This window comes from Geodermatophilus normandii, assembly GCF_003182485.1.
Taxonomy (GTDB): Bacteria; Actinomycetota; Actinomycetes; order Mycobacteriales; family Geodermatophilaceae; genus Geodermatophilus; species Geodermatophilus normandii.
On record NZ_QGTX01000001.1, the window covers coordinates 1,701,034 to 1,757,332 of the forward strand.

Annotated in this window: 54 protein-coding genes and 4 tRNA genes (2 of these 58 running past the window's edge); 29 read left to right on the forward strand and 29 right to left on the reverse strand. The window is 74.9% G+C overall.

Features of this window, described 5'->3' with window-relative positions; all coding sequences use genetic code 11:
• Nucleotides 1-192: the end of a hypothetical protein gene (locus tag JD79_RS08375; protein ID WP_110007550.1), read on the forward strand. 822 nt of this gene lie to the left of the window's left edge; only the last 192 of its 1,014 coding nucleotides appear in the window; its start codon lies off the left edge, out of view; the stop codon is at nt 190-192.
• Here JD79_RS08375 and JD79_RS08380 read toward each other — a convergent pair.
• The 7 genes from JD79_RS08380 to JD79_RS23005 all read right to left on the reverse strand — a co-directional run bounded on the left by JD79_RS08380 (nt 153) and on the right by JD79_RS23005 (nt 4,237).
• On the reverse strand, nt 153-653 hold the full coding sequence (locus JD79_RS08380) for a GNAT family N-acetyltransferase (protein ID WP_110005152.1): 501 nt from the start codon (nt 651-653) through the stop codon (nt 153-155). The two genes, JD79_RS08375 and JD79_RS08380, sit on opposite strands and share 40 nt — an antisense overlap.
• 28 nt (nt 654-681) lie before the next feature.
• Nucleotides 682-755 (reverse strand) — tRNA-Phe (locus JD79_RS08385).
• A 24-nt stretch (nt 756-779) separates the two neighbouring features.
• Nucleotides 780-853: transfer RNA gene (locus tag JD79_RS08390), tRNA-Asp, on the reverse strand.
• Between the two features lie 15 nt (nt 854-868).
• A tRNA-Glu gene (locus tag JD79_RS08395) sits at nt 869-941 on the reverse strand.
• A complete protein-coding gene (locus JD79_RS08405; RefSeq protein ID WP_245899934.1) occupies nt 927-2,840 on the reverse strand; it encodes a metallophosphoesterase in 1,914 nt (637 codons plus the stop codon). Before JD79_RS08405 ends, JD79_RS08395 begins: the two co-directional genes overlap by 15 nt.
• A 195-nt stretch (nt 2,841-3,035) precedes the next feature.
• Nucleotides 3,036-3,641: an NAD(P)H:quinone oxidoreductase gene (wrbA, locus tag JD79_RS08410; protein ID WP_170149151.1), complete on the reverse strand. Its 606-nt coding sequence runs from the start codon at nt 3,639-3,641 to the stop codon at nt 3,036-3,038.
• Nucleotides 3,642-3,754: 113 nt separating this feature from the next.
• On the reverse strand, nt 3,755-4,237 hold the full coding sequence (locus JD79_RS23005; RefSeq protein WP_245899937.1) for a GtrA family protein: 483 nt from the start codon (nt 4,235-4,237) through the stop codon (nt 3,755-3,757).
• Between the two features lie 162 nt (nt 4,238-4,399).
• Between JD79_RS23005 and JD79_RS22540 the strand changes: the two genes are divergently transcribed.
• From JD79_RS22540 to JD79_RS24225, 4 genes are all read left to right on the forward strand, one after another.
• Nucleotides 4,400-4,558 (forward strand): hypothetical protein, encoded by a 159-nt coding sequence (locus tag JD79_RS22540; RefSeq protein ID WP_170149152.1) that lies wholly within the window; start codon nt 4,400-4,402, stop codon nt 4,556-4,558.
• 10 nt (nt 4,559-4,568) lie between these two features.
• Nucleotides 4,569-5,450 (forward strand): Rieske (2Fe-2S) protein, encoded by an 882-nt coding sequence (locus JD79_RS08420; protein WP_110005154.1) that lies wholly within the window; start codon nt 4,569-4,571, stop codon nt 5,448-5,450.
• 15 nt (nt 5,451-5,465) lie between these two features.
• Entirely contained in the window at nt 5,466-6,320 is an 855-nt protein-coding gene (locus JD79_RS08425) for a hypothetical protein (protein WP_146220410.1), read from the forward strand.
• Nucleotides 6,321-6,497: 177 nt separating this feature from the next.
• Nucleotides 6,498-6,629, forward strand: coding sequence for a hypothetical protein (locus JD79_RS24225; RefSeq protein ID WP_281270288.1), 132 nt, complete (start codon nt 6,498-6,500; stop codon nt 6,627-6,629).
• A 315-nt stretch (nt 6,630-6,944) separates the two neighbouring features.
• On the opposite strand, the gene JD79_RS08430 is transcribed toward JD79_RS24225, so the two are convergent.
• The gene (locus tag JD79_RS08430) at nt 6,945-7,331 is read right to left on the reverse strand and encodes an STAS domain-containing protein (protein ID WP_170149153.1); all 387 of its coding nucleotides are present in this window, start codon (nt 7,329-7,331) and stop codon (nt 6,945-6,947) included.
• Nucleotides 7,332-7,708: 377 nt separating this feature from the next.
• Between JD79_RS08430 and JD79_RS08435 the strand changes: the two genes are divergently transcribed.
• Together JD79_RS08435 and JD79_RS08440 are read left to right on the forward strand one after the other, a co-directional pair.
• Nucleotides 7,709-8,437, forward strand: coding sequence for a GAF and ANTAR domain-containing protein (locus JD79_RS08435; protein ID WP_245899938.1), 729 nt, complete (start codon nt 7,709-7,711; stop codon nt 8,435-8,437).
• 473 nt (nt 8,438-8,910) lie between these two features.
• A tRNA-Lys gene (locus JD79_RS08440) sits at nt 8,911-8,983 on the forward strand.
• 84 nt (nt 8,984-9,067) lie between these two features.
• On the opposite strand, the gene JD79_RS22545 is transcribed toward JD79_RS08440, so the two are convergent.
• Together JD79_RS22545 and JD79_RS08450 are read right to left on the reverse strand one after the other, a co-directional pair.
• Complete coding sequence (locus JD79_RS22545) at nt 9,068-9,241, reverse strand: hypothetical protein (RefSeq protein WP_170149154.1); 174 nt, start codon at nt 9,239-9,241, stop codon at nt 9,068-9,070.
• A 98-nt stretch (nt 9,242-9,339) separates the two neighbouring features.
• A complete protein-coding gene (locus JD79_RS08450) occupies nt 9,340-9,555 on the reverse strand; it encodes a hypothetical protein (protein WP_110005158.1) in 216 nt (71 codons plus the stop codon).
• Between the two features lie 596 nt (nt 9,556-10,151).
• Here JD79_RS08450 and JD79_RS08455 point away from each other — a divergent pair.
• The gene (locus tag JD79_RS08455) at nt 10,152-11,969 is read left to right on the forward strand and encodes a DUF8189 domain-containing protein (RefSeq protein WP_170149155.1); all 1,818 of its coding nucleotides are present in this window, start codon (nt 10,152-10,154) and stop codon (nt 11,967-11,969) included.
• An 80-nt stretch (nt 11,970-12,049) separates the two neighbouring features.
• On the opposite strand, the gene glgX is transcribed toward JD79_RS08455, so the two are convergent.
• Nucleotides 12,050-14,233 carry a glycogen debranching protein GlgX gene (gene glgX, locus JD79_RS08460; protein ID WP_245899940.1) on the reverse strand — a complete coding sequence of 728 codons (2,184 nt, stop codon included), beginning with the start codon at nt 14,231-14,233 and terminating at the stop codon, nt 12,050-12,052.
• 246 nt (nt 14,234-14,479) lie between these two features.
• Between glgX and JD79_RS08470 the strand changes: the two genes are divergently transcribed.
• The gene (locus JD79_RS08470; RefSeq protein ID WP_110005160.1) at nt 14,480-15,004 is read left to right on the forward strand and encodes a gamma carbonic anhydrase family protein; all 525 of its coding nucleotides are present in this window, start codon (nt 14,480-14,482) and stop codon (nt 15,002-15,004) included.
• Nucleotides 15,005-15,037: 33 nt separating this feature from the next.
• Here JD79_RS08470 and JD79_RS08475 read toward each other — a convergent pair whose 3' ends face one another.
• Nucleotides 15,038-15,463, reverse strand: coding sequence for an ATP-binding protein (locus tag JD79_RS08475; RefSeq protein ID WP_110005161.1), 426 nt, complete (start codon nt 15,461-15,463; stop codon nt 15,038-15,040).
• 157 nt (nt 15,464-15,620) lie between these two features.
• Between JD79_RS08475 and JD79_RS08480 the strand changes: the two genes are divergently transcribed.
• From JD79_RS08480 to JD79_RS08495, 4 genes are all read left to right on the forward strand, one after another.
• Nucleotides 15,621-16,115 (forward strand): DUF2975 domain-containing protein, encoded by a 495-nt coding sequence (locus JD79_RS08480; protein ID WP_110005162.1) that lies wholly within the window; start codon nt 15,621-15,623, stop codon nt 16,113-16,115.
• A complete protein-coding gene (locus JD79_RS08485) occupies nt 16,115-16,351 on the forward strand; it encodes a helix-turn-helix domain-containing protein (protein WP_110005163.1) in 237 nt (78 codons plus the stop codon). The genes JD79_RS08480 and JD79_RS08485 overlap by 1 nt, the downstream gene beginning before the upstream one ends.
• A complete protein-coding gene (locus tag JD79_RS08490; protein ID WP_110005164.1) occupies nt 16,348-17,469 on the forward strand; it encodes an FAD-dependent oxidoreductase in 1,122 nt (373 codons plus the stop codon). The genes JD79_RS08485 and JD79_RS08490 overlap by 4 nt, the downstream gene beginning before the upstream one ends.
• Nucleotides 17,470-17,578: 109 nt before the next feature.
• Entirely contained in the window at nt 17,579-19,069 is a 1,491-nt protein-coding gene (locus JD79_RS08495) for a serine/threonine-protein kinase (protein WP_245899942.1), read from the forward strand.
• Nucleotides 19,070-19,113: 44 nt separating this feature from the next.
• On the opposite strand, the gene JD79_RS08500 is transcribed toward JD79_RS08495, so the two are convergent.
• Nucleotides 19,114-19,614, reverse strand: a complete 501-nt coding sequence (locus tag JD79_RS08500; RefSeq protein WP_110005165.1) for a VOC family protein — start codon at nt 19,612-19,614, stop codon at nt 19,114-19,116.
• Nucleotides 19,611-19,973 (reverse strand): GNAT family N-acetyltransferase, encoded by a 363-nt coding sequence (locus JD79_RS23645; protein ID WP_170149156.1) that lies wholly within the window; start codon nt 19,971-19,973, stop codon nt 19,611-19,613. Before JD79_RS23645 ends, JD79_RS08500 begins: the two co-directional genes overlap by 4 nt.
• Nucleotides 19,974-20,346: 373 nt before the next feature.
• On the opposite strand from JD79_RS23645, the gene JD79_RS23650 reads away from it, so the two are divergent.
• The 5 genes from JD79_RS23650 (at nt 20,347) to JD79_RS08525 (ending at nt 26,800) form a co-directional block, all read left to right on the forward strand.
• On the forward strand, nt 20,347-20,961 hold the full coding sequence (locus tag JD79_RS23650) for a hypothetical protein (protein WP_146220411.1): 615 nt from the start codon (nt 20,347-20,349) through the stop codon (nt 20,959-20,961).
• A gap of 395 nt (nt 20,962-21,356) precedes the next feature.
• Nucleotides 21,357-21,623 carry a hypothetical protein gene (locus JD79_RS08510; protein ID WP_110005166.1) on the forward strand — a complete coding sequence of 89 codons (267 nt, stop codon included), beginning with the start codon at nt 21,357-21,359 and terminating at the stop codon, nt 21,621-21,623.
• On the forward strand, nt 21,623-22,546 hold the full coding sequence (locus tag JD79_RS08515) for a hypothetical protein (protein WP_110007557.1): 924 nt from the start codon (nt 21,623-21,625) through the stop codon (nt 22,544-22,546). The genes JD79_RS08510 and JD79_RS08515 overlap by 1 nt, the downstream gene beginning before the upstream one ends.
• A 49-nt stretch (nt 22,547-22,595) precedes the next feature.
• A complete protein-coding gene (locus JD79_RS08520; protein WP_110005167.1) occupies nt 22,596-25,295 on the forward strand; it encodes an EAL domain-containing protein in 2,700 nt (899 codons plus the stop codon).
• 122 nt (nt 25,296-25,417) lie between these two features.
• Nucleotides 25,418-26,800: a neutral zinc metallopeptidase gene (locus JD79_RS08525; RefSeq protein WP_110005168.1), complete on the forward strand. Its 1,383-nt coding sequence runs from the start codon at nt 25,418-25,420 to the stop codon at nt 26,798-26,800.
• Nucleotides 26,801-26,813: 13 nt separating this feature from the next.
• Here the strand turns inward: JD79_RS08525 and phaZ are convergent, their stop codons facing one another.
• The 7 genes from phaZ to JD79_RS08560 form a co-directional block, all read right to left on the reverse strand.
• Complete coding sequence (gene phaZ / locus JD79_RS08530; protein WP_110005169.1) at nt 26,814-27,665, reverse strand: poly(3-hydroxyalkanoate) depolymerase; 852 nt, start codon at nt 27,663-27,665, stop codon at nt 26,814-26,816.
• The gene (locus JD79_RS08535) at nt 27,649-29,406 is read right to left on the reverse strand and encodes a PHA/PHB synthase family protein (protein ID WP_110005170.1); all 1,758 of its coding nucleotides are present in this window, start codon (nt 29,404-29,406) and stop codon (nt 27,649-27,651) included. The genes phaZ and JD79_RS08535 overlap by 17 nt, the downstream gene beginning before the upstream one ends.
• A gap of 82 nt (nt 29,407-29,488) precedes the next feature.
• Nucleotides 29,489-30,181, reverse strand: a complete 693-nt coding sequence (locus JD79_RS08540; protein WP_110005171.1) for a phosphatase PAP2 family protein — start codon at nt 30,179-30,181, stop codon at nt 29,489-29,491.
• Complete coding sequence (locus JD79_RS08545; RefSeq protein ID WP_110005172.1) at nt 30,181-30,804, reverse strand: phosphatase PAP2 family protein; 624 nt, start codon at nt 30,802-30,804, stop codon at nt 30,181-30,183. The genes JD79_RS08540 and JD79_RS08545 overlap by 1 nt, the downstream gene beginning before the upstream one ends.
• Nucleotides 30,801-31,904: a lysylphosphatidylglycerol synthase transmembrane domain-containing protein gene (locus JD79_RS08550; protein WP_110005173.1), complete on the reverse strand. Its 1,104-nt coding sequence runs from the start codon at nt 31,902-31,904 to the stop codon at nt 30,801-30,803. The genes JD79_RS08545 and JD79_RS08550 overlap by 4 nt, the downstream gene beginning before the upstream one ends.
• A complete protein-coding gene (locus JD79_RS08555; RefSeq protein ID WP_245899944.1) occupies nt 31,901-32,503 on the reverse strand; it encodes a hypothetical protein in 603 nt (200 codons plus the stop codon). Before JD79_RS08555 ends, JD79_RS08550 begins: the two co-directional genes overlap by 4 nt.
• Complete coding sequence (locus JD79_RS08560) at nt 32,500-34,236, reverse strand: phosphatase PAP2 family protein (RefSeq protein WP_110005174.1); 1,737 nt, start codon at nt 34,234-34,236, stop codon at nt 32,500-32,502. Before JD79_RS08560 ends, JD79_RS08555 begins: the two co-directional genes overlap by 4 nt.
• A gap of 122 nt (nt 34,237-34,358) precedes the next feature.
• On the opposite strand from JD79_RS08560, the gene JD79_RS08565 reads away from it, so the two are divergent.
• Nucleotides 34,359-35,258: an ABC transporter substrate-binding protein gene (locus tag JD79_RS08565; RefSeq protein WP_110005175.1), complete on the forward strand. Its 900-nt coding sequence runs from the start codon at nt 34,359-34,361 to the stop codon at nt 35,256-35,258.
• A gap of 60 nt (nt 35,259-35,318) precedes the next feature.
• Here the strand turns inward: JD79_RS08565 and JD79_RS08570 are convergent, their stop codons facing one another.
• Nucleotides 35,319-36,500, reverse strand: a complete 1,182-nt coding sequence (locus JD79_RS08570) for an acyl-CoA dehydrogenase family protein (protein WP_110005176.1) — start codon at nt 36,498-36,500, stop codon at nt 35,319-35,321.
• Between the two features lie 148 nt (nt 36,501-36,648).
• Here JD79_RS08570 and JD79_RS08575 point away from each other — a divergent pair, with 148 nt between their 5' ends.
• From JD79_RS08575 to JD79_RS08585, 4 genes are all read left to right on the forward strand, one after another.
• Entirely contained in the window at nt 36,649-37,356 is a 708-nt protein-coding gene (locus tag JD79_RS08575) for a hemerythrin domain-containing protein (RefSeq protein ID WP_110005177.1), read from the forward strand.
• Between the two features lie 131 nt (nt 37,357-37,487).
• Entirely contained in the window at nt 37,488-39,371 is a 1,884-nt protein-coding gene (locus JD79_RS22550) for a hypothetical protein (RefSeq protein WP_170149157.1), read from the forward strand.
• The gene (locus JD79_RS08580) at nt 39,368-40,291 is read left to right on the forward strand and encodes a 3'-5' exonuclease (protein WP_170149158.1); all 924 of its coding nucleotides are present in this window, start codon (nt 39,368-39,370) and stop codon (nt 40,289-40,291) included. Before JD79_RS22550 ends, JD79_RS08580 begins: the two co-directional genes overlap by 4 nt.
• 166 nt (nt 40,292-40,457) lie before the next feature.
• Nucleotides 40,458-40,997: a hypothetical protein gene (locus JD79_RS08585; protein ID WP_110005178.1), complete on the forward strand. Its 540-nt coding sequence runs from the start codon at nt 40,458-40,460 to the stop codon at nt 40,995-40,997.
• A gap of 27 nt (nt 40,998-41,024) precedes the next feature.
• On the opposite strand, the gene JD79_RS08590 is transcribed toward JD79_RS08585, so the two are convergent.
• The 3 genes from JD79_RS08590 to JD79_RS08600 form a co-directional block, all read right to left on the reverse strand.
• Complete coding sequence (locus tag JD79_RS08590; protein ID WP_146220412.1) at nt 41,025-41,306, reverse strand: hypothetical protein; 282 nt, start codon at nt 41,304-41,306, stop codon at nt 41,025-41,027.
• A 291-nt stretch (nt 41,307-41,597) separates the two neighbouring features.
• Nucleotides 41,598-42,638, reverse strand: a complete 1,041-nt coding sequence (locus tag JD79_RS08595) for a YihY/virulence factor BrkB family protein (protein WP_110005180.1) — start codon at nt 42,636-42,638, stop codon at nt 41,598-41,600.
• Between the two features lie 91 nt (nt 42,639-42,729).
• Nucleotides 42,730-44,247: an MFS transporter gene (locus JD79_RS08600; RefSeq protein ID WP_110005181.1), complete on the reverse strand. Its 1,518-nt coding sequence runs from the start codon at nt 44,245-44,247 to the stop codon at nt 42,730-42,732.
• Between the two features lie 237 nt (nt 44,248-44,484).
• On the opposite strand from JD79_RS08600, the gene JD79_RS08605 reads away from it, so the two are divergent.
• On the forward strand, nt 44,485-44,637 hold the full coding sequence (locus JD79_RS08605) for a hypothetical protein (protein WP_245899946.1): 153 nt from the start codon (nt 44,485-44,487) through the stop codon (nt 44,635-44,637).
• A gap of 142 nt (nt 44,638-44,779) precedes the next feature.
• Here the strand turns inward: JD79_RS08605 and JD79_RS08610 are convergent, their stop codons facing one another.
• Entirely contained in the window at nt 44,780-46,570 is a 1,791-nt protein-coding gene (locus JD79_RS08610) for an acyl-CoA dehydrogenase (protein ID WP_110005183.1), read from the reverse strand.
• Between the two features lie 92 nt (nt 46,571-46,662).
• Here JD79_RS08610 and JD79_RS08615 point away from each other — a divergent pair, with 92 nt between their 5' ends.
• The gene (locus JD79_RS08615; protein WP_110005184.1) at nt 46,663-47,136 is read left to right on the forward strand and encodes a hypothetical protein; all 474 of its coding nucleotides are present in this window, start codon (nt 46,663-46,665) and stop codon (nt 47,134-47,136) included.
• Entirely contained in the window at nt 47,133-48,308 is a 1,176-nt protein-coding gene (locus tag JD79_RS08620) for a zinc-dependent alcohol dehydrogenase (protein ID WP_110005185.1), read from the forward strand. The genes JD79_RS08615 and JD79_RS08620 overlap by 4 nt, the downstream gene beginning before the upstream one ends.
• A gap of 210 nt (nt 48,309-48,518) precedes the next feature.
• Here the strand turns inward: JD79_RS08620 and JD79_RS08625 are convergent, their stop codons facing one another.
• Together JD79_RS08625 and JD79_RS08630 are read right to left on the reverse strand one after the other, a co-directional pair.
• The gene (locus tag JD79_RS08625; RefSeq protein WP_110005186.1) at nt 48,519-50,303 is read right to left on the reverse strand and encodes an MDR family MFS transporter; all 1,785 of its coding nucleotides are present in this window, start codon (nt 50,301-50,303) and stop codon (nt 48,519-48,521) included.
• On the reverse strand, nt 50,300-50,836 hold the full coding sequence (locus JD79_RS08630) for a MarR family winged helix-turn-helix transcriptional regulator (protein WP_110005187.1): 537 nt from the start codon (nt 50,834-50,836) through the stop codon (nt 50,300-50,302). Before JD79_RS08630 ends, JD79_RS08625 begins: the two co-directional genes overlap by 4 nt.
• A 284-nt stretch (nt 50,837-51,120) precedes the next feature.
• Here JD79_RS08630 and hrpA point away from each other — a divergent pair, with 284 nt between their 5' ends.
• Entirely contained in the window at nt 51,121-55,080 is a 3,960-nt protein-coding gene (gene hrpA, locus JD79_RS08635; protein WP_110005188.1) for an ATP-dependent RNA helicase HrpA, read from the forward strand.
• Here hrpA and JD79_RS08640 read toward each other — a convergent pair.
• Nucleotides 55,077-55,505, reverse strand: coding sequence for a hypothetical protein (locus JD79_RS08640; protein WP_245899948.1), 429 nt, complete (start codon nt 55,503-55,505; stop codon nt 55,077-55,079). The two genes, hrpA and JD79_RS08640, sit on opposite strands and share 4 nt — an antisense overlap.
• A 204-nt stretch (nt 55,506-55,709) precedes the next feature.
• On the opposite strand from JD79_RS08640, the gene JD79_RS08645 reads away from it, so the two are divergent.
• Both JD79_RS08645 and JD79_RS22555 read left to right on the forward strand, forming a co-directional pair.
• Nucleotides 55,710-56,108 (forward strand): ATP-binding protein, encoded by a 399-nt coding sequence (locus tag JD79_RS08645; protein WP_110005189.1) that lies wholly within the window; start codon nt 55,710-55,712, stop codon nt 56,106-56,108.
• Nucleotides 56,109-56,168: 60 nt separating this feature from the next.
• Nucleotides 56,169-56,299, forward strand: partial view of a hypothetical protein gene (locus JD79_RS22555; RefSeq protein ID WP_170149159.1) — the 5' portion only. Its footprint extends 40 nt past the window's final position; 131 of the gene's 171 nt are visible here — the first part of the coding sequence; its start codon is at nt 56,169-56,171; its stop codon lies off the right edge, out of view.

The following is a 56,299-nucleotide window of genomic DNA, read 5'->3' on the forward strand; positions in this document are numbered from 1 at the left end:
GTCGTCTACGGCAACGACGAGGAGCGCGGGTTCGACCCGGTGTCGCTCGGGGTGGCCGTCGGCGCGGCGCTGGCGCGGCCGATGCCGCGGCCGGCCGACCGGGCCTGGCGCGACGGGCAGCGGGCGGCGGTGCAGGCCGTGCACGAGCAGGTCTACGACCAGGTGGTGGCCGACCGCGTCGTCCGCGTCTGAGGGATGCGGGCCAGCTCGACGAGCCACAGGCCGGCCAGGACCTCCCGCTCGGCGACCTCCCGGAACCCGGCCTGCGCGTAGAGCCGGCGGGCCGGGTTGTTGTCGCGGCCGGTGGAGACGGTGACCGGACGGTCCCCGGCCAGCTCGAGGACGGCGGCGACGAGCGCCCGGCCGGTGCCGCGGCGGGCGTGCGCCGGGTCGACGACGAGGCGGTCGACGTCGATGCCGCCGTCGGTGCCGTCCGTGGACCGCCAGCCCAGGGCGCCGAGGACCGTCGAGCCCTCGCGCGCCACCAGCCAGGACAGGCCGGCCGACGTCAGGGCGGCCAGGTCCTCCGTGAGCGCGGGGATGCGGTCGTCGCCGATCAGCCGCGCCTCGACGGCGTAGGCGGCGTGCTGGACCTCGAGCAGCCGGACGGCGAGCGCGGGATCCCGGGCCGGGTCGCGTGCCTCGACGACCACCGGGCTCCGTCCGTGGAGGGAGAGTGTGTGGGCAGGGGCGGGGTCGAACCGCCGACCTCTCGCTTTTCAGGCGAGCGCTCGTACCGACTGAGCTACCTGCCCCTCCCGGTGACTCGCACCGGAGAGCGACCCTGACGGGACTCGAACCCGCGACCTCCGCCGTGACAGGGCGGCGCGCTAACCAACTGCGCTACAGGGCCTTGCTGTGTACTGCGTGCCCCCAACGGGGTTCGAACCCGTGCTACCGCCTTGAAAGGGCGGCGTCCTGGACCGCTAGACGATGGGGGCTCGTTCTCGCCGGGGGCACCGAGAACGATACATGGCCTCCGCGGCGCCCCTGACACCACCCTCCCCCGGGGCGTGGCGGGCGGCGGCACGGACGCGTGCTCCCCGGCGCCGGCCACCCGCGCGCGACCCCCGAGGGGCGGGGTCCGCGCTCAGTTCAGGCTGGCGGTGAGCTCGACGGAGTCGCCGCTCACGCTGCTGCACTCCAGGGACAGCGGGCCGGCCGCCACGGTCTCGCCCTCGCCGCAGGACACGCTGGCCCCCGCGACGGTGATCGACGCCCGGCCGTCCTGCACGCTGCCCAGCGTCACCGTGGTGCCCAGGACGTCGACCTCGCTGCCCTCGCCGTCGAGCGTGATCGAGCAGGACGAGCCGGAGCAGGAGACGCCGTGCGAGGTGAACGAGCAGCCCGCGACGGGGGCGAGGACGAGCGCGCCGGCGAGGAGGCCGGCGGCCAGGCGGGGGGTCGTTGCCATGCCGCGAGCGTAGGGCGGGCGGCTCAGCCCGTCGGGGAGGCGGGGGTCCCGCCGCCGTCCCCGGTGCCGTCCCCGGTGCCGTCCCGCTGCCCTCGGCCTCCTCCGGCACGACGGTGCGCACGATGGTCGCCTCGGTCTCGCCCAGGCCGCCCAGGGTGATGTCGTCGTAGGCCACGAGCGCGCCGGTGCCGGGGTCGAGGTAGAGGACCGTGCAGGTCAGCGGCTCGGGGTACTCGCCCTGCAGGGCCCGCAGGCCCGCGCCGCCGGTCGAGCCCTGCACCATGAGCAGCGTCCCGTCGTCGAGGGTCTCGACCTCCCGGTCGTGCGTGTGCCCGGCGAGCACCAGCGGGACGACGCCGTCCAGGGGCGGGGCCTGCTCCGGGTCGTGCACCATCGCGATCGCCGGCGGGTCGGGCTGCTCCTCGGCGACCTCCGCGAGGTCCTCGCCGGTCTGCTCGAGGGACTCGGTGTCGCCGGTGGCGTCCTGGTCGGGGGTGAAGCGGGGGTCGCGTGCCCCGACCACGGTGAGCCCGGCAACCGTCGTCGCCGAGTCGTCGAGGACGGTGGCGTTGGGCTGGGCGGCGACCAGCCCGGCGGTGACCGCGGAGTCGTGGTTGCCGCGGACGTACACGTAGGGGACGCCGAGCGCGCCGATGGAGCCGATGAGCCGGTTCTCCGGCTCGCTGCCCCAGTCGGTGATGTCGCCGGTGTCGAGGACGGCGTCGACGTCGAACTGGTCGGCGACCTGGGCCACCAGGTCGAAGCCCGCGGGGTTGAGGTGCAGGTCGGAGACGTGCAGCAGCGCGACGGTGTCGGTGGGGCCGCCGGGCGCCGGCAGCGCCGACAGCGTCGAGTACAGCGTGCCGACGTTGGTGACGATCTCCTCGAGCGACTCCCGGTAGGCGCTGAACCGGGCGACGATGTCCTCGGCGCTGCCGATGAGGCTGGTCGCGTTGACCAGCAGGCCGGTGTAGGTGGGCTGTGACAGCGCCTCGGGCCGCCAGGTGGCCGCGCCCAGGCCGGCCGTGCCCGCGAGCAGGACGACGGAGACGCCGGCGGCGACGAACGGCTCGCGCCACCGGCGGTAGGTCGCGAGCGAGGCGAGGACGGCGCCCCCCACGCCGGCGGCCCCCGTCGTCCAGGCGAGCCGGACGACGGCGTCCTGCAGGTCGGCGCTGACGCGGTCGACCAGGCCGTCGAGCCGCGCCGGGTCGGCGACGAGCTCCTGGATCCGGGTCTCGTCGACGCGGCGCAGCTGGACGTCGAGCCCCAGCGGGCCGTCGTAGGCGTCGACCTCCAGCGCGCCGAGCGGCGGGACCTCGACGGTCGCGCCGCCTCCCGTGGGGGCGAAGGCCAGGCTGGCGTCGAACGGGCCGATCGGCGACTCGACGCGGCCGAGCAGCAGGATGCCGATCAGGGCACCCACGGCGGCGACCAGGACCCGCAGCGCCCAGCGCCCGGCGACCCGTCCGCGCCGCGCCCGGGGCCGGCAGCCGGCGTGGGGTCGCTCATCCCGCCGAGGCTAGCGACGGCCGCCGCCCCGGCTCACCGTGCCGCGTCCCGGCCCACCAGGGGTGGGCCGGGACGCGGCAGGACGGGAGGCCCGGGTCGTCCGGGGACCTCAGGCGGCGACGAGCTTCGCCGACACCTCGGCCAGGCGGCGGCCCTGGTAGCGCGCGGCGGCCAGCTCGGCGTCGGTGACGGTGTCCGACTTGCCGCCGGAGGCGTTCGAGACGCCGTAGGGGTTGCCGCCGGCCTCGAACAGCAGCGGGTCGGTGTAGCCGGGCGGCACGATGACCGCGCCGAAGTGCGAGAAGACGTTGAAGAACGTCAGGATCGTCGTCTCGTTGCCGCCGTGGACGTTCTGCGCGCTGGTGAACGCGGTCGCGCCCTTGTTGGCCAGCTTGCCGGTGAACCACAGGCCACCGAGCGTGTCGATGAACTGCTTCATCTGCGCAGCGGGCGTGCCGAAGCGGGTCGGGCTGCCGAGGGCGTACCCGTCGGCCCACTCGAGGTCGGCCGGCGTCGCCTCCTGGACCTCGCCGGCGGTGGCGTCGACGTGCGCGCGCCACAGCGGGTTGGAGTCGATGGCCTCCTCGGGGGCCAGCTCGGGCACCCGGCGCAGGCGCACCTCGGCACCGGCCTCCCGGGCACCTTCGGCCACCGCGGCGGCCAGCTGGTGGACGTTCCCGGTGGAGGAGTAGTAGATGACGGCGATCTTCGTCACGGTCTGCCTCGGCTCTCGTGTTGCTGGTGATCATGTGGTTGCGCGTTCAACCACTAGGGCCCAGTGTGCTCACGACACGCGAACGGCAAACACGCGGGGGGCGATCGGGAGGATCAGGCGGGGTGTGGCCGGAACGCCCACCGCAGCGCGAGGAAGCGCATGGTGCCGATGGTCGCGGTGACCAGGGCGATGACCGCCATCTCGGCGAGGACGCCCGGCTCCGGGACCGCGGCGTTGAACCAGCTCAACGCCAGGCTCGTGGCGATCATCCCGGCGACGGCCAGCGCGCCGCCCTCCCACTGGGCGGTGAACCACCGGACGCGCTCGCCGGCGTGGAAGGTCAGGCGCCGGTGCATCTCGTTGGCCAGCGCCGAGGACAGTGCCGACCCGATGACGTTGGCCTGGACCCCGCCCAGGTCGTGCAGCAGCCAGAACAGCAGCGCGTAGACGGCGCTGGAGAACCCGCCGACCATGACGAACCGGGCGAACTGGCCCAGGGCGCGGTCGGAGCGCGCGAGGGCGACCGCGCTGCCGGCGAGATCGGTGACGAGGTCGACGACCGCGACCGGGCGGCTCAGCAGGGAGGGGCAGGTCACGGCGTCCCTCCTCGGTCGTCCCGGCGTCGTTCCTCTGCAGTCTCCAGCCTCCTCCTGACACTTCCCGGTGACCATCGGGTAAATCCCTGACAGTCGCCCCTCCGGGTGTGCGTCCGCTCACTCACCGCGGTCTCGGGGCGTTCCTCGTCGCCGTCCGGGGACGTGCGTCACGGTGGGGCCACGAGGTCGCTGCAGTCCGCCGCCCTGGCCGCCGCGCTGGCGCCGGTCGCCACGCTGCTGCGGCTGGCGCCGGTCGCCACGCTGGTCAGCCCCGGTGCGGGGCGGCCGGACGGCGGCTTCGCGACGGCCCGCCGGGGGTAGGGAGCCGCGCATGAGCCTGATGGGTTTCCTCGACCGGATCGCGGACGTGAGCACCTTCGACAAGGCGATCGAGCCGGCGCGCAAGGCGGTCCAGGCGGTGCTGAAGCCCGGCGTGCTCAAGGACGCGCTGCACGGCACCTGGCTGGGTCACCCCCTGCACCCGGTGCTCGTGCAGGTCCCCGTCGGCAGCTGGACCTCGGCCGGCCTGCTCGACGCCGTCCCCCCGCTGCGGCCGGCGGCCACCGTGCTCATCGCCACCGGGGTCGCCGTCTCGGTCCCGGCCGCGATGTCGGGGGCGGCGGACTGGTCGGAGCAGGAGATCGGCGTCCGCCGGCTGGGGGCGCTGCACGCGGTGTCCAACGTGGCCGCGCTCGGGCTCTACGTCGGCTCGCTCGTCGCCCGCGCGAAGGGCCGCGGCACGCTGGGCCGGGTGCTCTCCTACACCGGGCTCGGCATCGCCACCGGCTCGGCGGCGATCGGCGGGCACATGTCCTACGCGCAGTCCTCGGGCGCCTCGCACGCGGCCACGGCCGCCCGCGCCCTGACCAGTGACTGGATCGACCTCGGGCCGCTCGACGACCTGCCCGAGGGGCGCCCGGCACTGCGCACCGGCGACGGGAGCGGGGTGTCCGTGCCGCTGGCCGCCGTCCGCCGGGGCGGGCGGGTCGACGTCTTCGTCGGCGCCTGCTCCCACCTGGCCGGGCCGCTGTACGAGGGCAGCGTCGAGGAGGTGCGGGGGCACGCCTGCCTGGTCTGCCCGTGGCACGACTCGGCCTTCGACCTCGACAACGGCGAGCCGCGGCGCGGTCCGGCCGCCAACCCGCAGGAGAAGCTCGAGGTCCGGATGGAGGCCGGCCGGGTGATGGCGCGACTGCCCGGCCGCCACCAGTAGCCCTACGCTCGCCGCATGCGGCGGACGGCGGCCCTGCTCGCCGTCCTGCTCTGCGCGGCGTGCGGCTCGTCGGTGGCCGCGCCGGGCTCGTCGTCCCCGGCGTCGTCGTCCGCCCCGGCTCGGGAACCGGCGGTCCCTCCGGTACCCGGCATCGAGGCGGAGGCGGTGCAGCTGCGCACCGACGAGGCGATCGGCGGGCAGGTGCAGGTGCGGGTCACCGCCACCGGGACCGAGCCGTTCACCGTCACCTCCGTCGCCGTCGACTCGCCCGGCTTCGCCCCGCTGCCCGACCGCGCGGTGACCGCGGCGTTCGCCTCCGGCCGCACGATCGACCTGCCGGCCCCGTACGGCGACGCGGTGTGCGACCGGGCCGCCGAGCCCGCGACGGCGCGGCTGACCGTCGTCCGGCCCGACGGGCGCACCGAGGCGCTGCGGGTGCCGCTGGCCGCCGAGGTGCTGGGGCGCATCCACGAGGAGCGGTGTGCGGTCCGGGCGGTCCTCGCCGTCGCGGACGTGACCGTCGGCGACCTGTCCGCGGACGGCGACGCGGTGACCGGCACCCTCACGCTCACCCGCGCCGGCGACGACGACCGGCCGGTGACCGTGACCCGGCTGCAGGGCAACGTCCTCTACGACGTGGTCGCCGACGGCCTGCCGCGGACGCTGGAGGCGGGGGAGTCGACGCTCGAGGTCGGGCTCGAGTTCACGATGACCCGCTGCGACCCGCACGCGCTCGCCGAGACCAAGCAGCCACACCTGTTCCTGCTCGGCCTGCAGGTGGCCGCCGACGACGAGGTGCCCGCCGACCTGCCGCTGGACCAGGCGCAGCGCGACGAGCTCGCGGCCCTGGTTGACCGCGCCTGCGCCTGAGCCGGGACCCGCCGACAGGGGACCGGCCCGGCCGTCCGGGGGGAACGGACAGCCGGGCCGGGGTCTGCGCGCGGCACCGGGCCGCGCTGGTGATGACCGTAGGTAGTGGCAGTCGGTGCCACAGTCCCCTGAACGGGTGCCGGTCCCCGACCGGGTGGTGCGCCTCGTCACGCAGGGTTGCGGTCGCGCGGCGACGGGCACCGGTGGCAGGTGTTCTTCTTCTTCTCCAGCCGGCTGGGCTGCCTGGGATCCCTGCTCGTGTCGGCGGTCCTGACCCTCATCGTGCTGCTGGTCCTCGACGTGCTGTGACCGGCTCCGGCGCGGAGGTCCTGGCCGCGCTCGCCGCCGCGTCGGACGCCGACCGGGTCCGGCTGCGGGCGGTGGAGGAGACGGACGACCCGCTCGCGGCGGCCCTCGCCGACGGCCGGCTGCAGGCCGCGGCACGGCGCATCGCCGACGACGGCGAACGATCCACCTGCCGCTGCCAGGGACACGGTCGGGATCTCGACGGGACGTCCCGGCCCGGCTCGTGGAGCGGGGGATCCGCCGACGACCGTCGGTGGTCGGCGGACGTGGTGTGGGCTGGGCGCGGCGCCGCGGCGCGGCCGGGGCCACGGCCAGTGGCTACACGGGCAGCGGGCTCGGGACGGTGGCGGCCCGGTCGCCGTCGAGCAGGTGGTGGTCGAGGCGCAGGCGGATGAGCTCCTCGTGGAGGAACGGCGGGGCTCCGGTCACCCGGAGCCGGCGGTCGTGCCGGAGCGCTCGGCGGTAGGCGGCTCCGATGCCACGGATCCCCACGGGGTCACAGGCGGTGACGTCGGTGGCGTCGACCACCCAGGTGTCCCCGTCGGTGAGCAGCAGCGTGGAGATCGCGGCCTGCAGCAGGTGGACCGTGCGGCGGTCGAGTTGCCCGGCCAGGTCCACGCGGCAGCCGACGAGGTCGATCCGGACCTGGAAGGACCGAGGTCCACCGTGACGCGGGCTCGCCGCGCCCCAGGACTGAAGTGTCACGGGAGGCCCCCTCGGCGCGCACGCACGGGGTGACGGCTGGAGACGCCGTCGACCAGGGCATGGTGCCTGCTGAAGAGCAGTCGGCCGGAGGTTGCGACCCGCGGACAACGGTAGCGGGCACCCGCCGGCCGGGCAACGCGCCGCCGGGGCTGGTGCTCCGCTGGTCGTCGCGGCGAGGATGCGCCGCATCGGACGCGTGCGGGGACGGCCGCAGGGGCCTCCCCGGGGCGTAGCGTGTGCACAGGCGTTGGAACGGACCGGCGTCGATGGTGCGTCCAGCAGCGGCGTAGTGCGCGAGCGCGGACTCCAGATCGGGGTCGCGCAGCCGAGGTCACCCCCCCCCCCCCCCCGGTGCAGATCAGACCGGAGGCCGTGCCGTGGTCGGCGACGACAACCCGCAGCCCGCGAACGCCGCCGAGGCGCTGGAGCGCCTGGGTCGGTTGTCCCTGCGTGAGCTGTCGATGGACAGCCTGCTGCAAGCGGTGGCCGACCTCACCCGGACCGTGATGCCCGGCCGGCCCGAGACGTCGGTCACCTTGCTCGTCAGGGACAAGCCCACCCTGATGGCGAGCACCGGCCAGCTGGCCGTCGACCTCGACGAGCGTCAGTACGAACGCGACCACGGTCCCTGCCTGCACGCCGCACGCTCCGGCGAGGTGACCGAGGTCGCCGACGCCCGCACCGATCCCCGCTGGCGGGACTACCTGTCCCGGGCGGTCGAGCGCGGCTGCCTGAGCTCCCTGTCGGTCCCGCTGCGCATCGACGAGGACCAGCAGGTCAGCGGGGCGCTGAACATCTACGCCCGGGACGCCGACGCGTTCGACGAGGACAGCCGCTCGGCCGCCACGCGGTTCGGCCCGTACGCCGCGGTCGCGGCCGGCAACATGCACGCCTACCAGAGCGCCCGCGACATGGCCGACAACCTGGAGATCGCACTGGACTCCCGGGCGGTGATCGACCAGGCCAAGGGCGTGCTCATCGAGCGCTACAAGCTCACGCCGGACCAGGCCTTCCAACTGCTGGCCCAGGCGTCGATGCACGCCAACCAGAAGGTGCGCGACATCGCCGACCACCTCGTGCACACCGGCGAGTTCCCCCTCCGGTAGTTCCGGGGCGGCCGACCGTCACAGGCGCGCTGCCCGCGCAGGGCCGCTCGGGGACCAGGGTGCCCCGGGTGCTCCGACGGCCACCGCGACGTCCCTGCTCGGGCGGGCACGCCCGGGCAGGACGTGCGCCCACCGACACCGGAGGCGCGCATCGCGGCCGCCCGGCGTCGGCCCGCGTCGGCCCCCGAACGCGAGCGCCACCGATGGCCACGGCCAGGTCGCGAGCCGGCTGTCCTCGGCCGTGCAGCAGCAGATCACGTGGCCCGCTGAGGGCGATACGCGATCAGCTGAACCCGCTGTCGCACGACGAGCCGCGGGTTGAAGGGGCCCGGAGGCCGAGTCGCTCCGCCGAGGGGACCCCCTTCGGTCCCTGCGCGCGGCATGCGGCGCGCTAGCCTCGCAGCGGGCCGCAGACGCCCCAGTCGTCTCACGCGTTGTGTGGTGCGTCTTGTGGAGGGTTCTCTGCACCCACCGGGCCTCTAGCTCAACTGGCAGAGCAGCGGACTTTTAATCCGCGGGTTGTGGGTTCGATCCCCACGGGGCCCACCGCGCTGACCGGCAGGTCCTGCTGGGTCGGTCCGAGTCGCCGTACGAGTGCGAGTCGTCTGCGTCCGGAAGGCCGCGACGGGTTCAGCCGTCGAGGTGGCAGTCGTCGTGGCGGTCCTCGATGACCGCGCCGGTCTCCGGATCGGTGCAGCGGATGAACTCCTGGACGAAGTCGCTCTCGTGTCGTATCTCGTCGACCACGTCGCCCCCGTCCGAGCTGCAGGCCGACAGCGAGAACACGATGAACCCGACAGCCATGGCCTTCCTCGTGCAGGTGACGGTCCAGGGGACCCGGATCCCCTCGACGTGCTCGGACGGCAGCGCTGTCGCCGCTCGGTGGCCCATCGCCCGCCCCGTCAGTACCGGTTGGCAGCGTCGACGGCCTGGACCAGGTCGAACACCGAGCCGATGACGGAGACGATCAGCGCGACGAGCAGTACGGAGTAGACGAGCTTCGTGTGCTTGCGCATGCTCTGCAGCAGCTCGGTCTGCACGTGCAACTGCTCGAGCTGCTCCTCCTGGACCTCCAGCAGGACCTGGCTCTCGCTGCGCGGCAGCGTGATCTCCCCCATGGCACGGACGCTACGACCGCCAGAGCCCGTCATGATCGGCCGTGGAACCCCGGTCACCCCACGGGGTGGCACCCCGCGCCGTCGGCCCGCCCGCGCCGTCGAGGCGCGCGACGAGCAGCGGTGCGCCGTGGCCGGCGCGGCGTGGGAGCGGGAGGTCCGACTGTCGTCGCAGCGTGGCCGCAGGGCGCGCCGGCCTGCGGGCTGACACGGTCGCCGCCGCCACTCGACGTGGTCCTGGCCTGCGGGGAGGGCACCGTGCCGCGCCACCCGACACGTCCGCCTCCGTGAGTCCTGATCCGCAGGAGTGGGTCCGATCCCGCGGGGCCACTGCGCCGGGCACCGTGACCACGCGGTCGCGAGTGACCCGGATGCGCGCTGCCGCCGTCCTCCTCGTGGGCTCCCGACGGGTGACGGACCCGTGACGCCCCCGGGCGACGCTGGGCCGCGTTCACTGTCCGAACGCACCGAGGGACCACGTCGATGACCGACACCACCCGCACGACGTCCCAGTCCGAGTACCAGCCCCGACCCCCCGGTCCGCGTCGGCGCCACCGAGCGCCGCGTCGGTGATGCCCCCGCCGTCCGGGGAGCAGTCGATGGCGCCCGTCGGCCGGTCCGTCGCGCCGCCCTCGACGGCCGCCCTGGGCGACCGCGGGGACCAGGTCACGCGGACGTACGAGTACCTGCACCGGTTCGGCTACTTCCCCAACCAGAGCCTGGCCCGCCGGTACCCGCAGTGGCGCCCGGCGATGGCCTTCGCGCCGGAGGACCCGGAGGTCTTCGACGAGACGCTGCAGACGGCGGTGCGGCTGTTCCAGCAGGCCAACGGACTGCCGGTCACCGGCGAGGTCGACGAGGCGACCGTCGAGCTGATGGGCCGGCCCCGCTGCGGCTTCCCCGACATCGTCGAGGGCGGCACCGCGCCCAGCTTCGTGGCCCAGGGCAACCGCTGGCCCGGCCCGACCGTGACGTACTCCTTCACGAACACGACCCCCGACCTCACGGGGGCGCAGGTGCGAGCCGCCCTGACCGGGGCCTTCGACCGCTGGTCGGCCGTGACGCCGCTCAACTTCCTGGAGGACCCGGCCGGCGGTGACGTGCGCATCGGCTTCTTCACCGGCAACCACGGGGACGGCTCGACCAACGCCTTCGACGGGCCGGGCTCGGTGCTCGCGCACTGCTTCTACCCACCGCCCAACGGCGGCGACATCGCCGGCGACTGCCACTTCGACGAGGCCGAGACCTGGTCGGTCGACGACCCGCCCAGCGGCATCGACCTGCCGACGGTGGCCCTCCACGAGCTCGGCCACGGGCTGGGCCTGGCCCACTCCGCCGAGACCTCCGCGGTGATGTACGCCTTCTACGGCGGTCCCCGGCGGGAGCTGACCACCGACGACATCGACGGCATCCGCTCCATCTACGGTGCCCGCTTCCGCTGGAACTCCCTGTCCGGGACGATCTTCGACCCGGCGGCCGGGTCCAACGCCGACGGCCGGATGGAGGTGTTCGTCCGGGGCACGGACAACGCCCTGTGGCACGTCTGGCAGACCGCCCCCAACAACGGCTGGAGCACCTGGAACTCGCTGGGCGGTGGCATCCAGGGCGCGCCCACCGTCGGCCGCAACGCCGACGGCCGGCTCGAGGTCTTCGCCCGGGGCGACGACGGCGCGCTGTGGCACATGTGGCAGACCGCCCCGAACAACGGGTGGAGCGGCTGGCACTCCCTCGGCGGGTGGATCGTCAACCCGGTGGTCACGAACAACGCCGACGGGCGGCTCGAGGTGTTCGCGCAGGGGGCTGACGGCGCGCTGTGGCACATCTGGCAGACCGCTCCGAACAACGGGTGGAGCGACTGGGGCTCCCTCGGCGGCCGGCTGACCAGCCCCGTGTCGATCCACCGCAACGCCGACGGCCGGCTGGAGGTGTTCGTGCGCGGCGACGACGGCGCGCTGTGGCACGTCTGGCAGACCGCTCCGAACAACGGGTGGAGCGGCTGGAGCTCCCTCGGCGGCGGGATCCTGGGCGCGCCCGCGGCCGGCCGCAACGCCGACGGCCGGCTCGAGGTCTTCGTCACGGGCACGGACAACGCGCTGTGGCACGTCTGGCAGACCGCCCCGAACAACGGGTGGAGCGGCTGGGCCTCCCTCGGCGGGTGGATCGACCGGCCGTCGGTGCAGAACAACGCCGACGGGCGGCTGGAGGTGTTCGTGCGCGGCGGGGACGACGCGCTGTGGCACGTCTGGCAGACCGCTCCGAACAACGGGTGGAGCGGCTGGCACACGCTCAGCGGCGGGATGAGCGGCGGTCCGGTCGCGTGGCGCAACGCCGACGGCCGGCTCGAGGTGTTCGTCAAGGGTCTCGACCACGCGCTCTGGCACACCTGGCAGAGCACGCCCAACGGCGCCTGGAACTGACGCACGGCACGACGCCCCGGCCGGCTCCCCCCGGCCGGGGCGTCGTCGTGTGTCGGTCGTGCGTCGTCGTGCCGGTCCGGTCAGGTGAGCGGGCGGCTGAGCAGCACCAGCCGGCGGTCACCGAGGCGCAGCGTCGACCCGCCGACCGGGCCGCCCGCCCCGCCCTGCAGCGATCCGGTGTCCAGCTGAACCGACCACGGGGACGCCGCGTTCCCCGGGGGCAGGGCGAAGTCCACGGGGCCGCCGCTCGCGTTGACCAGGAGGAGCAGGTCGTCGTCGCGGACCCGCTCGCCCCGCGGCCCGGGCTCGCTGATCCCGTCGCCGGCGAGGAGGACGGCGAGGGCCCGGGCCCACGGGGTGGTCCAGTCCGCGCCGGTCATCGGCGTGCCGTCCGGCCGGAGCCAGGCGAGGTCGGCGTCGTCGCTGTCGAGGACCGGCCGGCCCTGGAAGAAGCGGCGACGGCGCAGCGCGGGGTGCGCGCGGCGCAGCGCCAGGAGGCGGCGGGTGAAGGCCAGCAGGTCGGCGTCGGCACCCTCCCAGTCGAACCAGGAGACCTCGTTGTCCTGGCAGTAGGCGTTGTTGTTGCCGCCCTGGGTGCGGCCGATCTCGTCCCCGCCGAGCAGCATCGGCACGCCCTGCGAGAGCAGCAGCGTGGCCAGCAGGTTGCGCACCTGCCGGGCGCGCACCGCGAGCACACCGGGGTCGTCGGTCGGGCCCTCCTCGCCGTGGTTGTCCGACCGGTTGTCGTCCGAGCCGTCGTTCGCGGGGTTGGCCTCGTTGTGCTTGCGGCTGTAGCTGACCAGGTCCCGCAGCGTGAACCCGTCGTGCGCGGTCACGAAGTTCACCGACGCGGTCGGCCGCCGCCGGGTGGCCTCGTACAGGTCGGAGGAGCCGGAGAGGCGGCGGGCGACGTCACCGAGCCCGGGGGTCTGTCCGCGCCACAGGTCCCGGACCGTGTTGCGGTAGTGGTCGTTCCACTCGCTCCACAGGTCGGGGAAGGCGCCCACCTGGTGGCCGCGTGTGTCCCAGGGCTCGGCGATCAGCTTCACCTGGCTCACCACCGGGTCCTGCTGGACGAGGTCGAAGAACACCGCCGCCGGGGTCGGGTCCTGGCCGTCCTCCCGTGCCAGGGTGCTCGCCAGGTCGAACCGGAACCCGTCGACGTGCATGTCCAGCACCCAGTAGCGCAGCGAGTCCATGATCAGCTGCAGGGGCGCGGAGTGGGTGACGTTCAGCGCGTTGCCCGTGCCGGTGGTGTCGAAGTAGTACCGCTCGTCGCCCTGGACCAGCCGGTAGTAGGCCGCGTTGTCGAAGCCGCGCAGCGACAGCGTGGGGCCCTCGTGGTTGCCCTCGGCGGTGTGGTTGTAGACGACGTCGAGCAGGACCTCGAGGCCGGCCCGGTGCAGCGCGGCCACCATCTGCTTGAACTCCGCCACCTGGGCTCCGGTGTCGCCGCCGGCGGCGTACTCGCCGTGGGGGGCGAGGAACCCGAGGGAGTTGTACCCCCAGTACTGGCGCAGCCCCGCCCCGGTCAGGAAGCCGTCGTGCACGAACTGGTGCACCGGCAGCAGCTCGACCGCGGTCACCCCCAGCGAGGTCAGGTGCTCCAGCGCCGCCGGGTGCGCGAGGCCGGCATAGGTGCCGCGCAGCCCCTCGGGCACCTCCGGGTGCCGCTGGGTGAAGCCCTTGACGTGGACCTCGTAGACGACGGTGTCCGCGTACGGCGTCCCCGGGGCGGTGTCGTCCCCCCAGTCGAACGCCGGGTCGACGACGAGACCGCGCGGCACGAACGGGGCGCTGTCCTCGTCGCTGCGGACGTCGGGCTCTCCCGGCCTGCTCCCGGACACCGCCGCGTGCCAGCGCACCTCGCCGGAGATCGCCTTCGCGTAGGGGTCGACGAGCAGCTTGGCCGGGTTGCAGCGCTGCCCGCGGGCCGGCTCGAACGGTCCGGAGACCCGGTACCCGTAGCGCTGACCCGGGCCGACACCGGGGAGGTAGGCGTGCCAGATGTCGGCGTCGACCTCGGTGAGCGGCACCTGCTCCTCGGTGCCGGCGTCGTCGAACAGGCACAGGTGCACCTGGTCGGCCACCTCGCTGAAGACGGCGAAGTTCGTGCCGTCGGAGTCCGGTGTGGCACCCAGCGGCCGGGCCGCGCCCGGCCAGGAGCGGGTCACGGAGGACGACGGCGCGACCGGCTCCCGTCGGTCCCCGTGCTCCGCCACGTCCCCGTCGCCGTCCCCGTCCCCGTTCACGTCCGCGCCCACGTCCGCCTCCTCGCCCGCCTCCGTGCACCCGACCCCGTCATCGGCGAGCGGTCACCGTGGCAGCGGTCCCGTCACCGCCCCGTCACGTGACCCGGTCCCCTCCGGCCTCGCACCCCTGACCGCCGTTGCCCCTGACGACGGACGCGAACGGCCGCGGTGCCGGCCGACGGGGCCCGTGAGGCGGCTCGGGCTCCGCGTGGGCCGCGGTCCCCGGCCCGTGCGACGGCGTCTCTAGGCTGCGGGACCGTGCCGCTGTTCTCCTTCGAGGGTCGATCGCCGCAGGTGCACCCCGACGCGTGGGTGGCGCCCACGGCGACGCTCGTCGGCGACGTCGTCGTCGAGGCCGGCGCGTCCATCTGGTACGGCGCGGTGCTGCGCGCCGACTTCGGCCGGATCGTCGTCCGTGCCGGGGCCAACGTGCAGGACAACTCCGTGCTGCACGGCGGCGAGGACCCGGTCACCGAGGTCGGGCCCGGCGCGACCATCGGGCACGTCTGCGTCGTCCACGGGGCGGTGGTCGGCGCCGAGGCGCTGGTCGGGAACGGGTCGACCGTGCAGGACGGCGCCCGGATCGGCCGCCGGGCACTCGTCGGCGCGGGCAGCCTCGTGCCGCCGGGCATGGAGGTGCCCGACGAGGTGCTCGTGGTCGGCGCCCCGGCGCGCGTGCGCGGGCCGCTGTCGGAGGGTGCCGCGGTGTGGGTCGACGGCAACCCGTCGATCTACCAGGAGCTCGCCCGCCGGCACGCGGCCGGCGTGCAGCGGCTGGACTGACCGCCGCGCGGGAACTGCACACGCGCTCCCGGCTCAGTCCGTCGGGAGGCAGGCCCAGACGTGCTTGCGGTCGCCGCACACCTCCCAGCCGCGCGCGGTGGACACGTGGGCGACGAGGTGCAGCCCCATGCCGCCGAGCGCCGGGTCCCGGCCGACGGCGGGTTCGGGCCCGTGCCCGGGAGCACCGTCGCTGACGTCGATCAGCACCCCCTCGGCCGTCCGCGCGGTCTGCACCCGCACCGGGACGGCGCCGTGCCGCAGGCCGTTCGCGGCCAGCTCGTCGACCGCGAGCAGCAGCTCGTCGAGCAGGTCCTCGCCCGCCCCCGGCGCGTGGGCGGGCAGCCAGGACCGCAGCCGGGACCGGAGGGTCCGCAGCTGCCTCGCGTCGGTGATCTCGGCTGCACAGGGGGGACCCGTCGTCGCGGGACGGGGCCGTCGCGGCCAGCAGTCCTGGGGCATGTGCTCGTCTCGGGTCGGCGTCGTCCGCCCGGGGGTGCCCATCCCGCGGGGGCACCAACCGGACCGGCGGTGCCCACGCCGTGTGACACCCGGAGCGCATCAGGTTCGTCGACACCTGTCGATTGACTATCGATAGATCCTGCGCGAGAGTCGATGCATGTCACGCGTGCACCGAGTGGTGCTCCCCCTCCGCGTCCTGCTCGTGGTGGTGTTCGCGGCACTGGCCGCCGCCGAGGTCTGGGCCGTTCCGGGCCTGGTCCCGGGCATCGCCGAGCCGTCGCTGGAGCAGTCGGCCGTGCGGTGGGTCATGACGACGGTCCTGGTGCTGGCGCTGGTGTGCGTCCAGGTGGTCATCGTCTGCACCTGGCAGCTGCTCACCCTGGTCACGAACGACCGGATCTTCAGCGCGAGCGCCCTGCCCTGGGTGAACGCGATCGTCACGGCGATGGCCGCCGGGTGGCTGGCGCTCGTGGGCGCCTTCGTCTGCTCCTACTACTTCGTCGTCGACGAGGTCAGCGACGACCCGGTCCTCCCCGGGCTGCTGCTCGTCCTGCTGCTGGTGGGCGCCGTGGCGGGGCTGCTCATGGTCGTCATGCGGGCGCTGCTGCGGCAGGCCACGACCCTGCGCACCGACATGGAAGCGGTCATCTGATGCCGATCGTCGTGCGCATCGACGTCGAGCTGGCCCGCCGCAAGATGAGCGTCGGCGAGTTCGCCGAGCGGGTCGGCCTCACGCCGGCCAACGTGGCGGTGCTCAAGAACGGTCGCGCCAAGGCGGTCCGCTTCAGCACCCTGGAGGCGATGTGCCGGGTGCTGGGTTGCCAGCCCGGTGATCTGCTGGAGTACGTGGAGGACGACGTCGACGCGCCGTCGCCCATGCACCGGTGAGCCGCACCGCGGACGCCGACGTCCTGGTGGTCGGCGCCGGCCTGGCCGGCCTGCACACGGCCACCCTGCTGGCCCGGCGCGGCCACGACGTGCTGCTGGCCGACCGCCGGCAGCGCCTGGACGGCGCGATCCGCACCACGGGGATCTTCGTCCGCAAGACGCTCGACGACTTCGCCCTGCCGCCGGGGTGCCTCGGGCCGCCGATCCGGCGCGTGGTCCTGTACCCGCCGGACCTGCGGCGCCCGGTTCCCCTCGACAGCGACCGGGACGAGTACCGGGTCGGCGACATGGGGCCGCTGTACCTGGCCGCGGCCCGCGAGGCGGCCGGCGCCGGGGTGCGGATCGCCCTCGGCACCCGCTACGCCGGCCGCGCCGGCGGCGCCGCGCTGCTCAGCGGCCCGGACGGCGCGACGCGGGTGCGGGCGCGGTACGTCGTCGGTGCCGACGGCGCCCGCTCCGCCGTCGCCCGCGACCTGGGGCTGGACCGCAACACCGCCCTGCTCGTGGGCGCCGAGGAGGTCTCCGCCGTCGGCCCGGGGGAGGAGCCCCCGACGTTCCACTGCGTCCTCGACCCCTCTCTCGCCCCCGGCTACCTCGCCTGGGTGGTCGACGACGGGCGGCACGCCCACGTGGGCGTCGCCGGGTACGCCGCCCGCTACCCCGACGGGATGCGCGCGGCGCTGCGGCGGTTCGCCGCCTCGGCGCCGGGGCTGCGCGGCGCGGACCGCTCCGGGGAGGTCGAGCGGCGCGGCGGCCCGATCCCGGTCGGTGGCCTGCTGCGGCGGATCAGCTGCCCCGACGGGCTGCTCGTCGGGGACGCGGCGGGTGCGGTCTCGCCGCTCACCGCCGGCGGCCTCGACCCGTGCCTGCGGCTCTCGCAGCACGCCGCCGACGTCCTCGACGACGCGCTGCGGACCGGGAGCCCCGACCCGCTGCGGCACCACGACGGCGCCGCGCTGCGCAGGCAGTTCCGGGGACGGCTGCTGCTCCGCCGCGGGCTGGCCCAGGTGCGCACGCCCGCTGTGGCCGCGGCCGCGTTCGCGCTGCTGCGCCTCCCGCCCGGGCGGGCCGCCGCCCGCCGCGTCCTGTTCGGCGACCGGTCCTTCCCCGATCCCTGACGCCGGGCCGGAGCCCCTGCGGGCCGCGGGAGCGGGCGCTTGGTTTCCTGGTACCCGGACGCGGACGGCCACCGGGGGCCGTCCGCCGCAGGCCGCGAGGAGGGGACGGGTGGACCCGACGAGCGAGCTGCTGGGCGGCCGCTACCGGCTGGGGTCCGTCCTCGCCAGCGGCGGCATGGGCCGTGTCTGGCGGGCGACCGACACGCTGCTGCAGCGCCCCGTCGCGGTGAAGGTCCTGCGCAGCGAGTACACCGGCGACCCCTCCTTCCTGCAGCGGTTCCGCGCGGAGGCCCGGCACGCGGCGCTGCTCAACGACCCCCACATCGCCGCGGTGCACGACTACGGCGAGACCGTCGGCCCGGACGGCGAGCCGCTGGCCTACCTCGTCATGGAGCTCGTGGCCGGGGAGTCGCTGTCGGACCTGCTGGGCCGCGCCGGCCGGCTGGACGTGCCGACGACGCTCGGGATCCTGCGGCAGACCGCGTCCGCCCTCGCCGCCGCGCACGCCGCCGGGGTGGTCCACCGCGACGTCAAGCCGGGCAACGTGCTGGTCGCACCGGACGGCGTCGTGAAGATCACCGACTTCGGGATCGCCTGGTCGGCCTCCAGCGTGCCGCTGACCGGGACCGGCCAGGTGATCGGCACCGCCCAGTACCTCTCCCCGGAGCAGGCGAAGGGCGCGAAGGCCTCGCCCGCCAGCGACGTCTACGCCCTCGGCGTCGTCGCCTACCAGTGCCTCAGCGGCCGGCTGCCGCTGGACCGGGAGACCCCGGTCCAGGTGCTCCTCGCGCAGATCCACGACGAGCCGCCGCCGCTGCCGCCGGACGTGCCGGCCGACGTCCGCGGGCTCGTCGAGCGGGCGATGGTCAAGGACCCCGCCGCCCGCTTCCCGGACGGCGCGGCGCTCCGGGACGCCGTCGACGAGGTCCTCCGGCACCGGTCGCCGGCGCCGGACGCCCGGCACGACACCCTCGTCCTCCCGGCGCCGGCGTCCACCGCGGTCCTGTCCGCGCCGGCCCCGGCCGCCCCGGCGCCGGCCGCCCCGGCGCCCGGGGCATCCCGGCCGCGGCGCCGCGGAGCCGTCCTCGCCGGGCTCCTCGCGCTGCTCGCGCTCGCCGTGGCCGGCGTGGTGCTGGCGCTGACCAGCGGCGACCCGGAGGACACGTCGGCGTCCCCGACGGCGACGTCCTCGAGCCCGGGACCGTCCCCGATCGCGACCACGGCCCCCACCTCGACGGCGGCCCCTCCGCCGACCGGGCCGGTGCCGGTGGACGTCGTGGCGGCCGACCTGGTGGGGCGCCCGCTGGGCGACGTCCAGGCCACGCTCACCGGGCTGGGCCTGCTGGTGCAGCCGCAGCCCGTCGCCACGGGCGAGGTGCCCCAGGGACAGGTGACCGCCGTCGCCCCCGAGGGACCGGTGCTGCCGGGGCAGACGGTGACCGTCACGTACGCGGTCACCCCTCCCGCCGAGGAGGACGGCGACGACGGCGGGGACGAGGGCGACGAGGGCCGCGGGAACGGCAACGAGGGCAACCAGGGCAACGGCAACGGGCGCGGCAACGGCAACGGGCGCGGCAACGGCCGCGGCGGCGACGACTGACCGCCCGGACCGTCGGAGCGCCGGACCCTCAGAGCACCGGGTCCTCAGAGCACCGTGGAGCCGTACATCTCCCCCAGCGGGTCGGCGATCAGCTCGATGCGGGCGCCGTCGGGGTCGCGGAAGTAGACCGAGACACCGCTGTGCACCACGTGCTCGACCCCCGCGTCGGCGAGACGCTGCACGAGCTCGTCCCAGCGCCCGGGCTCGACGCTGATGGCCATGTGGTGCAGCCCGCCGAGCACCTCGGCGTAGGGGCCGACGTCGAGGCCGGGGAAGTCGAAGTAGGCCAGCAGGTTGCCGTTGCCGATGTCGAAGAAGAAGTGCGAGGAGCCGGGGTAGTCGCGGTTCTCGATCAGCTCGGTCAGCGGGAAGCCGAGCAGGTCCTGGAAGAAGCGGACCGTCCGCTCGACGTCGCTGCTGATCAGTGCCGTGTGGTGCAGTCCGCGGGCGGTCGAGGGCGGTCGCTCGCCCGCGGGCCGCAGGTGCGCGCTCCGGATGCGGGCGCGCTCGGCCTCCAGGGCCTCCAGGTCTCGGGTCTCGGTCATCGGGACGGCTCCCTCGGGTCGGGGGTCGGCTGGTCGGTGGCGGGGGCGAGCCGGAACTGGGCCCGCCGCCCGGCGGGGACGAGGTCGAGGTAGGCGGGGTGCCGCTCGACGTACCCGCGGATGAAGGGGCAGAAGGGCAGCACGGCCAGTCCCGCCTCCCGGCTGGCGTCGAGGGCGCCGCGCGCGAGCACCGAGCCCAGCCCGCGTCCCTCGAACCCCGGGTCGACGACCGTGTGCGTGAACGACACCGACGACGACGTCCGCCGGTACTCGGCGAACCCGGCCACCCGGCCGTCCACGAGGACCTCGAAGCGGTTCGCCGCAGGAGCGTCGACGACCACCGGTGCGCTGTCGGTCACGGGTCTCCTCCGATCGTCCCCGGCGATGATCGCGCATCGCGGCCGGCACCGGGCGCGGCGGGCCCGCGGTCCGGCCGGACGCGCCGGGAGGGTTGAGCCGAACCGGTGTCGTCGTGCGGTTTCGGCAGATCCACACGCCCGCGCGAGCGCGGAACGGTCGACATGTGGGCGGTTGAGGGGCCAGGTCACCGACCCGGTGGGAGGGCTTCGCAACGATCCGAACACGCCGTGTCCCGCGGGCGATCCGCGGCGCCGTCCGGCGCGTCGCGCGGACCTACGTTTCCTCCACCCGCACCGCCCTTCCCCGGCGGGTGCGGGCGCCGTCGCACTTCCCCGGCGACGGCCCCACGGACGGGACGAGACGGTGGGACCAGTGGCACTCCGCAGCAGCAGTGAGATCAGGGTCGGCAACCAGGCGTGCCTGGGCTGGTGGCTCGTCGCCGACGACGGGCAGGGCCGCGACCGGCTCGTCGACGGGCCGTTCCCCGACCGGTCGGAGGCCGCCTGGGCGGCCGTCGCGCACAGCGAGGAGGTCCGGCCCGTCCACGGCGTCCGCCGGCCCGACGGCGGCCTGCACCGTCGTCCCTCGCCGCAGGAGCTGGCGTGGCTGGGCCACCTCGGCGACCAGCTCGACCGGCTGCCCGCGGACTGGGACGCCGGGCTGACCGACGAGGACCCGCTGGCCACCCTCGTCGTCGAGGTCACCGCCGCGCTCACCGAGGCCGGGCTGCCCCTGTGGGACGCCGCCGGTGAGGGCGCCGCGCTCGGCGGTGCCTGCGTGACGGCCGAGCCCGGCCTCGACGGCGTCGTCGTGGGCTGGCGCCAGCACGACCGGATGAGCGTCGAGCAGGTCCACGGTCTGGTCGCCGACATCTCCGTGCAGGCCGTCATGAACCGTGCCCTGGCCGACGTGCTCTGGCTGCGCGGCCTCGACGTCACGCCGCTCGGCGAGGAGGCCGGCGGACACGTCGTCCGCTACGCCGACTGACACCTCTCCCTCCCGGCCCGCCACGGGCCACCCCACCGGGACGCCGTCGACTCCGACGGCGTCCCGGTGTCGTTTCCGCCGGGACCCCCCGACGCCGGGCCGACGACACCGGGCCGACGACACCGGGTCGACGACGCCGGGCCGACCGCGCCGACACGCCGCCGTCCGGGACGACCGTGCGGCCGGCGGCGCGCTCCACGCGGGGGAGCGCACGGCGAGTCGACAAGACGGTGCCCGTTGGGCCGCGTGACCGGCCGCTGACCAGGGCGGACACAACGATCGCGTGACGCCGCGGCCCGCGGTGTCGCGACGGGGGCCTCCGGAGGGGGCCGGAGCCCGATGCTCTGCGTGTCCCCGGCACTTCCCCGGCCGGGACGAGCGTCCTGGAGGAACCCGTGAGCGCCCCCACCCTGCCGGCTCCCCGCCGGCCGTTCCCGTCCACACCGGCCCGGGCCGCCGCCCCGGAGGCAGCCGGGGACGGACTCGGCATCGCCGACCTGGTCGACCTGCTCGGTCTCGACCTCGACGCCGACGAGCTGCCGGCCGGCGACCCCGTGACCGCCGGCCGCGAGCCGGTCGACCCGGTGGCGGTCGTGCGCGGCTGGGTGCGACGTGCGGCCGACTGGGGCGCCGGTCCGCAGCGGTCCTGGTGCGCCTGGTGATGGCCGCGGTCCTGCTCTGGCCGGCGGTGTCCGTCGCGGGTTTCCTCGCGGTCGCCGGTCTGGTCGTCGTCCTCGGCCGCAGCTCGACGGCCCGCTACGAGTTCGAGCGCAACGCCGCGTCCCGTCCCCAGCAGCCCGCCGCGCCGGCACCCGCTCCGGCCGACGTCCGCGACGCCGCTGCGGCCCGCGTCGAGGCCCCGGTGCCCGCCGGCCCGGCGGGCGGCTGCGAGGCCGCCGACGGCGCCGTCGCGACGGTGACCCCGGCGCGCACCGCCGTCGGCCTGGCGACGCACCCCGCCGGGCGGCGTCTCCCCGGTGCCGGCGCGCCGACGGCGTGGTGGCTCGTCGACGGGTCCGGGGACCGGCCGGAAGCGCTGGCCGGTCCCTTCGACGACCGGGTGGAGGCCGACTGGGCGGCGGTGTCCTGCGAGCTCGACGGCGCGGTCCGCACGGTCCACGGCGTGCTGCGCGAGGACGGCTCGGTCTCCCGGCGGCCCTCGCCGCAGGACCGCGCGTGGCTGGCCGAGCTCGGCACGCAGCTCGACCGGCTGCCCGAGGACTGGGACGAGCTGCTCACCGACGAGGACGCCCTCACCACGCTGGTCGTGGAGGTGGCCGCCGCGCTGGTCGAGGCCGGCCTGGCGCTGCACGACTGCTCGGGCACCGACCCGGAGACCGCGGCGGCCGGCGGGGTCTGCCTGACGCCGGAGACCACGTACGGCGGCGTCCTGGTGAGCTGGCGACAGCACGACCGGATGAGCCTGCAGCAGGTGCGCGGTGCCGCGCTGGACACGGCGGTGCAGCGGAGCATGAACACGCTGCTCGCCGACCTGCTCGTGCAGTTCGGGTTCGTCGTCGACCCGTTCGGGGAGGACGGCTGCTCGCTGGTCACCGCGATCCGGACCCACCCGCTCGGGGGGTGAGGCCGGTTGGCGGGTCCAGTCCGTCCGGAACTCCGCCGAACTCCGGTGCATGGCTGAGTCGACGACGACCCGGGCCCGCCGCCGCGGGATCCCCCTGTGGTGCTACCTCACCGCGCTGGTGACGGTGCCGCTCATCGGGGTCGGTGTGCTGACCGCCCTGATCGCGGGCGCCCGCTCCGCCGAGGTGGACAGCGCGACGCGTGCCGAGCAGGGGGTCCGGGCGGTGGCCGTCCTCGACGCGCTGCGGGCGGCCACGGAGCAGGAGATCCTCCCGGCGCTGGCGCTGACCGTCATCGACGACCCGGTCGCCGCCGGGCAGCTCGGCGTGCCGGGGTGGCTGCTGGACACCGTGCGCGGCACCGCCGAGCAGTCCCTCGCCGAGGCCCGGACGGTGACCGACGAGGCGCTGGCCGCGGTGCCGGAGGGCTCCCTCGGGTCGGCGGTCGCCGTCCGGGTGGAGGAGGCACTGGCGTGGCTCCGGGCGCGCAGCGACGCCGGTGCCGTGCGGCTGGAGCAGATCTACCTCGGCTACCTCGACGTCTCGAACGAGGTCATGACCGCCGAGCGCGCCGCCGCGGCGGCCACCGTCTCCGAGGGCGTGCCGGCGCGGACCGTGCGCGCCGTGCAGGACGTGCAGACCGTCGCCGAGCTCGCGCAGGCCGCCAGCCGGCAGATGCCGCTGTACCTGGGGTCGCTGTTCGCCGCCGACGACGCGCTCATCGGCTCCCGCCTGGCGTGGGAGACCGGCTGGCTGTCCTACACCGACGCCAAGCGGCAGATGGACGAGGTCTCCTCGGAGTCGCTGCGCACCGCGTGGCACCGGCTGCGGGGCTCCGACCTGATGACCCGGCTGGACACCCTGCTCACCCCGTCCGACGCCCCCGAGGTCTTCGTCACCGACATCACCCGCATGACCGACCTGCTGTTCAGCAGCGGGGACCGCGACGCCGAGCTGGCCGGGCTGGTCGACACCGCGGTCGGCACCGTGCTGACGGAGGCCGCGGCCGACCGCGAGGAGGCCGCCGCGGACCTGCGCGCCACGCTGCAGGTCGGGGTGGGGCTGCTGCTGCTCTCCGTGGTGGGCGCGGTCTGGATGGGCCGCACCGTCTCCCGCAAGCTCGGCGTGCTGGCCGGCCAGGCCACCCAGATCAGCCAGGGCGAGCTGGTGGAGGTCGAGGTCGACGGCCCGCGCGAGGTGCGCACCGTCTCGGCCGCTCTCGGCGACGCCGTCGCCGGCCTGCGGCGCATCCAGGACCAGGCGCAGGCCGTGGCCCGCGGCGACCTCGACGACGCGCTGCTCGACCAGCCGCTGCCCGGCCCGCTGGGCGAGGTCGTGCACGCCTCCCTCCAGCAGATCGTCTCGTCGGTGCGCCAGCGCGAGGAGCTGCAGTTCGCCCTCGCCCACCGCGCCACCCACGACCCGCTCACCGAGCTGCCCAACCGGGCGCAGGCGGTCACCCTGGTCACCTCGGCGCTGCACCGCGCCCGCCGGTCCGGCGAGATGACCGGCCTGCTCTTCGTCGACCTCGACGGCTTCAAGGCGGTCAACGACGCCCACGGCCACGCCGCCGGCGACACGGTGCTGCGCGAGGTCGCCGCCCGGATGCGCTCGGTGGTCCGCGGCGGCGACGTCGTCTGCCGCCTCGGCGGGGACGAGTTCGTCGTCCTGGTCGAGCCGGTCGGCACCGAGCGCGACCTGCAGGACCTCGCCGAGCGCCTGATCGCCGGCATCAGCGAGCCGATCGAGGCCGGGGGCGCCACGGTGTGCGTGGGCGCGAGCATCGGCATCGCGGTGAGCCGGGACGGCGGCGCCGACCCCGACGTCCTGTTCGCCGAGGCCGACACCGCCGCCTACCGCGCCAAGCAGCACGGCCGCGGCCGCGCGGAGGTCTTCGACGACGCCCTGCGCCGCCAGCTGGCCGCGCGGGCCGAGACCGAGGCGGCGATCACCGCGGCGCTCGGCAACGGACAGATGCGGCTGCACTACCAGCCGGTGGTCGACGTCGACGGGCAGCGGCTGCACGGCTACGAGGCACTGATCCGCTGGGAGCGCGACGGCGTCTTCGTCCCGCCGGACGAGTTCATCCCCGTGGCCGAGAGCTCCGGCCTGGTCTGCGACCTGGACCGGTGGGTGCTGCACGAGGCCACCCGCCAGCTGGCCGCCTGGCGGGCCGGGCTCCCGTCGGCACCGGGCGCACCCGAGCCGACCATGGCGGTCAACGTCTCCGGCCGGCACCTGACCGACCCGCGGGTGGTCACCGACGTCGCCGACGCGCTGGCCGCCTCCGGGCTGCCGCCGCACCTGCTCGTGCTCGAGGTCACCGAGACCGTCCTGGTCGACGACCCGGTCGCCATGACCCACCTCGCGCAGCTGCGGGACACGGGCGTGGCCATCGCCATCGACGACTTCGGCACCGGCTACACGTCGATCGGGCAGCTGCGGCACATGCCGGTGGACACGCTGAAGATCGACCGCAGCTTCGTGACCTCGCCCGACCCGGGGCAGCGGGAGCTCGTGGCCCTGATCATCCGCGCCGCGCACACCTTCGGCCTCAGCGTCGTCGCCGAGGGCGTGGAGGAGCCGGTGCAGCTGCAGCGGCTGCGCGAGCGGGCCTGCGACCACGCGCAGGGCTACCTGCTGCACCGCCCGCTGCCGGCCGAGGCGGCCGGTGCGCTGCTGCGGTCGGCGCCGGAGGTGGTGCCCGTGCCGCGCCCCGACGGCGCACCGGAGGCGGTCCCGGCGTCCTGACCGGTGCCCGTGCCGCGCCCCGACGGCGCACCGGAGGCGGTCCCGGCGTCCTGACCGGTGCCCGCAGGCCGGCGCGTGTCCCCGTTGACCGCGGGGCGGCGGCGGGGGAGCCTCCAGCGGCCATGCCGAGTCCCGCCGCCCGCCCCGTCGCCGGGCTGCTCGCCGTCGGCCTGCTGGTCGGTGGCTGCACCACCGTCGTCGCCGGGACGGCCTCGCCCGCGGGGACGACGACGGCCGACGCCACCGCCGCCGAGGTCGAGATCTCCCTCGCGGAGGAGGGCGACCCGACCGACCGCGTCGCCCGCAACGCGCTCGCCGACGTCCTCGCCTACTGGGAGGAGACCTATCCGCAGGTGTTCGGGGGGACGTTCGGGCCGATCAGCGGCGGCTTCTGGTCGATCGACCCGGACGAGACCGACGCCGCCGACCTGCCGGGCGGGGCGTGCTTCGCCGACGACGTCGACGAGCTCGCCGACAACGCCTACTACTGCAGCGACGACGACGTCGTGGTCTACGACCGCGCCTGGATGGCCGACCTGGTCGGGGACTACGGGCCGTTCATCGTCGCCGAGATCATGGCCCACGAGGTCGGCCACGCGGTCCAGGCCCAGGCCGGCCTCGACGACCCCTCGATCGTCGCCGAGACCCAGGCCGAGTGCTTCGCCGGCGCGTGGACGAGGTGGGTCGTCACCGGCTCCGCCGAGCACGTCACCGTGCGCCCCAAGGAGCTCGACCCCTACCTGCTCGGCTACCTGTACTTCGGCGACGCCGTCGGCTCCTCGCCCGACGCCGAGGACGCGCACGGCTCGCTGTTCGACCAGCTCTCGGCGTTCCAGGAGGGCTACGCCGACGGCCCGCGGGCCTGCGCCGCCTTCGACGGGTCGCGCGTCTACACCGAGCAGGAGGCCGGCCGGGGACCGGGCCGGGGCGGCGGGTCCTACCGCGCCGTCGTCGACGGCGCCGACGACGTGCTGGCCGGGTTCTGGGACCAGGCGCTGGCCCGCGGCTTCCCCGGCACCGACGCGCTCGGCGGGACACTCGCCCCGCCCGACGTCCGGGCCGCCGACGGCTCCGGGATGGTGTGCGGCGGGGAGGGCGCCGAGCTCGACCTGCAGTACTGCCCCGAGGACGGCTCGGTGCGCTACGACGCCGCGGACCTCCTCGAGCCCGTGTACGACGACGTCGGCGACTTCGCCGTGACGACGCTGCTCGGCCTGCCCTACGCGATGGCCGTCCGGGAGCAGCGCGGGCTGTCGGTCGACGACCCCGAGGCGGTCACCAGCGCGGTGTGCGCCACCGGCTGGCTCGCCCGCGAGGCGTACCTGGGCGACCTGGACGGCGCGCGGCTGGAGATCTCCCCCGGCGACGTGGACGAGGCCGCCGTCGTGCTCCTGCAGTACGCCACCGAGCCCACCGTCGTCCCGGAGTCGGGGCTGTCGGGCTTCGAGCTGGTCGACAGCTTCCGGCAGGGCTTCGTCGACGGCGGGAGCGCCTGCGGGTTCTAGCCCGGCCCGGCGGTCAGGGCTCCCCGGGCTCGTCGAGGAAGGCGTCGACGACCGGCGCGAGCTCGTCGGCCTCGGTGACCAGCGCCAGGTGGCCGCCGGCGTAGAGGTGCAGCCGGGCCCGCGGGATGCCGCGGGACAGGAGCCGGGCGTTGACCGTCGGGATGATCGGGTCGTCGTCGCCGGAGAGCACCAGCGTCGGCTGCCGGATCAGCGACAGGAACGGCAGGCTGCTCCAGCCCGTGCTCGCGGCCAGCTGGTAGTAGTACCCGCGCCGCGGGCCCACGCGGGTGTCGGCGTGCAGTGCCCGCGCGGCCCGCTCCGGGTCGGTGCGGACCGTGCCGCCGTAGATCGTGCCGGCGATCCGCGCGGCGTACTCCGGGTCGCGGTGCCGCCGCGGCGTGAGCATGTGGGCGAGCACCCGCGGGGACGCCGGCACCATGAGCGACCCGGTGCCGGTGGCGGCGAGCACCAGCCGACGGCACCGGTGGCGGTGCTGGACGGCGAAGTGCTGCGCCAGCCCCCCGCCCCAGGACAACCCCAGGACGTCGACCGGCTCGTCGTGGCCGAGCCGGCGCAGCAGCGCGGACACCACCGGTGTCAGCGTGGCCAGCACGTACGGGACGACCGGCGGCGGCGACCCGCCGACCCCCGGCACGTCGAAGCGGACGACGGTGCGGCGCGGGTCGAGGGCGTCGACGAAGGGCTGCAGCACCTCGAGGCTGGCGCCGATGCCGTTCATCAGCAGCAGCGGCGGCCGCGACCCGTCCCCGCGCCGCTCGCTCACCCGCAGCGTGCGGCCGCCGACCGTCAGCGTCCGGACCGTCTCCCGGCCGGCGCGGGGGCGGTGCTCACTTGTCGAAGACATACGTCCCCGGTGCGTCGCCCAGGACCGGCAGCTCCGCGCTGCCCAGGGTCGTCGGTGCCGGCACCTCCTCGCCGGCGCGCTCGCCCAGCCACGCCATGAAGTCCGGCCACCAGGAGCCCTTCTCCTTGTGTGCCGAGGCCAGCCACCGCTCGGGGTCGGCCGGCGTCTCGGGCGCGACCTGGAAGGTCGACTTCGGGTTGCCCGGCGGGTTGACCAGCGAGGCGATGTGGCCGTTGGTGGACAGCACGAAGCGGGTGTCCCCGCCGAGCAACTGGGTGGTGCGGTAGCAGGCCTGCCACGGGCAGAGGTGGTCGGCGATCCCGGCGGTGACGTAGGCGTCGACGTCGACGGCGGAGAGGTCCACCGGCGTGCCGAGCATCGTCGCCCCGCCCGGCTCGGTGAGGGAGTTCCCGACCGCCACCTCGATGAAGTCGCGGTGCAGCCCCGCGGTCATCCGCGTGGTGTCGGCGTTCCAGTAGAGGATGTCGAAGGCCGCCGGCGGCTTGCCCTGCAGGTAGTTGTTGACCCAGTAGTTCCACACCAGGTCGTTGGGCCGCAACCAGGCGAAGACCTCGGCGAGCATGGCTCCGTCGAGGTAGCCCTTCCGCCGCGACTTCTCGGTGGCCTCCTGCACCGCCTCGGGGTCCATGAGCGCCGACACCGTGCCGGCCCGCGCCCAGTCGAGCACCGTGACGGCGAAGCTCGCGGCGGCCACCTGCCCGAGCCGGCCGGTGGCGGCGAGGTGCGCCAGCACCATCGCGGTGATGATCCCGCCGGAGCAGAACGCCTGCAGCGCCACCTGCTCGCTGCCGGTGATGCGCTCGGCGGCGTCGACCGCCTCGAGGACCGCCTGGCCGTAGGTGTCCAGGTCCCACTCGGCGTGCCGCTCGTCGGGGTTGCGCCAGCTGATCATGAACACCTGCTGGCCGGCGGCCACGTAGTGCTCGACGATGCTGCGCCCGGGCGCGAGGTCGGTGATGTAGTACTTGTTGATCGTCGGCGGCACCATCACCAGCGGGACGCTGCGCACCGTCTCCGTCGTCGGCCGGTACTGGATCAGCTCGAACACGTCGGTCCGCAGGACGACGGCGCCCGGGGTGACCGCGAGGTCCTCGCCGACGGTGAAGGCGTCCGGCTCGACCATCGACGGCACGCGTGGCGGGGACACGACGTCGGACACCAGCCGGCGCAGCCCGGTCACGACGTTGCGGCCGCCGGTGTCGATGGCGGCCTTGAGCGCCAGCGGGTTGAGGAACGGCACGTTGCTCGGCGCCAGCGCGTCGACGACGTTGGTCAGCGCGAAGCGGATCCGCTCGTCGTCCTGCCAGTCGAGGTCGGCGTCGTCGACCAGGCCCACGGCGGCCCGGGCGGCGGCGATGTGGGCCTGCATCGTGCGCTTGAGCAGCGGGTTGCCGCTCCAGGCGGGGTCGGCGAAGCGGCGGTCCTTCGGCGAGGGGGCGATCTCCGAGCGGCCGGCCGCGATCCTCCCGACCTCCTCGGCGAGCTCCTTGAGACGTCCCCCGACCGCGTCGGGGCGGCGCGCGAGCGACGTGCCGAGCGCGGCGAGCGTGCGCACCGGCGGGACCATCCGCCGCAGCGGCCCGCGGGCGGCGTCGACGAGCACCATGTCCAGGCCCATCACGGCCTCGCCGGCCTGCTCCTCGGCGGTGCCGTCGCCGGCGGCGGCCGGGCGCGGGCGCGCCGGCGGGGTGTCGCGCGGTCGTTCTGCGGTGGTGGTCATCAAGACTCCTGACGGCTGGTCGGCCCCTGTGACCCGCTTCACTCAAGCACAGGTCCCCGCGTCCGGCAGGTGGGGGCGCCGCCTAGGGAGAGCGCGCGGGAGAGGCCTCGTCGTCACGCCCGTCCCCGTCCCCGGGACCGGCGGAGGGGGTGCCGCGGTCGCGCAGCGCCAGCACCACGGCCGGCCAGCCGAGGGCGAGACCGGCGCCGAGCAGCGCCCCCGCGGCCGAGTCGGAGAGCCAGTGCGCGCGCAGGTAGACCCGCGAGAGCGCCATGACCGTCGCGAAGGCCACCGCCCACACCTCCCAGCGCCAGCGGGACCGGCCGGGCGGGGCGAGCACCAGCACCAGCCCGACCGCGGTCACCGCTCCGGCCACGGCGTGCCCGGAGGGGAAGGACGCCGCCGAGGTCTCGACGAGGGCACCCGGCGGGCGCGGCCGGTCGTAGAGGGCCTTGAGCGGCCCGATGGCGGCCTCGCTGGTGACCACCGCCAGCGCGAAGGCGGCCAGCCGCGACCAGTGCCGGCGCCAGGCCAGCAGGAGGAGCGCCAGCACCCGCAGTGGCCAGGTGACCCACACGCCCCCCAGCCACGACATCGCGACCGCCACCACGGTCGCCGGCCCGTTCTCCACGCCGCCGGCCCAGCGCCACACCGCGTCGTCGACCACCTGCACCGCCGGCCGGGTGGCGGGCAGCGCCACCAGCGTCCCGACGGCGACCGCACCGGCCAGCAGGACGCCGCTGACCCGCAGGCCGCGGCGGGTGTCGACCAGCATCAGCGCGGGCGCCCGACGACGAGCCGCACCAGGCCGCCCACCAGCAGGCCCAGCCCCACGCCGCCGACGACGTCGAGGGGCAGGTGCGCCGCGGTCCACACCCGCGCCAGGCACACCAGCGCCGCCAGCAGGACCCCCGCGATCCGCCCGCGGCGCCCCAGCCACGGCCAGGCGATCGTCAGCAGGGTGACGACGACGGCGGCGTGCCCGGAGAGGAAGCCGCGGCCGTGGGCGGCGGCGCCGCGGATGACGACGTCGGCGAGCAACCCGTCCGGCCGGCCGCGTACCACGACGTCCTTGATCGCCTTCGCCGCCAGGTAGGTCCCGGCGCCGCCCAGCAGCAGCCCAGCCGCCAGCCGCCAGCGGCGCAGCGCGGCGGCGACCAGCGCGCTGGCGGGCACCACGAGGACGTTCCCCAGCTGCATGACCGGCCAGACGAGGACGAAGGGGAGCAGGTCCACCCCGTTGACCACCCGGAACAGGTCCGCCTCCGCCGCGGGCACGGACGTCCGCTCGATCGGCAGCGCGGCGAGGACCAGCACGAGCGCGCCCCCCGCCGCCAGCAGGGCGTCGCGGACGGGCCGCGCGGCCGGGGAGGCGCGGGTGACCGCTGCCCCTCTCACGCCGTCTCCGGCACCAGGTCCGTACGCGGTGCCGTGTTCGGCTCGCGCCGCCACGAGCGGTTGTGCCGCCAGAACAGGTACGTGCCCACGCCCAGCGGGATGGGCAGCACGTAGGTCAGCCCGCGGAAGACGAGGACCGCCGCCGCCACGAGCGGCCGGTCCCCGCCGGCAGCGGCCAGTCCGGTGATCAGGGCCAGCTCGATGACGCCCAGCCCGCCCGGGGTGAAGGGAACGGCGGTGAGCAGCCGGGCGAAGGCGAAGACCGCCAGCGCCTCGAGCGCGCTGACCTGCCCCGAGGTCACGCCCACGGCGCGCAGCGCGATGAGCAGGACGACGAACAGCGAGAGCTGGCTGACCAGCGTGGCGAGGGTCAGCCAGTGCCAGCGGGCGCGCAGCAGCAGCGCCGTCCGGTCGCGGAACTTCGTCGTCGCGAGGTCCCAGCCGTGCACCGGTGGCCGGCCGAACGGCCGCAGGACGGCCGAGGCCACCCGCCCCGCGCCGGTGCCGATCCGGGCCGCGCCCTCCCGGCTGCGCAGCAGCAGGCCGAGCAGGACCACGGCGGCGACCAGCCCGCCCATCCCGGCCAGCCCCGCGAGGAGCCGGCCGGTGGTCGGCGTCGAGGAGAAGGCGAGCAGCGACAGGGCGAGCACCGGCAGCGCCAGCTTGGCGAAGTTGTTCCACAGCCCCGACAGCAGCAGGGAGACCGACGTCCGGGAGCGGGAGAAGCCCCACGAGGAGTTCATCCCGTAGGTGAGCCCGAGGGAGATCGCCGCCCCGCCGATCACGGTGTTGGACACCGCCGTGGTGGTCAGCGTCGAGACCGTCGCCTCCCGCAGCCGCAGCCCCGGCATGGTCACGACCATCACGAACTGGTAGGTGGCCAGGTTCCAGACCGTCACGGCCGCCAGCAGGCCCAGCTCGGCCCAGGACATGCCGCGCACCGCGGACCAGACGTCGGCCAGGCTGGTGAACTGCGGCAGGAACCAGAAGAAGACGGCGCCGAGCAGGGCCAGGGAGAGCACCGGCGCCAGCAGGCGGCGCCACAGGGGGGTGCTCCTCGGCGGCCGGGCGGGCGGTGCCTGTGGCGCGACGGCGGTCATGGCGGGTCCCCCTCGCCCTCGGTGCCGGCGGGCGGGTCCAGGTGCAGCCGCCCGCCGCTCGCGTCGAACACCTGCGTGGCCAGGTCCTCCCGGCTGACGACGCCGAGACTCTGCGTGACCAGCGCGAGCGGCTCCCCGCGGTTGTCCCCGGAGAGGGTGAAGACGACGGTCAGGCAGCCGCCGTCGAAGACGTAGTACCGGCGGCCGAGGTACTGCGGGCTCACCTGGGTCACCCGCTCGTACCGGCGCAGGTCGTCGAGCTCGCTCGGGATCTCCGTGGCGCCGCGGGTGTCGCACCCCCCGGCCAGCCGCACCTCGATGGCGCGCGCGCCGTCGCGGTCGGAGTCCAGCCAGAACCGGGCCGAGCCGGAGCGGGCGTCGAGGCCGGCGAAGCGCCAGCCGACCGGGACGTTCTCCACGCACGGCACCCAGGACGCCGTCGGCACCGACTGCGCCATGAGGACGACACCGTTCGCCGCGGTGGCGTCGTCGCCGGCCGCGCAGGCGGGCACCTCGGTGCTGACGCTGGTGCCCGCGCTCGTGCAGCCGGCCACGAGCAGGGCGGTCGCCAGGAGCGTGGGGAGCGCCGACCGCGTCACAGCGGGGAGCCCAGCAGGTCGATGACGACGCCCACGGTGACCAGCAGGGCGACGACGGTGACGAGGCTGAGCCCGGCCCGGCGCCAGGTCCAGCGCTGGATGCGCACCGGCGGCAGCCGGTAGGGCAGCAGGTCGAGGAACTCCTTGTGCAGGTCCCGGCCCTGCGCCCGCAGCATGCGGCGCAGCTGCGAGGGCATGGTCAGGCCGCGGGTGGCGGCGAAGGCCTCGGCGATCTCCTCGTCGGAGAACTGCAGGCGCGCGCGGGCGTAGACGGTCGCGGCGTCGGTGCGCAGCGCCAGGACCAGCAGCATGTTGGCCAGGTCGACGGCCTGCCGCCACGGGCTGGGCCGGATCTCGGCGAACGCGGAGTCGATGAGGAACAGCGTGCCGTCGCGCACCATCAGGTTGGCCGGCTTGATGTCGCGGTGGGCCATGCCGATCTCCCACATGCGCCGCACGACGGCGAGCCCCTGGTCGATGACCCCCTCGTCCACGTCGGCCTCGCCGATCTCCCGGGCGCCCTGCAGGAACTCGGTGACCAGCAGGTACTCGCGCTCGGGCGTGATCTCCACGATCCCCAGCGGGTGCGGCACGGGGAGCCCCGAGTCCGACAGCAGCCGCAGGACGTAGTCCTCGTACTGCACCAGCCGGCGCACCGAGTGGTAGGGCTTCTCGTCCTCGAGCCGCCCGTAGAGCAGCGTGCGGCCGAGCTTGAACCAGCGGTCGGAGCGGACGTGCGTGGCGGCGTAGAGCTTGCCGAAGATGCAGCTCTCCTCGTCGCCGCCGGCCTTGACGGTGATCTTCAACGGGGTGGAGCCGCCCGAGCCGGACAGGCCGAAGGGCGTGACGGAGGTGGCCACCACGCCGAGCTGGTCCTGCAGCGCCCGGGTGATCGCCTCGCCGCGCGCTCCGGTGACGTCGAGGTGGGCGGGGCTGCCCCGCCGGTAGCGGACCGGGTACACCTCGTTGGGCGTCAATAGCCGGAACGCGGCGAGCGGGGCGGCGACCCCGAGGACGACCCCGGCGACGACGTCGGTGGGGTGGTCCTGGGCGAGGTAGAGCCGCGACGCGGCGGTCACCAGCAGCAGCACGAGGACGACCCACTTGGCGGCGTTCCGGCGGCGCCCGGCGGGGACCAGCGAGTACAGGCTGCTGACCAGGAAGGTCGCCAGCACCGTCATGGGCAGCGAGGGCATGGAGTAGCCCAGCCAGGGGCCGATCACCTCGACCTCGTAGGGCCGCGGGCGCTGCAGCGTGGCCGCGGCCGTCGCGGCGACGTTGATCACCAGGAGGCCGACGACGATCCAGATGAACAGGTGCCGCCAGCGCCGGAAGACGGCGAGGACGGCGATGTTGAGCAGCCACAGCACGTGGATCGCCCGGCTGGTCCCGAGGACCCCGGCCACCTCGGCGACCCGCGTCAGGCCGGGCGAGCGGATCTCGGCGATCCCCTGCAGGACCCGCGTGTCGAGCAGGTCGAAGAACGCCACGCTGCGCGTGGTCACGACGACGACCAGGCTGACCAGGACGACGCCGCTGAGCGCCAGCCACAGCTTGCCGGAGGCGTTCAGGTGGCGCGGCAGCGGCGGCGGCTCACCGGAGGGGCGGCGCCGGCGGCGGACGCGCTGGATCGGCGGGGGGTCCGGGCGCCGGACCTGACCCCTCGCCGGTTGCTCCGCCGCAGCCGACGCCGGTGGGGCCGGCGTCGTCGGGGCCCGCGTCGTGGCCGCCATGCCCGCAGATGCTGCCCCCCGAGCGCCCCCGGGACCATCGACCTAGGTCCCGGTCGGGGCTAGCGTCTGCCCCACCCTGCGGGGCTCCCGCCGGGGTGCCGCCTCCTCCCGGAGGGCCCGCGATGCGTCGTCGACCGCTTGCCGCCCTGTTCCTCCTGGCCGCCCTGCTGTGCGCGTGCGCCGGTCCCGTCGCGGACGCCGGCCCGCCGGCCGAGGGCGTGGTGCGGATCGCCTCCTACGACTTCGCCGAGAACCAGACGCTCGCCGAGGTCTACGCCGAGGGCCTGCGGCGGGCCGGGTTCGAGGTCGCGGTGCAGCACGGCATCGGCACCCGCGAGGTGGTGTTCCCGGCGCTCGAGCAGGGTGTCGTCGACGTCGTCGTCGACTACCTGGGCACCGCCTCGGAGTTCCTGCAGGCCGGCGCGGGCTCGACGTCCCACGACCCGACGGTCCTGCGGGACGGCCTCGCGGCCAGCCTCGCGCCGCGGGGGCTGACGGTCCTGGCGGCCGCCGACGCCGAGGACCAGAACGGGTTCGTCGTGCTCACCGACCTCGCCGTCCGGCACGGCATGACGACCCTGAGCCAGCTCGCCGCGCTCGCGCCGCAGATGGTCTTCGGCGGGCCGCCGGAGTGCACCGAGCGCCGGTTCTGCCTGCCCGGGCTGCGCGAGGTCTACGGCGTTGAGTTCGCCGAGGTCCGGAGCATGCCGTCGCGGTCGGCGACGGTGGAGGCGCTGGTCACCGGTCAGATCGACGTCGGCATGCTGGAGACCACCGATGCCCGGCTGACCGACGCCTCGCTGTACCTGCTGCGCGACGACCGGTCGCTGCAGCCGCGGGAGAACGTCGTGCCGCTGGTGCGGACCGAGGTGGCCACCGAGGGCGGCGACCGGCTGCGCTCCGCCCTCGACGGGGTCAGCGCGCAGCTCACGACGATCGACCTGATCGGCCTCAACCGCTCCGTCGCGGTGGACGGCCGCACCCCGGAGGAGGCCGCCGCCCGCTGGTGGGACGGCCGGTGAGGGCCCTCCTGCCCCCCACCGCTCGCTCCGCTCGCGGCGGGACCCTGCAGGAGGGCCGAGTCACACGATGGCGCTGGTGCCGGTGATCGCGCGGCCGACGATGAGGCTGTTGACCTCGCGGGTGCCCTCGTAGGAGTAGATGGCCTCGGCGTCGGCCACGAACCGGCCCACGTGGTTCTCGAGCAGGATCCCGTTGCCGCCCATCAGCTCACGGGCCCAGCCGACGGTCTCGCGCATGCGCATCGTCGAGTAGCCCTTGGCCATCGAGGCGTGCTCGTCGCGGAGCATGCCGCAGTCCTGCAGCTGGGAGGCGCGGGCGCACAGGGCCGCCGACGCGGTGATGTTGCCGAGCATCCGGAACAGCAGGTCCTGCACCAGCTGGAAGGAGGCGATCGGGCGGCCGAACTGCTCGCGCTCCGTGGCGTACCGGAGCGCGTGCTCGTAGGCGCCCCGCGAGCAGCCCACCGCCGACCACGCCACGCTCACCCGCGTCGCCCGCAGGACGTTCGCGGTGTCGCGGAAGCTGGTGGCGTTCTGCAGCCGGTTCTCCTCCGGCACGCGCACGCCGTCGAGGGTGATCAGCGCGTTCTGCACCGCCCGCAGCGCGATCTTGTCCTCGAGGTCGACGGCGCTGAACCCGGGGGCCGGCGTCTCCACGACGAAGCCGAGCACGCGGTCGGTCTCCACGTCCCGGGCCCAGACGATGACCAGGTCGGCGAAGCTGCCGTTGCCGATCCACTTCTTCTGCCCGTCGAGCACCCACTCGTCGCCCTCCCGGCGGGCGGTCGTCTGGATGCCGCGGGCGACGTCGGAGCCGTGCTCGGGCTCGGTGAGGCCGAAGGCGCCGATGAGGTCCATCCGGCTCATCGCCGGCAGCCAGCGCTCCTTCTGCTCCTCGGAGGCGCACAGGTGCATCGTCCCCATGGCCAGGCCCCCGTGGACGCCCATGAACGTGGCCACCGACGGGTCACCGCGGCCGAGCTCCATCGAGACCATGCCGTCGAACAGGGACGAGCGGCCCGGTGACCCGTGTCCGGAGTACTGCGCGCCGGCGATGCCCAGCTCGGCCAGGCCCGGGATGAGCTGGCGGGGGAACTGGGCCCGCGTCCACCACTCGTTGATGATCGGCTCGACCTGCTCGTCCATGAACGCGCGGACGCGGTGCAGCGTGGCGCGGTCCTGGTCGTCCAGGAGGTGCTCGAGCTCGTAGAAGTCCGAGGTGACGCTGGATCGGTCGGCCATGGAGTGCCTCCTCAGGGGCGGGACCCCGCTGTCCCGTGTGCCCGACCTACCCCGGCTCCCCGGACGCAACCCGCGCCGGCGGCATGCCGGGGAGCCGATCCGGGCAGGGACCAGCGGTTCCGACCGCACACGTCCCCAGGAGGGCCCCGTGCCCCGATCCATCGCCGACCAGACCGAGGACGAGCTCGGCGGGGCCGGCAGCGTGCTGGTGCGCCAGCGCGCGGACCACGTCGAGCTCGACCGGCTGCTGCACGAGCTCGACGGCAGCACCGGCCGCGCGCAGGAGGAGGTGCTCACCCGCATCGACCGGCTGGTGTTCAGCCACGCCTTCGCCGAGGAGACCGTCATCTGGCCGGTCGTCCGGCGGGTGCTCCCCGACGGCGACGACCTGACCCGCCGGATCGAGATCGAGCACCAGGAGGTCAACGAGCTGGTCGCCGCGCTCGAGGAGGGCGGACCCGACTCCCCGGAGCGGCCGGCCCGGCTGGCCCGGCTGGTCGAGGTGCTGCGCGAGGACGTCCGCGACGAGGAGGACGTCCTGTTCCCGCGGCTGCAGGAGCGTCTCGACCCCGCCGAGCTGCGCCGGCTGGGCCGCCGGTGGGAGCTGGTGCGCCGGATCTCGCCGACCCGGGCGCACCCGACGGTGTCCCGCCGCCCGCCGGGCAACGCGCTGTCGGGGCTGCCGCTGTCGGTGCTGGACCGCAGCCGCGACGTCGTCGACTCCCTCGTCCGCCGGGCGCCGGCGCCCCTGGCCCCGGCCGGGGAGGCGCTCAGCCGCGGGCTGGCCACGGCGGCGGCCGTCGTCGAGCGCACCCGGCCGGCCCGCCGCGGCGACGGCCCGCCCACCGCCCGCTGACCACACGGCGAGAGGCCCCCTCCCGATCCCGGCCTGTTCGGCTTTTAGTGTGGGTTTGGGTGCATCCCTGTCCGACCCCCTCGGTACACTCTCCGTGACCGAGGGGGTCGGTCTCTGTCACGGGGGTGTCGATGAGCGAGGTCAGCGGGGTGCCCGCCTGCCCGAAGCCGGAGCACGCCGGCAGCCGGGTGCGCCGTCGCGGGCTCCGTCCGGCGGCGAGTGGGCCGCAGCAGCGGTTCGAGTGCGTGCTGGACGGCGCACACCACTTCTTCACGCGGCCGCTGGACCGGCCGACGGCCCGGCCGAAGCCGCGCCGGGTCCGCTGCCCGGAGGCCGGACACGCGGACGCCCGGGTCGCGGCCCGTGGCACGCGCCGGACGAAGGCGGGCACCTGGGCGCGGTACAGGTGCACCCGCCCGGACGGCTCCGTGCACCACTTCCAGGTCATGGCGCGTGCGGTCGGGAAGACGCTGACCTCGCTGGATGTGCCGCCGGAGTGCCCGGAGCACGAGGACTCGAAGGTGACCCGGCACGGCTCGTTCGGCCGGGGGTCGCGGCGGCGGCAGCGGTACAGGTGCGTGCCTGTGGCCGACGAGGCACACACCTTCGTCCCGCCGCTGTCGCGGGAGACGGTGGAGGTGGGCAGCGACACCTGCGCGACCTGCGACGAGCTGCTGTCGCCGCACAGCGGTGAGCTGACCGGGGCGCGGCACACCCCCTGGTCGCTGAAGGCCGTGGCGAAGGCGCTCAACGACCTGTCGCTGGGGGCGAGCTACGCGAAGGTCTCCCTGGCCATGCGTGAGCATCGCGATCTGGCCGTGCGGCACCTGCACGAGGCGCACGGCATCGACCTGCTCGCCGCGGGCGCGGGCAGCGCGTCAGGGTCGTGGACGACCAAGCAGGGCAAGACCGCCTGGCACCTGGCCGCCGACCTGGTGGAGCAGTACGCGCCGCTGCTGTTCGAGCAGGCGGTCGAGGCGGTCGTCAAGCGGGAGCAGCGGCAGCGCGCGGCCAACGACGCCGCCCTGGCCGCCGACCCGAGCGCGTCGCTGGCGGCCCCGCTCACCTACATCCTCGACGAGCTGCCGGTCGTGCTGACCCGCCGCCGCAAGGCCGCGCGCAACCGGTTCCAGCAGGCGCAGTGGAGCCTGCTGGTGGTCGTAGAGGTGCGCTGGCGGCCGGCACCGGACCCGATGACGCTGCCGTCACGGGAGGCGCGGCTGCGCATGGTTCGGGCCTACCCGCGCGGCAACCAGCAGGCGTGGCGGCTGGTGCTCAACGAGCTGCCGGTGCGACCGGACTACATCGTCGCGGACAGCTCGCTGGCCATCACCGGCGCGGTCAACGCGCACTACGGCCCCGGAGCGGTCGGCCTCATCCCGAGCCTGTTCCACGTCCACCGCAACATCCGCGACGGGCTGATGGAGCTGACCGGCACCACGACGAAGGTCGAGGGCCGCGCCGTGCTCATCCCGCAGCTGGCCAAGCACATGGACGTGCTGACCCGGGACGAGCTGCTCAACCGGACCGCCGCCGACTGGTCGCGGTGGTGGGACGAGCTCATCGCCGCCGTCGCGGCGCTGCCGGCCCCGGTGGTGAAGCTCACCGAGCAGCGCAAGATGTACGAGCCGCGGCTGACGGCGGCGCTGCCGCTGCTGGCCCGCCAGCCACAGCTGCCGGCCTCGAACGCGGCGGTCGAGACCCGCATGCGCCTCCAGCTCGAGCCGTTCCTGGACAACCGCAAGCACCTGTACCGGAACCTGGCCCGCACCAACTTCCTCTTCGACCTGGCCGTGGCCCGTGACCAGGGCGCGTTCGGCGACCTGGATGCCGTGGCGAAGGCCATCCGGGACAGCAACGAGACGGCCGGCGGGTGGGCGCCGGCACCGCGGCTGCTGGCCGACGCGCAGCCGCCGCCCCGGGAGGACGGCACGCCGTCGCCGGGCTACTCGTCGCTGCTGAACCCGCTGCTGGTCGCGGCCCTGGCCGACAAGCGTCTCGGCGGTGCCTCGTGAGCCTGTCCGACACCGGGTTCGAGCTGTTCCAGCTGCTCACCCAGCGGCCGTTCGTGGTGCTCGACACCGAGTACACCGCCGACCCTGACGGTGACGGCGACCGGCTCATCTCCGTCGCCGTCGTCCGCGTCGTGCGCGGCAAGCGGGTCCGCGACGGCGAGCTGTACCGCGAGATGAACCCCGGCGTCCCGGTCAGCGCCGCCTCCACCCGCGTGCACGGCTTCACCACCGAGGCCGTCGCCGGCAAGCGGCCGTTCCGCCACCACGCCCCGGCCATCCTCGACGCGCTGCGGGTGCCGGGCGCGGTGCTCGTCCAGCACACCGGCAGCGACCTGCGGGTGCTCCGCCGCGAGCTGGAACGCCTCGACGAGGCCCGCGCCGCCGGCGACACCCGCGTCACGGTCGGCCTGGCCGATCTGCCGGACCTCCCCGTCGTCGACACCAGCACGCTGCCCCGGCTGCTGCGCGTGCCCGGCATCGGCAACCGGGGCGTGGTCAGCCTGGCCACCCTGTGCCAGCTGCTCGGCGTGACCAACGGCGCGGCCCACCACGCCCGCGGCGACGCCCGGGCCACCGCCGACGCCCTGGTCAAGCTGCTCGTCCACGCGGCCGGCGCGTCCTACGCCTCGCTCGGGGACCTGCTCGCCGACCACGACCGCGGCACCACGCAGTCCCCGCGTCTGCCCGGCTACATCCGCAGCCGTCGCGACATCGACCCGGTGCTGCCGGCCGAGCACCTGGCCCGCCACGACCGGCCGCTGACGCACGCGGGCACCGCCGACGAGCACCGGGCCTGGCTCGACCTCGCCGGGGAGTGCGCGGTCCTGCGCTGCCCGCACCTGCGCGGCGAGGCGGGCCTGGCCGCCCCGGAGAACGGCGGGCGCTCCTCGACCCGCTGGTCGCGCTGCTGCCCTCGCTGACCGAGCCGGGCCAGCCGGGCACGCTGCTCGGCGCGGTCGCGGAGCTCATCGAGGGGGCCGACCCCGCGGCCCCGACGCTGACGCACACCCGGGCGCTGCGGTGGTGGGCCGGGCAGCGCTCGCTAGTCGCCGCCAGCACCCCCTGCGCCGAGGTGCGCGCCGAGGCGTGCACCGACTGCCGCGCCGGGCACGGCTGCCCCGCGACACGATCTACCAGCCGGTCGCCCGCATCGCCACGCTCGGCGCGCGGGGCGTGCTCACCGAGGCCAGCATCCGCGACCGGCTCTTCGGCAGCCGGCCCGACCGCCGCATCAACACCTGGCCCGGCCCGCACACCGACGCCGCGGCCTACATGGCCTGGCTCGTCGTCACGAACGAGGACGACGCTGGCCGCATCACCGCCGCGATGAAGTACCTCGAAGCCGCGATGGACAAGGGCCTGCACCTCGTCGAGCCCCGCCTGGCGCTGGTCGCCTGTGAGGCCGTCATCGACACCGGGGGCCTGGCCGCCGCCGAGGCCATCGCCGACCAGGTGCTCGCCCACCGCACCAGCGACCCGGCCTACGAGGACCTGCGGCTGTGGCTGACCTGGCACCAGCAGGCCGCCGTCCGCGCGGAACGCGCGCTGACCGCCCGGACCATCACCCACCCCCGGCTCGCCCGGCCGGAGGGACGGGTCAACGTGAACCCGTACCTGCCGATCTGACGGGTCCACCTACGCGCCCGGCCGGTCTCACTCCTCGACGGTGACCCCTTCCGCTGCCAGCCGTGCGCGGGCGGTCCGTGCGCGCTCCCGCGCTGTGTCCGCGAGGCGCCGCTCATTGGCCGCTCGCCGCGCCATACCGGCGGACCTCTCCGGGTTCAGCTCGCCGAGCGCCGCCTGCGCGAGCACCTCGCCAGTGGCGTCGTGGAAGGTGGCCGCGCGCTCGTGCGCCGCGATGGCCTCCCGTTCCCGAGCGACAGCACGGTCGAACACACGCTGTTGGCGCTCGGCCGCCTCATTCAGGTCGCGCACGCACCCAGTGTGCTGCGTGCGCAACAGCAGTGGGGACGCAAGCTGCCCGTAGGCGCGCGGCCCCCGCACCCGACACGCCGACACCGGCCACCTCCCGCACCGCCGCGACGCACAGGGCCACCCTGACCGCGCGCCGTCGAGGCCCCCGAACGTGAGCGTGACCCCGGTCCGAGGTGGACCGGGGTCACGCGTTGTCACATCGGGCGTGCGCCCTTTGTGCGCCATGTACCCACACTAAAAGCCGAACAGGCGATCCCGGGAGGGGGCCTCTCGCGCGTGCCGGGTCTCCTCCTAGTTGGTGCTGCGGGGCTTCGGCTCGGCGCGGGCGTCGAGCTGGATCTCCTTCTCGGCCCCCGGGACGCCGTCCTTCAGCTCCTTGGTCCGCTCCTTCTCGGCGTCGAACTCGATGCCGAACAGCAGCGCCACGTTGATCAGCCAGAACCAGACGAGGAACACGACGACGCCGGCCAGCGTGCCGTAGGTCTTGTTGTAGCTGCCGAAGTTGGCCACGTAGAACGCGAACGCGGCGGAGGCGACGACGGCCACGAGGATCGCGACGCCGGCGCCGGGGCTGATGAACCGGAAGCCGCGCAGCTTGACGTTCGGCGTGGAGTAGTAGAGGACGGCGATCATCAGCGCGAGGACCACGAGGATGACCGGCCACTTGGCCACGTTCCACACGGTCAGGGCGGTGTCGCCCAGGCCGATGGCCGAGCCGATGGCCTCCACGACCGGGCCGCTGAGCACCAGCATCGCCACGATGACGGCGGCGAACAGGATGCCGATCAGGGTGACCAGCAGCTGCAGCGGCTTGAGCTTCCAGATCTTGCGGCCCTCGGGCGTCTCGTAGACGACGTTCGAGGCGCGGGTGAAGGCACCCACGTAGCCCGAGGCCGACCAGACGGCGCCGACCAGACCGATGACCAGGCCGAACCCGGCGGTGCTCTGGTTGCCGGCGACCTGGTCGATGACCGGGCCCAGCGTCTCCGCCGCGCTCCCGGGCACCACGGTGGTCAGTGCGGTGGTGAGCTGCTCCGGGGTCGTCAGCAGGCCGACGATCGACGTCAGCGCGATGATCGCCGGGAAGAGCGCGAGGACGCCGTAGTAGGTGAGCGACGCCGCCCAGTCGGTGAGGTTGTCCTCGCTGAACTCCTTGACGGTCCGCTTGACCGTGCCGAAGAAGGTCGGCGTGGTGTCGGTCCCGCGGGGGGCGTTGTCGAACCGCGTGGAGTTGACCTTGTCGTCGTGCGGAGCCGGGTCGCCGGCGGTGTTGCCGGCGAACCTGGTCTTGGCCTCCGTGTCAGTGGCACGGGAGCCGGTGTTTCGGGCCATGGGGTCCTCCGGGGCTGGGCGCAGTCGCCCCGGGTGGGTGCCCCGGGCGGGACCGTTCCATGCGCTCCGGTGATCATCCGGGCGCGGCGTGTCAGCGGATCCCCGAGACGGGTGACCACTCGCCTGCGCCGGCGGTCGCCCGCTCCACGTCGTGCAGGTCGTCGGGCCCGGCGGCCCCTCCGCGCCGGGCCTGCACCATCCCGGCCAGGCTCACCAGCGCGACCGCCGCCGCCGCGCCCGCACCGAGCAGGGCCACCAGGGTGAACCCCCCGGCCCGCGGCAGGCCGGTCGCCGGGTCGGTGGCGGCGCCGAGCAGGGCGACGGTCAGCGTGCTGCCCACGGCCTGGCCCGCCGCCCGGGCGATCGAGTTGACCGCGTTGGCCACGCCGGTCTCGGTCCGCCGCACCGCCCGGACCACCAGCGTGGGCAGCGCGGCGTAGGCGACGGTCACCCACGCCTGGGACAGCAGCCCCGCCGTCACGACCAGCCACGGCTCGGACCGGCCGAGGGCGAGGACCACGAAACCGGCCACGCCGCTGACCGCTCCGACGAGGAGGGTGGGCAGCGCGCCGATCCGGTCGACCACCGTGCCGGCGAACGGGGCGAGCAGGATGCCGACCACGCCGCCGGGCAGCAGGTACACGACGGCGGCCTCGAGCACCGGCGCGCCGAACCCGTAGCCGGCCACGCCGGGCGGTGTCTGCACGTACTGCATGACGGCGAGGAAGGACACGAACAGGCCGACGCCGGTCATGAGACCGGCCAGGTTCGGCACGAGCATGCGCGGGTCGGTGAGCAGCGCGGGGCGCACCAGCGGCTGGGTGCTGCGGCGCTGCAGCAGCACCCAGAGGCCCAGGACGGCCAGTGCCCCCGCCGCGCAGCCGAGCGTCAGCGGGGAGGTCCAGCCCCAGCCGTTGCCCTGCGACACGGGCAGGAGCAGCAGCACGAGGCCGATCCCGAGGACGACGGCGCCGAGCCAGTCGACCCGGCCGGTCGCCGTCGGCGCGCGGCGCGGCAGCAGGACCGCCACCAGGACCAGGGACAGCAGGGTGACGCCGAGCCCGATCCAGAACGGCCGGTGGTAGTCGCCGCCGTCGCCGGTGAGCAGGCCGGCGGCGACCAGGCCGACGACGCCGCCGACGCCCAGGGTGCTGCTGACGATCGACATCGCGACGCTGAGCCGCTCCGGTGGCAGCTCGCGGCGCAGGACGCTGATCGACAGGGGGAAGAGCCCGTAGGACGCGCCCTGCAGCACGCGGGCGACGATCAGCAGCGGGAGCGAGCGGGTGACGATCGCCAGCAGCGTGCCGATCGCGACGGCGGCCAGGATGCCGAGGATGACCGGCCGCTCGCCCCGGGTGTCCCCGAGCCGGCCGAGCACCGGGGTGAGCACGGCGGCGGCCAGCAGGTTGGCGGTGAGCACCCAGCCGGCGGCGGCCGGTGAGACGCCGAGCTGCTCGCCGATGGGCCCGAGCACCGGGACCACCAGGCTCTGCAGCAACGACAGCGTGGTGACGCCCAGTGACAGGGTCAGGACCAGGAGCGCCGGACGCGTCGGGGCGCCGGGGGAGGCCGTTCCGGCGCGGGAGACCTGGGCGCCGGTGGACACCTCCCGATGACACCATGCGGCCGCCCCCGACGACGCGGCGGGCTGGTTGCGGGACCCAACGGTGAGTCCGCTCACAGTCCGTCAGGTGAACAGTACGTAGCGACGATTGAGAGGGCGGTTCGCTGGGGACACAGTCCCCGGACGACGCGCCGCCGGCCTGCAGCCGGGCGGCGAGACGAGACGAGCAAGGGGACGTTCGAGATGCTTCTGTGGCCTGCAGTCACCCTGGTCGGGTTCGTGGTGCTGACCGCTCTGGTGATCGCGATGGGCACCTCCACGACGGCGCGCTACGAGCGCGAGCAGCGGGCGGCGGCCGGCACCGCGACCCGCCGCGAGGCCGCTCCTGCGGCTGTCGCCGTCGAGCCGGTGGGGATGGCCCGGGCGGCCTGAGCCGCACCACCCCGGACGCGGACGCGCCCCGCCGCTCCCTCCCGGGAGCCGCGGGGCGCGCGTGCGTCCGGGGTCCGGTCGATCCGGTCCCCGGCCCCTCCCGGGCACCGCCCCGAGCGGGCGAGGGGCGGGGAGGGGGTCCTCAGAGGTGGGCGTCGGGGGTGTCGAGCACCGTCCGGTCGAGGGACTCCAGCAGGTCCAGCCAGCCGTGCACCTTCGGCAGCTCCCACCGCTGGAAGAACCGCGCCGCGGCGCGCTTGCCCTCGTGGAAGTCGCTGGTCTCGTCCCGGGTGGCCAGTGCCTGCTCCAGCCACAGCCAGCCGACGACGGTGTGCCCGGCCGCGTCGAGGTAGGCGGAGGCGTTGGCCAGCGTCAGCGCCGGGTCGCCGGCGCCCCACAGCGTGCCGGTCACCCCGACCAGCCGGGTGACGGCGGCGTCGACGTCGGAGGCGAGGTCGGCGAACGGCGTCCCGGCGGCGCGGGCCGTGGTCGCGGCGATGGTCTCGGCCAGCAGCCGCAGCCCCGCACCGCCGTGCACGGTGACCTTGCGGCCGAGCAGGTCGAGGGCCTGGATGCCGTTGGTGCCCTCGTGGATCGGGTTGAGCCGGTTGTCCCGGTAGAACTGCTCGACCGGGTAGTCGCGGGTGTAGCCGTAGCCGCCGTGCACCTGGATGGCGAGGTCGTCGGCGACCGGGCCCCACTGCGAGGGCCACGCCTTCGCGATCGGGGTCAGCGTGTCCAGCAGCAGGTGGGCGCGGCTGCGGTCCTCCTCGGTCTCGCCGGTCCGCTCCTCGTCGACCAGGCGGGCGCAGTACAGGCCCAGCGCCAGCCCGCCCTGGGCATAGCACTTGGCGGCCAGCAGCATGCGGCGCACGTCGGGGTGGTCGACCAGCCGCACCATCGGCGACGACGGGTCCTTGCTGCTCGCCGACCGGCCCTGGGTGCGGGTGCGCGCGTACTCCAGCGCGTGCAGGTAGCCGGTGTAGCCGAGGACGGTCGCGCCCATCCCGACGCCGATCCGGGCCTCGTTCATCATGTGGAACATGTAGGAGAGCCCCTTGTGCGGCTCCCCGACCAGGTACCCGACCGCGCCGGCCCGGCCACCGGGACGGTGCACGCCCTCACCGAAGTTGAGCAGCGTGTTCGTCGTCCCCCGGTAGCCCATCTTGTGGTTCAGGCCGGCCAGGACGACGTCGTTGCGCTCGCCGAGCGAGCCGTCGTCGGCCACCAGCACCTTGGGCACGATGAACAGCGAGATGCCCTTCACCCCGGGCGGGCCACCGGGGATCTTGGCGAGCACCAGGTGGACGATGTTCTCGGTGAGCTCGTGGTCGCCGGCGGAGATCCACATCTTGTTGCCGGTGAGCCGGTAGGAGCCGTCGTCCTGCGGCTCGGCGCGGGTGGTGATGTCGGCCAGCGAGGACCCGGCCTGCGGCTCCGACAGCGCCATCGTGCCGAACCAGCGGCCCTCGAGCATCGGCCGGACGAAGGTGTCCTTCTGCTCCTGCGAGCCGTGCGCCAGCAGCAGCCGGGCGTTGCCCATGGTCAGGAACGGATAGCTCGACGTCCCGACGTTGGCCGCCTTGAACCAGGCGAAGGCCGCCTGCCCGACGGTCTGCGGCAACTGCATGCCGCCGTACTCCTCGTCGAAGGTCCCGGACATGATCCCGGACTCGCGGAACACCGCGAGCGCCTGTCCGACCTCGGGGATCATCTCCACCTTGCCGTCGACGAACCGCGGCTCGTTCTCGTCGGCCTTCCGGTTGTGCGGCGCGAAGTGCTCCGTGGCGATCCGCTGGGCGAGCTCCATCACCGCGTCGAAGGTCTCGCGCGAGTGCTCGGCGTAGCGGGGCCGCTTGGTGAGGGTCTCGACGTCCAGCCACTCGTGGAGCAGGAAGTCCAGGTCACGCGGCGACAGGATCAGGTTGGACACGGGGCCTCCACGGACGACGGCGGCGGGAGAACGGGCACGCTGCCCGACCGGCCCACGATAGGCCGGGTCCGTGGAGGGGTAGCACCTCCCTCATGGACCTCGACCACCTGATCGGCCGGGCGACCGGCCTCGCCGGGGGAGCGGGTGCGGCACTGCTCAGGCAGCTGCAGCACGTCCGCCTGCCCGGCGCCGGACAGGCGTCGGCCACCGACGCCCCGGAGGTCGCCGCCCGCCGCTGGCGCGCGGTGACCGTGCTGCGCGAGCCGGCCGACGTCGACGCCGCGGGGCTGCCGGCGCCGCTGGCCGCGCTCGGCGACCGGATCGAGGTGCGCACCACCCCGGCGCCCGGCGACCGCGGCACCGAGCTCGCGGCGCGCTACCGCGGGACGCCGGGCGAGGAGGAGATCGGCGACCTGCGCGCCGCGCTCCGCGAGGCCAAGGCGCTGCTCGAGGTCGGCGAGGTGCTGCGGGTGGACCCGCAGCCGCACGGGACACGCGCCGCCACCCCGCAGGGTGCCGCGCTCGAGGGCGCGGCGGAGGCCGCGCCGAGGGAGGGCGTGCTGTGAGGGCCGCGACCTGGACCGGCGTCAACGAGGTGTCGGTGGAGACCGTCCCCGACCCGACGATCCTCAACGACCGCGACGTGATCCTGCGGGTCCGGCGGACGACGACGTGCGGCTCGGACCTGCACCTGCTGGGCGGCTACATCCCGGCGATGCGCGCCGGCGACGTGCTCGGCCACGAGTTCATGGGCGAGGTCGTCGAGGTCGGCCCCGGTGTGCGGGACCGCCGCGTCGGCGACCGCGTCGTCGTCAACTCCTTCATCGCCTGCGGGAACTGCTGGTACTGCCGGCAGGAGCTGTACTCCCTGTGCGACAACGGCAACCCCAACCCGGGTATCACCGAGGGGCTGTGGGGTCAGAGCCCGGGCGGCTGCTTCGGCTACTCGCACGCGATGGGCGGCTTCGCCGGCTCGCACGCGGAGTACGTGCGGGTGCCCTTCGCCGACGTCGGCAGCTTCGTCGTGCCCGACGAGGTCAGCGACGACCGGGCGCTGTTCGCCTCCGACGCCGTCTCCACGGGCTGGATGGGCGCGGACCTGGCCGGCACGAAGCCCGGGGACACGGTGGCCGTGTGGGGCGCCGGCGGGGTCGGGCAGATGGCCGCCCGGGCGGCGATGCTGCTCGGGGCCGAGCAGGTGTACGTGGTCGACCGGCTGCCCGAGCGGCTGGAGCAGGTGCGGCGGCACGTGGGCGCGGAGGTCATCGACTACTCGACCACCGACGTCATGGCCGAGCTGCGCGAGCGCACCGGCGGCCGCGGGCCCGACGTCTGCATCGAGGCGGTCGGCATGGAGGCGCACAGCACCGGCATCCAGAACGTGTACGACCAGGTCAAGCAGCAGCTGCGGCTGCAGACCGACCGGCCGTCGGCCGTCCGCGAGGCGATCATGGCCTGCCGCAAGGGCGGGAGCGTCTTCGTGCTCGGCGTCTTCGCGGGGCCGGTGGACAAGTTCCCCCTGGGCGCGGCCATGAACAAGGGCCTGACGCTGCGCGGGGCCCAGGTGCACGGGCAGCGCTACATGCCGCGGATCCTCGAGCACATGGCCCGCGGCGAGCTCACCACCGAGCACCTGGCCACCCACGTGATGCCGCTGGAGGACGCGCCGCGCGGCTACCGGATGTTCAAGGACAAGGAGGACGGCTGCGTCCGCGCCGTCTTCCTGCCCCACGGCTGACCGCCGGCCGGGTCGACCGTCGGCTCGTCGCCGCCCACGCCGGCGTGTCCGCGCGTGTCCGCGGCGACGTCTCGACGACCGGCAGCGGAGACGGCGGAGGCCCCTCCCCGCGGTGCGGGGAGGGGCCTCGGTGTCGTGCGGGTGCCTGGCCGTGGTGCCTGGCCGTGGTGCCTGGCCGTGGTGCCTGGCCGTGGTGCCTGGCCGTGGTGCCTAGCCGCGGTGCCGGCCGGCGGGCTCGGCGTCGCCCGGGCGCCCGGTCGGGGGAGCGGTCGACGTCGGGGCCGCGGCACCGGCCGCCTGCGCGGCGTCCTCGGCGGCGCCGGCGCCCGGCGTGTCACCGGCGGTCTGGCCGGCGGCCTCCTGCTGCGCCTGGATGCCCGACTGGTTGCGCAGCTCGAGCTGGGGCAGGAACCACAGGACGAAGAAGCCGACCGCGACGACGAGCGCGGCCACCAGGAACACCAGGTCCAGCGTGTTCGAGAAGCCGGTCCGGAACGGCGTGACCAGCGCCGGGTAGGCGTTGATCGCGCTGGTGTCGGACAGGACGCTCTCCGGGCCCGCCTCCAGCAGCGCACCCGCCTGCTGGGCGGCCTCCGGGCCGGACTGCGCCGCCTGGCGGATCTGCTCCGGCACCTCGGTGCCGAGCCGCGAGAACATGATCGACAGGAACGCCGCCGTACCGATCGTGCCGCCCATCTGCCGGAAGAACGTCACCGAGGAGGTGGCGACGCCGATCTCCCGCGGCGACACGGCGTTCTGCACGGCGAGGATGACCGGCTGCATGTTGAAGCCGAGCCCGAGGCCCAGCAGGAACATGAAGGGCACCAGCGTCCACACCGAGGTGTCGGCCTCGACCACCAGGGACAGGGCGACCAGCGCGGCGACCATGAAGACGACGCCGACGAGCGGGAAGACCTTGTACTTGCCGGTCCGCGCGATCACCTGACCGGACGTCAGCGCGCCGGTCATGATGCCCAGGACCAGCGGCAGCATCTGCAGACCCGCGACCGTCGGGCTCGAGCCGTGCACGACCTGCAGGTACTGGGGCAGCAGCAGGATGCCGCCGAACATGCCGGCGCCCAGGACGATGCTCGACACGCTGCTCACCGAGAAGGTGCGGTTGGTGAACATCCGCAGCGGCAGGATCGCGTCGTCCCGGTACGCCCGCTCGGCCAGCACGAACCCGACGAGGCCGGCGGCGCCGATGGCGTAGCAGGCCAGGGCGCGACCGGAGCCCCAGCCCCAGGTGCGGCCCTGCTCGGCGACGATGAGCAGCGGCACCAGCGCGAGGACGAGGGCCACCGCGCCGGGCCAGTCGATGCGGTGCTGACGCCGCTCGTGCGGCAGGTGCAGGACCCGCATGACGACGGCGAAGGCGAACACGGCCAGCGGCACGTTGATCCAGAAGATCCACCGCCAGCCGTCGACACCGACGATCGACGCCTGACCGGCGAGGAAGCCGCCGATGACCGGCCCGAGCACGCTGGACGTGCCCCACACCGCCATGAAGTAGCCCTGGTACTTCGAGCGCTCCCGGGGAGGGACGACGTCGGCGATGATCGCCAGCGCCAGCGACATCAGGCCACCGGCGCCGATGCCCTGGATCGCGCGGAACGCGGCCAGCTCGTACATCGAGTCGGCGATCCCGCACAGCGCCGAGCCGATCGTGAAGACGGCGATGGCGAACAGGTAGAAGGGCCGGCGGCCGTAGATGTCGGAGAGCTTGCCGTAGAGCGGCGTCGCGATCGTCGAGGTGATGAGGAACGCGGTCGTCGCCCAGGCCTGCAGGTCGTAGCCCTGCAGGTCGTCGGCGATGGTGCGGATGGCGGTCGAGACCACCGTCTGGTCCAGGGCGGCCAGGAACATGCCGAGCATCAGGCCGGACAGGATCGTGATGATCTGCCGGTGGCTGAAGACGCCGCTGGAGTCCGGCGCGGCGGCCGCCGCCCGGGCGTCCCTGCGGCCGGCCGCGCTCGCGCGGGTGGTCTGGGTCATGACTTCTCTCTCGGGACGGGGAGTGCGGAGGGGGAGCGGGGATCGGACGGCAGCGCTGCCGTGAGGTCGTCGAGCAGGCGCCCGAACAGGCCGGTGAGGGCGGTGAGGTCGGCGTCGGACCAGTCGGTGAGCATCGAGCACAGCTGGCTGGTGCGTTCCTCGGCGAGCCGCTCGACGGCGGCGCGGCCGGCGTCGGTCACGACCAGCCGGGTGGCGCGGCCGTCGGTCTCGTCGGCCACGCGCTGCACCAGGTCGTGCTCGACCAGCCAGCCGACGTGCCGGCTGACCGTCGAGGGGTCGGCGTGCACGAGCTCGGCCAGTGCGCTCTGCCGCAGCGGCCCCAGGCGGGTCAGCGGGAAGAGCAGGACCAGCGCGGCGCGCTCCCGGCCGTCGGTGGCGGCCGGGAGGCTCTTGAAGGCGTGCACGAGCCGCATGAAGCGCGGCATCTGCTCCGAGAGCCTGCGCACCTCGGCCGTCCGCTCCGGCGACGGCGCGGCGGACGGGCCGGCGTCGGGGGAGGAGGCGGTGGGCATGGGGACTCCGGTTCAGCAGGAGGAGGGGATGCATGGACGCTACAACTGGTTGCGCGACACACGCAACCAGTTGCAGGTTACATGCATGCGTGACCTGCACGACAGTGACGAGGCACGTACCCAGGACGCGGGGCGGGAAGGCCCGGTCGCCCCGCGGCGTTGTCCCTGCCGGACCTGATGCGCCGGGCGTCCGGCGGTGCGGGTCCGATCCGGTGCGATCCTGGGGGCGGTGGCCCCGGTCGCCGCCTGCCGTCCCCTCACCCGGAAGAGAGCCGAGCGCGCCCGTGACCGCGACCCTCCCGGACCTCCGGTCCCGGCTGGCCGCGCTGACCCTCGACGACGAGCACCGGCTGGGCCGGCGGCTCGAGGGCCTGCGGCGCACCCGTGACGACGCCGCCCGCGAGCGCGCGCTCGCCAAGATCGCCGCCGACGTCAGCGCCGCCGAGGAGCGTGTCGCCCGCCGGCGGGCCGCCCTCCCGGCGATCACCTATCCCGAGCAGCTGCCGGTCAGCGCCCGCCGCGAGGACATCGCCGCGGCCCTGCGCGAGCACCAGGTGGTCGTCGTCGCCGGCGAGACCGGCTCGGGCAAGACGACACAGCTGCCCAAGATCGCCCTCGAGCTGGGCCGCGGCGTGCGGGGCCGGATCGGGCACACCCAGCCGCGGCGGATCGCCGCGCGCACGGTGGCCGAGCGGATCGCCGAGGAGCTCGACACCCCGCTGGGCGGCGCGGTGGGCTGGAAGGTCCGCTTCACCGACCAGGTCGGCGACGGCACGCTGGTGAAGCTCATGACCGACGGCGTCCTGCTCGCCGAGATCGCGCACGACCGGCTGCTGCGCCAGTACGACACGATCATCGTCGACGAGGCGCACGAGCGGAGCCTCAACATCGACTTCCTGCTCGGCTACCTCGCCCAGCTGCTGCCGCGCCGGCCCGACCTCAAGGTCGTCATCACCTCGGCCACGATCGACGTGGACCGGATCGCCAAGCACTTCTCCGTCGACGGCGCCGACGTGCCCGTCGTCGAGGTCAGCGGCCGCACGTACCCGGTGGAGGTCCGCTACCGCCCGGTGGTCGACCCCGACGCCCCCGAGGGCGACCCCGCCGCCGACCCCGACCGCGACCAGGTCACCGCCATCGGCGACGCGGTCGAGGAGCTGGGGCACGAGGGCCCGGGCGACGTCCTGGTCTTCCTCGCCGGCGAGCGCGAGATCCGCGACACCGCCGACGCCCTCGCCGAGCGCTTCCCCGGTGTCGAGGTGCTGCCGCTCTACTCCCGCCTGTCGGCCGCCGACCAGCACCGGGTGTTCCAGCCGCACGCCGGCCGCCGGGTCGTGCTGGCCACGAACGTCGCCGAGACGTCGCTGACCGTGCCCGGCATCCGCTACGTCGTCGACCCCGGCACCGCGCGCATCTCCCGCTACAGCGCCCGGACGAAGGTGCAGCGGCTGCCGATCGAGCCGGTCAGCCAGGCGTCGGCGCGGCAGCGCTCGGGCCGCTGCGGACGCGTGGCGGAGGGCATCGCGATCCGCCTCTACACCGAGGAGGACTTCGAGGGCCGGCCCGAGTACACCGACCCGGAGATCCTCCGCACCAGCCTGGCCTCGGTGCTGCTGCAGATGGCCGCGCTCGACCTCGGCGCGGTCGAGGACTTCCCCTTCGTCGACCCGCCGGACCGGCGTGCCGTCGCCGACGGCCGCGCCCTGCTCGAGGAGCTCGGTGCCCTCGACTCCGACGGGCGGCTCACCGAGACCGGGCGCGCCCTCGCCCAGCTCCCGCTCGACCCCCGGCTCGGCCGCATGGTGGTCGAGGCCGACCGGCGCGGCGTCCTGGAGGAGGTGCTCGTCGTCGCGGCGGGCCTGACGATCCAGGACCCGCGCGAGCGGCCGAGCGAGCACCAGCAGGCCGCCGACGAGATGCACGCCCGGTTCGCCGACGAGCACTCGGACTTCCTCACCCTGCTCAACCTCTGGCGGTACCTCACCGAGCAGCAGGAGGCGCTGTCGGGCAGCGCCTTCCGCCGCACGGTCAAGCGCGAGTTCCTCCACTACCTGCGCATCCGCGAGTGGCAGGACCTGCACGGCCAGCTGCGCAGCACCGCCCGCCGCCTCGGCATGACCCCCGGCTCGCTCGCCGCGGAGCCCGACGAGCGCGGGATCTCCGTCGCCCTGCTCGCCGGCCTGCTGTCCCAGGTCGGCCTGCAGGTCGAGGACACACGCAAGCGCGACGGCGACCGCCGCCGCGGCGGGCGCGAGTACCTGGGCGCGCGCGGCGCCCGGTTCGTCATCGCCCCGGGCACGCCGCTGGCGAAGAAGCCGCCGCGCTGGGTGGTGGCCGCCGAGTTGGTGGAGACCAGCCGGCTGTTCGCCCGCACCGTGGCGCGCGTCGACCCCGACGACGTCGAGCGCCTGGCGGGGCACCTGGTCAGGCGGGAGTACTCCGAGCCGCGGTGGGACGCCAAACGCGGCTCCGTCGTCGCGACCGAGCGCGTGACGCTCTACGGCATCCCGCTGGTCGCCGGCCGGCGCGTGCAGTACGGCTCGATCGACCCCGTCGTCTCCCGGGACCTGTTCATCCGGCACGCCCTGGTGCAGGGCGAGTGGACGACGCACCACCGGTTCTGGGCCGACAACCAGCGCGCCATCGAGCGGGTCGCCGAGCTGGAGGAGCGGGCCCGCCGCCGCGACATCCGGGTCGACGACGAGACGCTCCACGAGCTCTACGACGCGCGGATCCCCGCCGACGTCGTCTCCACCCGGCACTTCGACCGGTGGTGGAAGTCCGCGCGTCGCGCCACGCCGGACCTGCTCACGTTCACGCCGGAGATGCTCACCAACGCCGCCGCGGCCGGGCAGGTGCGCGTCGAGGACTTCCCCGACGAGGTGCCGCTGACGCAGGGGCTGACCCTCCCGCTGTCCTACGCCTTCGCCCCCGGCACGCCACAGGACGGCGTCACCGTCGACGTCCCGCTGGCGGTGCTCGACACCGTCGCCGAGCGGACGTCCGGGGAGTCGCTGGCCTTCACCGTCCCCGGCCTGCGCGAGGAGCTGGTGACGGCGCTGCTGCGGACGCTGCCCAAGCAGCTGCGACGGGCGCTCGTGCCGATCCCCGACCGCGTGCGCGAGGTGCTGCCGCGGATCAGCCCCACCGAGCCGCTGCTCCCGGCGCTGGAGCGGGAGCTGCGCCGGTCCGCGGCCGTCGTGGTCCCGCCGGACGCCTGGGCGCCCGCGGAGGTGCCCGCGCACCTGCGGGCGACGTTCCGCGTGCTCGACGACGGCGGGCGCGAGCTCGCCAGGGGCAAGGAGCTCGGCCCGCTGCGCGCCCGGGTCGCCCCGGCCAGCCGCGCCAGCCTCGCGCGGGCCGCCTCCGACCTCGAGCGCACCGGGCTGACCGCCTGGACGATCGGCGAGCTGCCGCGCACCGTCGAGGTGCGCCGCGGTGGGCACGTGGTCACCGCCTACCCGGCGCTGGTCGACGAGGGGACGACGGCCGGCGTCCGCGTGGTGGCCACCGAGGCCGAGGCCACCCGGCTGACCTGGCGCGGCGCCCGCCGGCTGCTCGTGCTCGTCGCGGGCTCGCCGACCCGGCAGGTGGTGAAGGGCCTCGGCCCGAAGAGCCGCCTGGCGCTGCAGTTCAACCCCGACGGCGAGATCCCCGCGCTGGTCGACGACTGCGTCGACGCCGCCGCCGACGAGCTGCTCGCCGCCGCCGGCGGGCCGCCGCGCGACGAGGCCGCGTTCACCGCGCTGGTGGCGACGGCGAGGCAGCAGCTCCTGCCGATCACCCAGGACGCCGTCCGGCGGGTCGAGGCGGTGCTCACCCAGGCCCGCGAGGTCGCCGTCGCCATCGGTGCCGCGCCGGGCCGGCGGGTCCCCGAGGCCGCGATCGCCGACCTGCGCCGGCAGATGGCCGGCCTGCTGCACCGCGGCTTCGTCGCCGACGCCGGCCGCCGGCGGCTGCCCGACCTGGTGCGCTACCTGAGGGGGATGGCGCTGCGGTTGGAGAAGCTCCCGGCCAACGCGGTGCGCGACGCGCTCTGGACGGACCAGGTCGCCGCGGTCACCGCCGAGTACGAGCAGCTGCGGCGCGAGGTGCCGCCCACGGGCGCGCCGGACGACGCGGTGGCCCGCATCCGGTGGATGGTCGAGGAGCTGCGCGTGGGCCTGTTCGCCCAGCAGCTCGGGACACCGCGGCCGATCTCCGAGCAGCGCGTCTACAAGGCCATCGACGCCCTGACGGCCTAGGCGGGCGGGTCCTCGAGCGTCCCGGCCGAGGACCCGGGCTGGTCGCGCAGCAGCGCGGAGATCCGCTGGCGCGTGACGCCGAACATCGCGGCGATCCGGTTGATGCTCACCGCTTCGGCCTGGAGCGCCCGCGCCTGGGCGCGCCGCCAGGAGGAGCCGGCGCCGGCCAGCGCGGAGAGCACCGTGGAGATCCGCTCGACGACCAGCGGGCGGGTCTCCCCGCTGACGATGTCCAGCCAGCTGTCCCCCGAGCGGCGCCGGCCCAGCAGCTGCTGGGCGCGCTCGCGGGCGTCCTGCAGTTCGACCGCGCACCGGTCGATCTCGCGGACGAGCTGCTCCAGCGCCGCGACCGCGGTGTCCCCGGGATCGTCCCCGGGATCGTCGCTGGGCGTCGCCGGCGACGGGTGCGTGGGGCCTGTGACCACTGGTCCTCCTGCGCGGACGGCGGGCTGGTTCCACCGCGATCGGTTGGACACCACCGTACTGAACGGCCGTTGCATGCAACAGGCGTGACACGCAACAGCACTTGCACGCAACGGGGGTTGCACTCGTGCGGGTCGGGTGGCAAGGTCGTCCCCGATTGAGTAGCGCGCAATCGACCGGCGCGAGCCGCCGGTACGGGGGGACCGATGTCGACACTCACCGCACGGGTGGACCTGCCGCCGTCGCCACGCAGCGTCCCCGCTGCCCGGCACGTGGTCCGCGAGGCCCTGCTCGCCTGGCGGGCCCCGCAGGACGCCGGGGACGTCGCCCTCCTGGTGACCGAGGTCGTCGCCAACGTCGTCGACCACGTGGGCGGGGGGAGCGTCCTGTCCCTGGAGCTGGAGTACTCCGACGGATGGCTGCGCATCGCGGTGTCCGACGGGTCCGCCATCCGTCCCGTCGTCGGCGAGCTCCGCGGTGACCAGCCGCGCGGCCGGGGGATGCAGATCGTCGACGCGATCGCCGACCACTGGGGTGTCGAGGACGTCGAGGGCGGCAAGCGCGTCTGGTTCGTGCTCGCGCCCGGGCGCGGGCCGGTTGTTTGACCGCGGGGCTCGCCGGGGAGGGCTGGGGGAGACCGACGCCGTTCGACGGATGGAGACAGGATGAGCGAGCCCACCAGCCACACCGAGGCAGCCGGCGAGGGCCTGTCCGACGAGGAGATGGTCGAGACCGTCGCCGGCCAGACCGACAGCGCCTCGGGCCACGCCTACAAGGCCGGCAAGGACTGGGACGG

Bases quoted from the DNA above. Each gene is read 5' to 3' on its own strand.
- JD79_RS08425 (WP_146220410.1), top strand. From the start codon at position 5,466: ATGCGGCGGACGGCGGCCCTGCTCGCCGTCCTGCTCTGCGCGGCGTGC.
- JD79_RS08520 (WP_110005167.1), top strand. From the start codon at position 22,596: ATGGCTGAGTCGACGACGACCCGGGCCCGCCGCCGCGGGATCCCCCTG.
- JD79_RS08625 (WP_110005186.1), bottom strand. From the start codon at position 50,303: ATGACCCAGACCACCCGCGCGAGCGCGGCCGGCCGCAGGGACGCCCGG.
- JD79_RS08550 (WP_110005173.1), bottom strand. From the start codon at position 31,904: ATGACCGCCGTCGCGCCACAGGCACCGCCCGCCCGGCCGCCGAGGAGC.
- JD79_RS08560 (WP_110005174.1), bottom strand. From the start codon at position 34,236: ATGGCGGCCACGACGCGGGCCCCGACGACGCCGGCCCCACCGGCGTCG.
- JD79_RS08455 (WP_170149155.1), top strand. From the start codon at position 10,152: ATGGCGCCCGTCGGCCGGTCCGTCGCGCCGCCCTCGACGGCCGCCCTG.
- JD79_RS08480 (WP_110005162.1), top strand. From the start codon at position 15,621: ATGTCACGCGTGCACCGAGTGGTGCTCCCCCTCCGCGTCCTGCTCGTG.
- JD79_RS08515 (WP_110007557.1), top strand. From the start codon at position 21,623: ATGGCCGCGGTCCTGCTCTGGCCGGCGGTGTCCGTCGCGGGTTTCCTC.
- JD79_RS08595 (WP_110005180.1), bottom strand. From the start codon at position 42,638: ATGGCCCGAAACACCGGCTCCCGTGCCACTGACACGGAGGCCAAGACC.
- JD79_RS08500 (WP_110005165.1), bottom strand. From the start codon at position 19,614: ATGACCGAGACCCGAGACCTGGAGGCCCTGGAGGCCGAGCGCGCCCGC.
- phaZ (WP_110005169.1), bottom strand. From the start codon at position 27,665: ATGTCTTCGACAAGTGAGCACCGCCCCCGCGCCGGCCGGGAGACGGTC.
- JD79_RS08540 (WP_110005171.1), bottom strand. From the start codon at position 30,181: ATGCTGGTCGACACCCGCCGCGGCCTGCGGGTCAGCGGCGTCCTGCTG.
- JD79_RS08420 (WP_110005154.1), top strand. From the start codon at position 4,569: ATGAGCCTGATGGGTTTCCTCGACCGGATCGCGGACGTGAGCACCTTC.
- JD79_RS22545 (WP_170149154.1), bottom strand. From the start codon at position 9,241: ATGGCTGTCGGGTTCATCGTGTTCTCGCTGTCGGCCTGCAGCTCGGAC.
- JD79_RS08535 (WP_110005170.1), bottom strand. From the start codon at position 29,406: ATGACCACCACCGCAGAACGACCGCGCGACACCCCGCCGGCGCGCCCG.
- JD79_RS08630 (WP_110005187.1), bottom strand. From the start codon at position 50,836: ATGCCCACCGCCTCCTCCCCCGACGCCGGCCCGTCCGCCGCGCCGTCG.
- JD79_RS08525 (WP_110005168.1), top strand. From the start codon at position 25,418: ATGCCGAGTCCCGCCGCCCGCCCCGTCGCCGGGCTGCTCGCCGTCGGC.
- JD79_RS08565 (WP_110005175.1), top strand. From the start codon at position 34,359: ATGCGTCGTCGACCGCTTGCCGCCCTGTTCCTCCTGGCCGCCCTGCTG.
- JD79_RS08485 (WP_110005163.1), top strand. From the start codon at position 16,115: ATGCCGATCGTCGTGCGCATCGACGTCGAGCTGGCCCGCCGCAAGATG.
- JD79_RS08475 (WP_110005161.1), bottom strand. From the start codon at position 15,463: ATGCCCCAGGACTGCTGGCCGCGACGGCCCCGTCCCGCGACGACGGGT.
- JD79_RS08645 (WP_110005189.1), top strand. From the start codon at position 55,710: ATGTCGACACTCACCGCACGGGTGGACCTGCCGCCGTCGCCACGCAGC.
- JD79_RS08450 (WP_110005158.1), bottom strand. From the start codon at position 9,555: ATGGGGGAGATCACGCTGCCGCGCAGCGAGAGCCAGGTCCTGCTGGAG.
- JD79_RS08615 (WP_110005184.1), top strand. From the start codon at position 46,663: ATGGACCTCGACCACCTGATCGGCCGGGCGACCGGCCTCGCCGGGGGA.
- JD79_RS08570 (WP_110005176.1), bottom strand. From the start codon at position 36,500: ATGGCCGACCGATCCAGCGTCACCTCGGACTTCTACGAGCTCGAGCAC.
- JD79_RS22550 (WP_170149157.1), top strand. From the start codon at position 37,488: ATGAGCGAGGTCAGCGGGGTGCCCGCCTGCCCGAAGCCGGAGCACGCC.